The organism is Paenibacillus sp. 23TSA30-6 (genome assembly GCF_014858585.1).
In the GTDB taxonomy this organism is placed as follows: Bacteria; Bacillota; Bacilli; order Paenibacillales; family Paenibacillaceae; genus Paenibacillus.
Map to the genome: position 1 here is coordinate 1 of NZ_SLTL01000033.1, position 57671 is coordinate 57671.

The 57671-nt window shown below is 49.5% G+C and carries 30 protein-coding genes (1 of these 30 running past the window's edge); 5 read left to right on the plus strand and 25 right to left on the minus strand.

What is annotated here, in order from left to right; translation table 11 throughout:
• The 11 genes from E0698_RS22585 to E0698_RS22635 all read right to left on the minus strand — a co-directional run.
• A partial coding sequence (locus tag E0698_RS22585) for a non-ribosomal peptide synthase/polyketide synthase (protein ID WP_192512958.1) occupies window positions 1-23561 on the minus strand: 23561 nt, incomplete at its 3' end.
• A 50-nt stretch (window positions 23562-23611) separates the two neighbouring features.
• Window positions 23612-25477, minus strand: a complete 1866-nt coding sequence (locus tag E0698_RS22590) for an ABC transporter transmembrane domain-containing protein (RefSeq protein ID WP_192512959.1) — start codon at window positions 25475-25477, stop codon at window positions 23612-23614.
• Entirely contained in the window at window positions 25452-27347 is a 1896-nt protein-coding gene (locus E0698_RS22595) for an ABC transporter ATP-binding protein (protein ID WP_134914264.1), read from the minus strand. Before E0698_RS22595 ends, E0698_RS22590 begins: the two co-directional genes overlap by 26 nt.
• Before the next feature lie 225 nt (window positions 27348-27572).
• Window positions 27573-28397, minus strand: a complete 825-nt coding sequence (locus E0698_RS22600) for a thioesterase II family protein (RefSeq protein ID WP_192512960.1) — start codon at window positions 28395-28397, stop codon at window positions 27573-27575.
• Between the two features lie 810 nt (window positions 28398-29207).
• Window positions 29208-30185 carry a class II fructose-bisphosphatase gene (glpX, locus tag E0698_RS22605; protein ID WP_149094053.1) on the minus strand — a complete coding sequence of 326 codons (978 nt, stop codon included), beginning with the start codon at window positions 30183-30185 and terminating at the stop codon, window positions 29208-29210.
• Window positions 30186-30327: 142 nt separating this feature from the next.
• Complete coding sequence (locus E0698_RS22610; protein ID WP_134914268.1) at window positions 30328-31131, minus strand: pyruvate, water dikinase regulatory protein; 804 nt, start codon at window positions 31129-31131, stop codon at window positions 30328-30330.
• Between the two features lie 13 nt (window positions 31132-31144).
• On the minus strand, window positions 31145-31765 hold the full coding sequence (locus E0698_RS22615; RefSeq protein WP_134914270.1) for a helix-turn-helix transcriptional regulator: 621 nt from the start codon (window positions 31763-31765) through the stop codon (window positions 31145-31147).
• Window positions 31766-32001: 236 nt separating this feature from the next.
• Window positions 32002-33213, minus strand: a complete 1212-nt coding sequence (locus E0698_RS22620) for an ABC transporter permease (protein WP_192512961.1) — start codon at window positions 33211-33213, stop codon at window positions 32002-32004.
• The gene (locus E0698_RS22625; RefSeq protein ID WP_134914272.1) at window positions 33210-33929 is read right to left on the minus strand and encodes an ABC transporter ATP-binding protein; all 720 of its coding nucleotides are present in this window, start codon (window positions 33927-33929) and stop codon (window positions 33210-33212) included. The genes E0698_RS22620 and E0698_RS22625 overlap by 4 nt, the downstream gene beginning before the upstream one ends.
• A 6-nt stretch (window positions 33930-33935) precedes the next feature.
• Window positions 33936-35393 carry an efflux RND transporter periplasmic adaptor subunit gene (locus tag E0698_RS22630; RefSeq protein ID WP_192512962.1) on the minus strand — a complete coding sequence of 486 codons (1458 nt, stop codon included), beginning with the start codon at window positions 35391-35393 and terminating at the stop codon, window positions 33936-33938.
• A gap of 13 nt (window positions 35394-35406) precedes the next feature.
• Complete coding sequence (locus E0698_RS22635) at window positions 35407-36582, minus strand: TolC family protein (RefSeq protein ID WP_192512963.1); 1176 nt, start codon at window positions 36580-36582, stop codon at window positions 35407-35409.
• Between the two features lie 322 nt (window positions 36583-36904).
• On the opposite strand from E0698_RS22635, the gene E0698_RS22640 reads away from it, so the two are divergent.
• A complete protein-coding gene (locus E0698_RS22640; RefSeq protein ID WP_014281398.1) occupies window positions 36905-37093 on the plus strand; it encodes a hypothetical protein in 189 nt (62 codons plus the stop codon).
• Window positions 37094-37190: 97 nt separating this feature from the next.
• On the opposite strand, the gene E0698_RS22645 is transcribed toward E0698_RS22640, so the two are convergent.
• The 3 genes from E0698_RS22645 to E0698_RS22655 form a co-directional block, all read right to left on the minus strand.
• On the minus strand, window positions 37191-37517 hold the full coding sequence (locus E0698_RS22645; RefSeq protein WP_192512964.1) for an MGMT family protein: 327 nt from the start codon (window positions 37515-37517) through the stop codon (window positions 37191-37193).
• A gap of 143 nt (window positions 37518-37660) precedes the next feature.
• Window positions 37661-38821, minus strand: a complete 1161-nt coding sequence (locus E0698_RS22650) for a rhamnogalacturonan acetylesterase (RefSeq protein WP_238354104.1) — start codon at window positions 38819-38821, stop codon at window positions 37661-37663.
• A 299-nt stretch (window positions 38822-39120) separates the two neighbouring features.
• Complete coding sequence (locus tag E0698_RS22655) at window positions 39121-39543, minus strand: hypothetical protein (protein ID WP_192512965.1); 423 nt, start codon at window positions 39541-39543, stop codon at window positions 39121-39123.
• A 170-nt stretch (window positions 39544-39713) separates the two neighbouring features.
• Between E0698_RS22655 and E0698_RS22660 the strand changes: the two genes are divergently transcribed.
• On the plus strand, window positions 39714-40121 hold the full coding sequence (locus E0698_RS22660; RefSeq protein ID WP_192512966.1) for a CHRD domain-containing protein: 408 nt from the start codon (window positions 39714-39716) through the stop codon (window positions 40119-40121).
• Window positions 40122-40138: 17 nt separating this feature from the next.
• On the opposite strand, the gene E0698_RS22665 is transcribed toward E0698_RS22660, so the two are convergent.
• The 7 genes from E0698_RS22665 to E0698_RS22695 form a co-directional block, all read right to left on the minus strand.
• On the minus strand, window positions 40139-40894 hold the full coding sequence (locus E0698_RS22665) for a LutC/YkgG family protein (RefSeq protein WP_192512967.1): 756 nt from the start codon (window positions 40892-40894) through the stop codon (window positions 40139-40141).
• Window positions 40887-42407 carry a LutB/LldF family L-lactate oxidation iron-sulfur protein gene (locus E0698_RS22670; protein ID WP_192512968.1) on the minus strand — a complete coding sequence of 507 codons (1521 nt, stop codon included), beginning with the start codon at window positions 42405-42407 and terminating at the stop codon, window positions 40887-40889. Before E0698_RS22670 ends, E0698_RS22665 begins: the two co-directional genes overlap by 8 nt.
• Complete coding sequence (locus tag E0698_RS22675; RefSeq protein ID WP_192512969.1) at window positions 42404-43132, minus strand: (Fe-S)-binding protein; 729 nt, start codon at window positions 43130-43132, stop codon at window positions 42404-42406. Before E0698_RS22675 ends, E0698_RS22670 begins: the two co-directional genes overlap by 4 nt.
• Before the next feature lie 519 nt (window positions 43133-43651).
• On the minus strand, window positions 43652-44410 hold the full coding sequence (locus E0698_RS22680) for a DeoR/GlpR family DNA-binding transcription regulator (protein ID WP_192512979.1): 759 nt from the start codon (window positions 44408-44410) through the stop codon (window positions 43652-43654).
• Window positions 44411-44430: 20 nt separating this feature from the next.
• A complete protein-coding gene (gene rhaB / locus E0698_RS22685) occupies window positions 44431-45906 on the minus strand; it encodes a rhamnulokinase (protein ID WP_192512970.1) in 1476 nt (491 codons plus the stop codon).
• Entirely contained in the window at window positions 45903-47123 is a 1221-nt protein-coding gene (rhaI, locus tag E0698_RS22690; RefSeq protein ID WP_192512971.1) for an L-rhamnose isomerase, read from the minus strand. Before rhaI ends, rhaB begins: the two co-directional genes overlap by 4 nt.
• A 371-nt stretch (window positions 47124-47494) precedes the next feature.
• Window positions 47495-49564: a bifunctional aldolase/short-chain dehydrogenase gene (locus E0698_RS22695; RefSeq protein ID WP_192512972.1), complete on the minus strand. Its 2070-nt coding sequence runs from the start codon at window positions 49562-49564 to the stop codon at window positions 47495-47497.
• Window positions 49565-49913: 349 nt separating this feature from the next.
• On the opposite strand from E0698_RS22695, the gene E0698_RS22700 reads away from it, so the two are divergent.
• Together E0698_RS22700 and E0698_RS22705 are read left to right on the plus strand one after the other, a co-directional pair.
• On the plus strand, window positions 49914-51317 hold the full coding sequence (locus tag E0698_RS22700; RefSeq protein ID WP_202895032.1) for an MFS transporter: 1404 nt from the start codon (window positions 49914-49916) through the stop codon (window positions 51315-51317).
• Between the two features lie 22 nt (window positions 51318-51339).
• Entirely contained in the window at window positions 51340-52920 is a 1581-nt protein-coding gene (locus E0698_RS22705; RefSeq protein WP_192512974.1) for an alpha-L-rhamnosidase-related protein, read from the plus strand.
• A gap of 95 nt (window positions 52921-53015) precedes the next feature.
• Here E0698_RS22705 and E0698_RS22710 read toward each other — a convergent pair whose 3' ends face one another.
• Genes E0698_RS22710 through E0698_RS22720 form a run of 3 tightly spaced genes read right to left on the minus strand, consistent with a single transcriptional unit; the run spans window position 53016 to window position 55696 of the window.
• Window positions 53016-53657 (minus strand): acetyltransferase, encoded by a 642-nt coding sequence (locus E0698_RS22710; RefSeq protein WP_192512975.1) that lies wholly within the window; start codon window positions 53655-53657, stop codon window positions 53016-53018.
• Window positions 53654-54793 (minus strand): DegT/DnrJ/EryC1/StrS family aminotransferase, encoded by a 1140-nt coding sequence (locus E0698_RS22715; protein WP_149094069.1) that lies wholly within the window; start codon window positions 54791-54793, stop codon window positions 53654-53656. The genes E0698_RS22710 and E0698_RS22715 overlap by 4 nt, the downstream gene beginning before the upstream one ends.
• Before the next feature lie 33 nt (window positions 54794-54826).
• Entirely contained in the window at window positions 54827-55696 is an 870-nt protein-coding gene (locus E0698_RS22720) for a glycosyltransferase (protein ID WP_192512976.1), read from the minus strand.
• A gap of 237 nt (window positions 55697-55933) precedes the next feature.
• Here E0698_RS22720 and E0698_RS22725 point away from each other — a divergent pair, with 237 nt between their 5' ends.
• Window positions 55934-57463, plus strand: coding sequence for a glycosyltransferase (locus E0698_RS22725; protein ID WP_192512977.1), 1530 nt, complete (start codon window positions 55934-55936; stop codon window positions 57461-57463).
• A gap of 70 nt (window positions 57464-57533) precedes the next feature.
• Here the strand turns inward: E0698_RS22725 and E0698_RS27120 are convergent.
• Window positions 57534-57671, minus strand: part of the annotated coding region (locus E0698_RS27120; protein ID WP_238354105.1) for a hypothetical protein (this coding region is incomplete at its 5' end). 57 nt of the annotated region lie beyond the right edge of the window; 138 of its 195 annotated nt are in view.

Here is a 57671-nt window from a genome sequence, read left to right on the forward strand (position 1 = left end):
CCGAGATTAAAGCCCCGGGCCTGGTCCTCCTGCTTGAACGCATGGATATACGCCTTTTGCTCCGCTTCCTGCATTCCGCGTAAATCCTTGAAGGAAAGGTCGCTATCTTTGTGACGGAACACGATCTGCAATGGCTCCTGATTCTGCCCTGTCTCAAACATATGGAAATTCGTCCGCAGCGCTTCATGACGCTGTGTCAGTAAATCCAGACTCTTATGGAAAACAGCAACATCAAAGCTGCCTTTTTGATCAAACGACGCTTGCTGGAAGTATGCGCCTAACTCCGGCTCCATCAAACTATGGAAGAGCATCCCCTTCTGCATAGGAGAGAGAGCATAAACATTTTCCAGCTCACCCACAGAAGCCGTTTGCTCAGTCAATTGTTCCAGTTGCTGCAACGTCAAGCCCTTGAACAATACATCGCTTGGTGTTAACTCACTCCGCTCTTTAGAAGCGCAATGAACGATCACTTCCTGCAGGCTCGCTTGCAGCAACCGCGCAAAGTTCTCCACATTTTCAGGATGGTATACCTTACTGTCATAGCGAATTTCCAACGTCAGCACGCCCGCTGTAATCATTCCGTTCACATTCAGCGGATGCTCCAAAAGGGTACTGTCGCTCATCGGCTCTCCACCTGTATGTGAAGACAGACTGATATCGCTATTTTCCAAATCCTGATCGAATTGTCCTAAATAGTTGAAGCTAATTTCAGGCTGCAAGGTAGAGGAATGACTTTCATCATCTTGAGACATATATTTCAAAATACCGTAGCCAATGCCCTTATGCGGCACATGACGCAAGTCTTCTTTCACCCGCTTGATTCGCTGTCCCACTTCTACCTTTCCGTCAACATCTAGCAGCACCGGATATTGGCTCGTAAACCAGCCTACTGTACGTGTGATGTCGATATCTGGAATGATCGCTTCCCGGCCATGTCCCTCCAGATTGACCAGCACACGCTCTTGACCGCTCCAGTTATACAATGCTGTGCCGAGTGCGGTTAACAGCAGATCATTGACCTCGGTGTTGTACGCACGGTGCGCTTCCTGAAGCAGCAATCGTGTTTCCTGCTCGCTCCAGGCCACTGTCACAGTCTCACTGTCTCTCAGCAGAGAATGCTGTCCTTCTGCTCTTTCATGATCCTTAGGCAACGATACGAGTTCCGTTTGGGCAAGGTTCTGCCAGTATTGGCGTTCGTCTTCGATGGCCGGACTAATCGCGTATTGAGACAAGCGCTCTGCCCAAGCGGAGAACGAGTCCGTTTTATATGGCAGACGAATCGCTTCTCCCCGAACCGCCTGCTCATATCCGGAGGCAAAATCCTCAAACACAATCCGCCATGAAATCCCGTCTACCACCAAATGATGAACCGCGATCAACAAATGATCTCCATCCGTGCAGCGGAACAGCCCCAGCTTGACCAGTGGTCCCTCGTCCAGACGAATGGAACTTTGGATGCCATTCGCTTTTACTTCAATGGCCACCACCACATCTGCGTAGTCTTTTACGTCCGTCAAATCAACAACGTCCAGGCTATATAGCTTGCCTTCGTTCAAACCGCGATTCCACGCTTCATAGCCCTGTTCGGTCTGACGGAAGACCATACGCAACGCATCATGATGCTCGGTAACCTTGGTCACCGTTTGATGCAATGCGGCTTCATCGAAGCCTTGTGCTCTATACAGCATCACCGACTGATTAAAATAATGCGGCTCTGCTGCTGATTGTCCAAAGAACCATTGCTGAATCGGGGTCAGTTGAACCGCCCCGGATACCGCCCGCTGATCGGCTGTACGACTGACCTTGTGTACATGACCGCTCAGCAGCGATACAGAAGGATATTGGAACAGGTCCTTCATTTCCAGCTTGTAGCCCGCTTGCAGCAAACGGGAAGATACTTGAATCGCCTTGATCGAGTCGCCGCCCAGATCGAAGAAATTGTCCAAAATGCCGACTCTCTTCGCGCCCAGGACCGACTGCCACACCGAAACCAATGTCTGCTCCAGCGCTGTGCGCGGCTCTACATAATCCGCTCCGCTTTGCAAACTTCCCTGCGGTGCTGGCAGTGCTTTGCGGTCAATTTTACCGTTCGGAGTCAACGGCATGTTTTCCAGCTGTACGAAGTACGAAGGCACCATGTAGTTTGGAAGTTCCTCGCCCAGCAAGCCACGTAGCTCACCCACATTCACTTCCCGTTCTGCCACATAGTAGGCGACCAGTTGATTTTGTCCCTGCTCGTCTGCATGTGCCAGCACGATAACCTCTTGCACATCTTCGACTTTCAGCATTTGGGCCTCGACCTCGCCCAGCTCAATCCGGTATCCCCGGATTTTCACTTGATGGTCGATCCGGCCCAGATATTCGATGTTGCCATCCGGCATCCATCTCGCCAAATCACCCGTGCGGTACATCCGTTCATAGCCCGCTTCTCCAGCCGTAAACGGATTTGGTACGAATTTCTCAGCCGTCAGCTCTGGACGATCCAGATATCCGCGTGCCAGACCCGGCCCGGATACACACAGCTCACCCGCTACGCCCACCGGCGCCAGATGTCCATGCGCATCCACCAAGTACACCCGATGATTCGGCACAGGACGTCCGATGGAAATCAGTTGCCCCGCTCTCTCGTCTTCGGACACCGGCCAGATCGACGTCGCTACCGAGTTTTCCGTTGGACCGTAACCGTTATAGTAGGCTACCTGATCCTTCCACTTGTACACCAGCTCTGTCGACGATGCTGATCCGGCAGTGAACAGAATACGCAGGTTCGGCATCCGCTCTGGCTCCAGATATACCGCATAGGTCGGCGGCAAGGCTGCAACAGTAATTTGGTGATCCGCCATGTACTGCTCGAATCGCTCATAGTTCAAAATCGTCTCTGACGTTGGCACATACAATGTGGCTCCGCAGAACAGCGCCTGGAAGATTTCCCAGCAAGCCGCATCAAACGAGTAGCTGGCGAACAGCAACGCATGATCCGACATGCTGATCCGGAGTGTCTGATCAAAATACGTTTTCAGATTGCACAACCCGTGATGCTCCAGCATAACGCCCTTCGGTTGACCCGTGGTTCCTGATGTATAAATCACATAGGCCAAATCGTTCGGACCGGACAACGGCTCCAGATTGGAACCGTCCTCGTGATACACCGCCTGCTCCCCATCCAGCACCAGCACTTTACCGTCAAAAGCCACTTTCTCCACCAAATGACTTTGCGTCAACAGTAGATCCGCTCCTGAGTCGTCCAGCATGTAGCGAATACGCTCCTCTGGATACGTCGGGTCAATTGGCACATATGCGCCCCCGGCTTTCAAAATCCCGAAGATGCCGACGATCATGTCTACCGAACGCTCGGTCATCAGACCGACCAATCGATCTTTCATCACGCCTTGACTGCGCAAGGTACGAGCCAGACGATTAGCACGCTCGTTCAGTTCGCGATAGGTTAACTGCTCTCCTTCGAAGAACAACGCTACCTGCTCCGGTGTCTGTGCCGTTTGCGCCTCGAACAAGCCGTGAATGGTTTGCTCGCTTGGATATTCAGCCGCCGTATTGCCCCAGACGCCCAGAATTTGCTCGCGCTCCTGCTCGCTTAAAATATCCAGCTCTTGCACCCGAATGTCCGGCTTCGCTGTCACTTGCTCCAGCAGTTGCACCAGATGGCCTCGAATTTGCTCTACACTTTCATGTTCAAATGCCAGCGCATTATAGCCAAAGCTCATTTGGATTGTATTCCCCGGCAGTACCACCAAGTTAAAGTCATAGTTGGTCTGCTCGACCGACTCGACTCCCGTAATGCTGAAATTGGACTCCTCACCATCACCCAGCTGCTCCATTTGTTCTTCCATCGGAAAGTTTTCAAATATGAGTATATGGTTGATCAAATCCTGCTTCAGCTCTGACAGCCCCTGAATTTCATACAGCGGGTACGTGTCATAAGTATGAGAAGCAATAGACTGCTCTTGATTTTGCTTCATCAATTCCGAGAATAGAGGGTCCTCACCGCTTCGAATGCGTACAGGTACCGTGTTAATGAACAGGCCAATGATATGCTCCACATTCGGAATATCCGCCGGGCGTCCAGATACGACGCTGCCAAACACCACATCATCCGTGCCATTATATTTTTGAAGCAAAATGCCCCAGACCGTTTGCACCAGCGTATTCATCGTTACCTGATAACGCTTGGCTATTCGCTGAATCCCGGCCGTCAATCGCGTGCCCAAATCAAAGTCAAGACGCTCCGCCTGATACCCTGTTTTGCCCTGCTTTTTAGCCTGCGGCAAACGAGACTGCTCCTCATACCCGTTCAGATAGTCGCTCCAGTAGTTCGACGCTTCCTGACGGTCCTGCTGCTCCAGCCATTCAATATACTGGCTATACGGCGTGACAGGGGCCAGTTCAGGTTGCTTGTGGGCCAGAGTGGCAAAGTAACTCGCAAACACCTCATTCGTCACCAGTGACAAGCACCAGCCATCCATCACAATATGATGGAAACTCCACACAAACCGATATGAATCCTCACCCGTACGTAAAATAGATACACGCATCAAGGCATCCTGCGCCAGATCAAAGCCTCTCTGCTTGTCTTTGCGCGTAAATTCGAGGATGTAATCGTTTTGCTTCTCTTCCTCCACATCCCGCAAGTCCTCTACATACAGCTCACTGCGCTTATTCCGGTACACAACCTGAAGCGGTTCATCCTTCCAGCCGCTGTAGAAATTCGTACGCAGTGCCGTATGCCGCTGCACCAATACATCCAAACTTGCTGCAAATGCAGCAACATTAAAGTTTCCTTGCAGATCAAAGGATGCCTGTTCAAAATAAGCTCCCGATTGCGAATCCATCAGATTGTAGAACAGCATACCCTTCTGCATCGGCGTCAGTGCGTATACATTTTCCAGTTCACCAGTACGTGCAGCCTGCTCCGCAATTTCCCCCAGCTCGCCATTCGTCAGACCCTTGAAAGACACATCACTCGGGGTTAACTCCGGCTGTTCCTGAGCGATGCAATGCGCAATCACCTCTTGCAAAGCGGCTTGAAGCAGTCCCGCCACCCGTTCCAACGTTTCCTTACGATATTGCTTACGGCTGTAAGCGATCGTCAATCGCAGCGTACCCTCCGAGATCATCGCGTTCAAATCCAGCGTGTGTGGCAATGGTGAATTCGCAGCGTCAGTCTCACCCACACCATAGGATGACAGCGTGATTCCGCTATTTTGCAAATCCTGATCCACTTGTCCCAAATAGTTAAAGCTGATTTCCGGTTCTGCTAAAATTGTACGCTCTTCATCTGCTGCGGACGCATGGGACAAGTAACGCCATGTACCATACGTCAGCCCTTTATGCGGAATCCGACGCAATCCTTCCTTCGTTTCTTTAATCCGTTGTGGCAGCGTCAGCCCTGCGCTTGTTTCCAGCAGCACCGGATACAAGCTTGTAAACCAGCCTACCGTACGCGTAATATCCACCTCTGGCAGGATCGCTTCCCGGCCATGTCCCTCCAAGTTCACCAGCACACGTTCTGCACCTGTCCAGCTATGAATCGCCAAGCCGAGCGCGGTCAGCAGCAAATCATTGACCTCCGTGTTATAGGCACGGTGCGCTTGTTTCAAGAGCTGCTGTGTTTCGGCTTCGCTCCACGCTACCGTCAGCACTTCGCCATCTGCATTCAAGGAGCCGTCATAGGAAAAATCCTTAGGTAAAGGTGCAACTCCCTCGGCTTTGGCCTGTTCAAGCTGCTGCCAGTATGCTGCGTCTGATTCGGCCGCCGGGCTGTTTGCATAAGACGACAGCTCGCGTGCCCATGTTTGGAAGGAATCCGTTTTATAAGGCAATCTTACAGGCTCGCCCTTCTGTGCTTGCTCATAGCCTGTGGAGAAATCCTCAAACAGAATCCTCCAGGAGACCGCATCCATCACCAGATGGTGAACCGCCATCAGCAAATGATCGCCATCAGCACCATGGAACAAACCAAGCTTCACCAAAGGTCCTTCGGACAGATTAATGCTGCTTTGAATTTCGGTTGCTTTGGCTTCAAGCACCTCCGCATACGCCGTCACCTCACGGAAATCCGCTGTTTCCAGCGTATACAACAATCCTTCCTCTACCCGGCGCGTCCAAGCTTTATAACCAGATGATTGCTTGCGGAAAACCGTACGCAGAGCATCATGATGCTCCACAATTCGGTCCATCACCCGGCGAACCGCCGTCTCGTCAAAGCCTGCCGCACTGTACAGCATGACCGCCTGATTAAAGTGCTCTGGACGCTCACGCTCCTGGGAAAAGAACCAGTGCTGGATTGGAAGCAATGCGGTTTCCCCACTGACTTCCCCTTGATCCGCGATCCGGCTGACCTCATGAATATGTGGTGCCAGTACCTCTACCGTCGGATATTGGAACAAATCCTTCATTTCCAGCTTGTAGCCTTTTTGGAACACACGGGATGAAATTTGGATCGCCTTGATCGAATCTCCACCCAGATCAAAGAAATTGTCCAAAATACCGACGGTTTTCACGCCCAATACCGACTGCCACACCGTCACTAGTGCCCGTTCTGCCACCGTACGTGGCTCAGCATAGTCCACTCCGCTTTGCAGACTGTCTTCCGGCGCTGGCAGTGCCTTACGGTCGATTTTTCCGTTGGGGCTAAGCGGCATCTGATCCATCTGCACGAAGTACAACGGAACCATATAGCTTGGCAGTTCCTGACCCAGCTCGCTTCTCAGCTCACTTGCAGGAATTTCCTGCTCCGCAACATAGTAAGCTATCATTTGCTTTTGTCCCGCTTCGTCTGCGCGGGCCACCACAACCGCTTCCTGCACATGTGCCACTTTCAACAAGTGCAATTCGACCTCGCCCAATTCAATCCGGTACCCCCGAATTTTTACCTGATGGTCGATCCGTCCGAGATACTCGATGTTTCCGTCCGGTAGCCATTGGGTCAAATCCCCTGTCCGGTACATCCGCTCATAACCCGGCTCACCAGCCGCAAACGGATCGGTCACAAATTTCTCATCTGTCAGTTCAGGCTGATTCAGGTAACCGCGTGCTACACCGACACCACCAATGCACAGCTCGCCCGCTACGCCTACAGGCTGCAACTGCTTCGTGCCTTCCTTCACGATGTACAGACGAATGTTCTGGAGCGGTTTACCGATTGGAATCACTTCATACGATTCCTCTGGATCACAATCGAAGTAGGCTACTTCTACCGTGGCTTCCGTTGGACCGTACATATTGGTTAGTTTCGTCCCGACCCTACCCAGCAGGCCCCGTTGGAAACGCGCCACATGCTGTGGCGGTAACGCCTCACCGCTGGCAAACACATGTCGTAGCGTTTCCAGCTTCGTTTTCACCGCTTCCAGTGGCTGCTGCTCCAGATATTCCAGAAATGCATGCAGCATCGCAGGTACAAAGTGAATCAGACTTACTCCATCACGGGCAATCGTCTCCACAATTTGCTCAGGGCTTTTTTCTCCACCCGGCGACAACAGGCTCAGCTTCGAGCCGATCAGCGACCACATGAACAGCTCCCACACCGATACGTCAAACGTAAAGGCCGTTTTCTGCAAAATCGTATCCGCAACACTCACATCATACTGGTCACGCATCCAGACCAGACGGTTAATGACCGAATGATGTTCGACCATAACTCCCTTCGGTTTCCCCGTGGAACCGGAGGTATAGATGACATAGGCCATATGGTGCGGCCCTGCTAACGGTTCCAGATTCGATCCATTTTTATGGTAAATGCCTTCGCTATCCAGCACCAGCACCTTACCGTCAAAGCTCAGGCTCGTTTGCTCTGCCAGATGCGATTGTGTCAGTACCAGCTGTGCTCCCGAGTCCTCCAGCATATAACGGATGCGCTCCGCAGGATAATCCGGGTCAATCGGTACATAAGCCCCACCTGCTTTGAGAATCGCATAAATGCCCACCATCATCTCCAATGAACGCCGTACGAGAATACCCACGGGTTGTTCCGGTCCGACTCCTTCTGCACGCAACGTCCGCGCCAGACGGTTCGCCCGCTCGTTCAGCTCGCGGTACGTCAACGTCTCCGTTCCAAACAGCAGTGCTACCTGATCCGGGGTCCGCTTCACCTGTTTCTCGAACAGTGCGCTCAGCGTCTGATCGTGCGGATAATCTACCGCCGTATCTCCCCAAACCTTCAGAATTTGGACTTGTTCTTCCGCTGTCACGAGTTCCAACTCATCCACTCGAATGTGCGGATTCTCCGCAATTTGCCCGATGACATGAATCAAATGCCCCTGAATGCGCTCTACCGCAACCCGGTTATACACGCGAGCATTGTAATCCAGCAAAATGGAAATCTCCTCGTCAGGCACCACGATCAGGTTAAAGTCATAGTTTGTTTGCTCGGCAATTGCCACATTAGCAATGGAGAAGCCAGCTTGTGTACCTGTCTCATCGGAACTGCCCACCTGCTCCATCTGCTGCCCGATCGGATAGTTTTCAAAGACCATAATATGATTGATCAGGTCTTGCTTTTGCTCGGTCAGCGCCTGAATATCGTACAGCGGGTACGTGTCATACGCGCCGGAAGCCAAGGCCTTCTCCTGTGTACGTTGCAATATTTCCGCAAACGTGGCATTTCGCTCACTGTAAATACGCACCGGAATCGTATTAATGAACAGTCCGATCATGCTTTCCACACCCGGAATTTCCGCTGGACGACCGGATACAACACTGCCGAACACGATATCCTGATTATTGTTATATTTTTGTAAAATAACGCCCCAGACGCTTTGCATCAGCGTATTAATCGTCACCTGCTGCTGCTTCGCAATCCGGTTCAACGCTTCGCTTCGTTCCTTGCCCAGCACAAAGGAAATCTTTTCCGAAACGTAATCTGAACTTTGATCCTCAGTAGTCTCAGCCGTCACCGTCCCAATGGACTGTGCGTTCGCTCCAGGCACCAGCGTCTGCTGCTCAAAGCCCGCCAAATAGTTGCTCCAGTAGCGGCTCGCTTCCTGTCCGTCCTGCCGTTCCAGCCATTCAATATAATCACTGTACGGCTTGACAGGTTTAAGCACAGGCTGCTTCTGCTCCAGCAAAGCAAAGTACGTGCCAAACACCTCACCCGTCACCAGCGACAGGCACCAGCCGTCCATCACGATATGATGGAAGCTCCACACAAAACGGTACGTACTCTCTCCTGTACGGAAAATAGTCACACGCATCAATGCATCCTTGCTCAGATCAAAGCCTCGTGCCTTGTCTTGAGCTACAAAAGCAGCAACGGCCTCATCACGTTCTCTGGCATCCTCATAACGGAAACCCAGATTTTTGTGGCGATAGACGACCTGCACGGGTTGATCATGCCATCCACTATAGAAATTTGTCCGGAAAATGGCGTGTCGTCCTGCCAGCAGATTCAAACTTTCTTCAAACACAGCTGGCTCAAAGCTGCCTTCCAGATCAAACGTTGCCTGCTCAAAATACACCCCGGATTCGCTATTCATCAGGCTGTGAAACAGCATGCCCTTTTGCATCGGCGTCAGCGGATATACATTTTCCAGCTCCCCGATGGTTCGTGTCTGCTCCACAATCGTATCCAGCTGCTCCACCGTCAAGTTTTTCAGCAACACATCACTTGGCGTCAGTTCTGTCTGGTCTCTAGAAACGCAATGCTCGATAATTTCCAGCAAATTCGCCTTCAGCAGATTAGCCAGCAACTGAATCGTATCTTCACGGAACGCCTTGCCGTTATACCGAATGTCCAGCTCCAGCGCGCCGTCCGTGACGATTCCCCCCACATCCAGGGCATACTTCATTTCCGTCCGGTCGCTAACAGCCGCTCCAATTGGATACGGCGACATGCGGATATCGCTGTTTTGTAAATCCTGATCAAACTGTCCCAAATAGTTAAAACTCACCTGCGGCTCGGGATACATCCCTCTAGCTTGCCCTACACCCGCTTCACTCAGATACCTCCAAATGCCATAGCCGATACCTTTATTCGGAATGTGGCGCAGGTCTTCCTTGACCTGTTTGATACGCCCGGACAGATCAGCCTCTTTGCTGATATCGAGCAGCACCGGATATTGGCTTGTAAACCAACCTATTGTCCGCGAAATATCCGTATCCGCTACAATGTCCTCACGCCCATGCCCTTCCAGATTGATCAAGGTACGTTCTTTGCCCGTCCAGGCATACAGCGTCATCCCCAGAGCGGTCAGTAGCAGATCATTCACTTCCGTGTTATACGCGCGGTGCGCCTGCTTCAAGAGTCGTTCCGTCTCTTCCTCCGTAAGCTTTACGGCAACCGTACCTGTATCCAAAATCGTAAATTCGCCATCATGCTCCTGATCCTCCGGCAACGTGATCTGATCAGACCCGGCGGTTTCGTTTAATGCCTCCCAGTGCGCGCGTTCGCTCTCCATAGCTGGACTACTCGCATAAGCAAACAGTCGTTCAGACCAGGCACGGAAAGAATCGGTTTTATCCGGTAAACGAATCGCTTCTCCGTTCACGGCTTGCTCATAAGCTGTCGCCAGATCCTCAAACAAAATGCGCCACGATACCCCGTCCACCACCAAATGGTGAATCGCGATCAGCAGATGGTCCCCGTCGGCACAGTGGAACAAACCAAGCTTCAGAAGTGGGCCTTCACTCAAATGAATGCTGCTCTGTATCTCGCTGGCTTTGGCCTCAAGGGCTTCACTTAAATCCGTTCCTTCGCCTACATCCTTCCAATCCAGCACTTCCAGATGATACAGCTCACCCTCCTGCATCCCACGGTTCCACGCTTCATAGCTGTGATCGGTTTTACGGAATACCGTCCGCAAAGCATCATGATGCTCTACCAGCTTCGTCAGCGCCTGACGCAGTGCAGATTCGTCAAAGCCTTGCTCCCGCTGGAGCATAACAGCCTGATTGTAATGATGCGCATCCAATTGATCCTGCTCAGCAAACCAGTGTTGGATCGGCGTAAGTGTCACCTTGCCCGTCACTTCTCCCTGCTCGGCAGCTCTGATCCCAGCCGAACGCAGATGTGGAGCCAGCTCTGCCACATTTGGATATTTGAATAAATCCTTCATCTCCAGCTTGTATCCAGCTTGAAGCAGGCGGGAAGATACTTGAATCGCCTTGATCGAATCACCGCCCAGATCAAAGAAATTGTCCAGCAAACCGATTCGTTCCGCGCCCAGCACGGTTTGCCATACCCATGCCAATGCCTGTTCCGCAGGCGTTTGTGGAGCGACATATTCACTTCCGCTCAGAAGATTTCCTTCCGGCGCAGGCAGCGCTTTGCGATCCACCTTCCCGTTGACGGTCAGTGGAATTTGCTCCAATTCCACGAAATAGGAAGGAACCATATATCCTGGTATTTCCTGCGTTAGCAAGCTTCTCAGTTCTCCAACGTTCCATTCCCGATCAGCTGTAAAATAGGCACATAGCACCTTTTGATCGAATTCGTCCTCACGCGCTACTATGACAGCTTCCCGAATCGAATCTATTTTCAACAGCTGTGCCTCAACTTCACCCAACTCAATGCGGTATCCGCGGATTTTGACCTGCTCATCCATCCGGCCCTGATACTCCAGCATGCCGTCTTCGCGCCAACGCACAAGATCGCCTGTACGATATATGCGCTCCCCGGCTGCAAACGGATCAGGGATAAATTTCTCATCCGTCAGCTCAGGGCGGTTTAAGTAGCCACGCGCTACCCCATCCCCGCCGACAACCAGCTCGCCCCAAGCGCCTATCGGCTGGAGGTTTAAGCCATGATCCACAACATAGGCCGTAGAATTACGAATTGGACGACCAATCGGCACCGCTTCGAACTGCTCCCCAGTAATGAGGTGAGTCGTAGAAAAGGTTGTATTTTCCGTCGGGCCATAACCGTTAATGATGTGGAGACCCGGATTCGTCCGCAGCACCCGGTTAATATGCGGCACCGACAGCACATCACCACCAACCAGCAATTCTTTTACACCCTCGAACAATACACTGTCTTGCTGAGAAAGCTGATTGAACAGTGGCGCAGTCAGCCACATCGTCGTAATGCGGTGGGCACGAACAGCCTCCTTAAGCTTCGGTGCATCCAGCAGCACATCCTGATGAACCAGCACCAGTTGTCCACCGTTCAACAACGCACCCCAAATTTCAAACGTAGACGCATCGAACACAATCGCCCCTGTCTGCAAAATCCGGGTCGTTTCGTCCAGCTGCACATAATCCGTATTGCGTACAAGCCGCACCACATTGCGATGCTCGACAATAACGCCCTTCGGCTTACCTGTGGAGCCCGAGGTGTAAATGACATACGCAGCCTGCTCACCCTCACCTGCAAGCTCCAGATTAGAATTTATTTCGTGGGAGGCCCCGATACCCTGTGTATCCGTCTCATTTGAATTAGAGCCTTTCAGTTCAACAATCTTCCCGTCAAAATAGCAACGATCCAGCAAATGCTGCTGTGCCAGCACCAGTTTTGCCCCCGAATCCTCCAGCATGTAACGGATGCGATCCTCTGGATACTCCGGATCTACAGGCACATATGCGCCCCCGGCTTTTAAAATAGCGAGCACTCCGGTAATCATATCCAGCGAGCGTTCTGCCAAAATACCGACCGGCTCATCGGCCTGCACACCTTCAGCACGTAATGCCCAGGCCAGTCGGTTTGCCGCTTCGTTCAGCTCACGATAGGTCAGTGATTCTTTTCCGTTCACAACGGCAATATGATCAGGTATACGTGCCGCCTGCTCCTCAAACAGCTCATGGATCGTCCGATGACGCGGATACACAGAAATCGTATCGTTGTATTCACGGATAATCTGTGCTTTTTCCGCTGCTGTGACCAGTTCCAGCTCTTGAATACGAATGGATGGATTAGCAGCAATTTGTTCCAACAGGCGGGCAAAATGTCCATGCAGCCGCTCAATACCTGCCTGATCAAAGCTCAGCGTGTTATAGGCGAAACGTATTTTGATACCCTCTCCCGGCATGACGATGACGTTGAGATCATAGTTCGTCTGCTCTGTCGCCACCACATTGGAGATCGTGAACGTATCCTGACCGCCGCCTCCTAACTGTTCCACTTGTTGTTCCACCGGATAGTTTTCGAACACCATAATATGATTGATTAAATCCTGCTTTTGCTCCGTCAGCGCCTGAATTTCATACAGCGGGAACGCGTCATAGGCATTGGAAGCCAGCGCCTGGCGCTGTGTTCGTTTCATCAGTTCGGCAAAGGCTTCGCCGTCCACAGACTGAACGCGCACCGGAATCGTATTGATGAACAGCCCAATCATGCGCTCCACACCCGGAATATCGCCCGGACGACCCGATACGACGCTGCCGAACACGACATCCGGACTGTTGTTATATTTTTGTAACAGAACACCCCATACCGTCTGAATCAGCGTGTTAATGGTCACCTGATTTTGCTTCGCCACCCGTTCGATCTGAGCGACCAGCCCCGGCTGGAAGTCACAATCCAGCTCTCCGGCCACATATTCCCCGGCTTGCTGCGATTTCGGCTGTGTTTTTTGTTGCGGAAGCGTAATTTGCTGCTCATAATCCGCCAGATATCCGCTCCAGTATTGCAAAGCCGCCTCACGGTCCTGACGCTCCAGCCATTCAATAAAGCGACTGAACGGCGTGACAGGCTCAAGCTTAGGCTCTTGACCTGCACGAAGCGCCAGATAGCCGCCGAATACCTCCTGTGTCATAAAGGACAAGCACCAGCCATCCATCAAAATGTGATGGAAGCTCCAAATAAAGCGGTACGCTTCATCTCCGGTTTGCAGGATAGACACACGGATTAGCGCATCCTTAGCGAGATGGAATCCTTTGGCTTTATCCGCAAGGGTAAAAGCTTCAACACGAGCTTCACGTTCTTGTTTTTCAAGTACGCGTAGATCCTCGTAGTACAATTCTCCGCTGCGGTTGCGGAAGACAACCTGCACAGGCTCATCTTTCCACGAACTGATAAAGTTCGTCCGTAGCGCCTCATGACGTTGTACGAGCAGATCAAAGCTTTTGCCGAAAGCGACCACATCAAAACGTCCGTTCAACTCAAAGGTTGCCTGCTCAAAATAAGCCGCCGAATCCTCATCCATCAGACTGTAGAAGAGCATACCCTTTTGCATCGGCGTTAAGGCATACACATTTTCCAGCTCACCCATATCTCGCGTATCTTCCACCAATTGCTCCAGCTCATCCAGCGTTACGTTGTTTAACAGGACATCACTTGGTGTCAATACCGTTCTTTCTTGGGCGACACAATGGCTAATCACCTCACGCAAGCCGGATGCCAGCAGCTCTCCAAGCCGTGCAATCGTTTCGTGACGGAATTGCGTTGTGCCGTAGCGAATAGTGAAGATCAGCTCGCCTTCCTCGATCACTCCATTGATATCCAGCGCAAAATCCATAGCCGCGTTTGTGCTGACAGGCACACCCATAGAATAGGAGGAAGGCTCCAGATCGTTGCCTTTATAATCCTGATCAAACTGGCCCAGATAGTTAAAGTTGATTTCTGGGGTCAACTGGAGCTGTACGCCTGCTTGCGCAAAAGCCTCAGCATTTGACAGGTATCGCAAAATACCATAGCCAATGCCTTTTTGCGGAATATGGTGCAGCCCTTCCTTCACCCGTTTGATCAAACGGGCGATATTCCCGCCTTGTCCCAGGCTTCCATCCAGTACAACCGGGAATTGACTCGTAAACCAACCAACCGTGCGCGTAATATCCACATCAGATAAAATGGATTCCCGTCCATGACCCTCCAGGTTGACCAGCACTCGTTCAGAACCGGACCAGTCATATACGGCTTTGCCGAGTGCAGCCAGCAACAGGTCATTCATTTCCGTGTTATACGCGCGGTGAGCCTGCTTGAGTAACAGATCAGTTTCCTGCTTCGTCCAGCGGACAGTGACAACTTCACTGTCTCCAAGCAGGGCATTGTCATTCGCAAAATCCTTCGGCAACGGCTTCGCCAGGCTTGCTTCTGCTTGTTCGACATGCTGCCAGTAAGCAAGCTCCCGCTCCACCGTCGCACTGTTCGCATAGGCTGACAGATGCTCAGCCCATGTCTGGAACGAATCTGTTTTCAGCGGCAGTCGAATGGCTTTGCCCGTTTTACCTGCAACTGCCTGCTCATAACCGGATGCCAAATCCTCCAGCAAAATACGCCACGATACGCCGTCCACAACCAAATGATGAATGACAATTAACAAATGGTCGCCTTGGGCGCATTGGAACAGACCGAGCTTCACAAGCGGACCCTCGTTCAAGTCAATGCTGGCTTGAATTTCACTCGCCTTGGCTTCCACAGCGGTAGATTCGTCTTCAATTCCGCTAAAATCTACGATTTCCAGCGTGTATAGCTCGCGTTCTTCCACACTGTGGTTCCAAGCGGTGTAGCCATGCTCCGTCTCGCGGAATACAGTACGCAATGCGTCATGATGTTGGACCATGCGTTCCATTGTATGGCGCAACGCATCTACGTCAAAGCGCCCGGCTCGATACAGCATCATCGCCTGGTTGCTGTGATGCAGGTCAACCGGCTGCTGCTCAAAGAACCACCGTTGAATTGGTGTCAGCTCTACCTCACCGGCTACCTCTTCCTGACTGGCGATTTTGCCATCTGTGCGAAGCAAAGGACTAAGGGACGCTACCGTCGGATTGCTGAACAGGTCTTTCATGTTCAGTCGATAGCCTGCTTGCAGCAATCGGGACGATACCTGCAAGGCCTTGATCGAATCGCCGCCCAGCTCGAAGAAGTTATCCTGCGTACCTACCGTTTCCACGCCCAGCACCCCGGCCCATACCGAAGCCAATACCTGCTCTACCGTGGTACGCGGTGCCACATAGGCTGCACCTGTATGAATACTGCCTTCTGGCTCCGGCAAGGCCTTGCGGTCGATTTTTCCGTTGCTCGTCAGCGGCACCGTCTCCAGTCGCATCAAGCGTGCAGGTACCATGTGCGCTGGCAGCCCTGCTTCCAGCTGGGCCTGTACCTCCTCGATCCGCAGCTCGGATTCTCCGGTGATGTACCCGCACAAATACTTGTGCCCACGCTCATCTGTCCGGTCGATCACGACCGCTTGACGCACACCCGGCACCCGCTGGATCACGGTTTCGATTTCGCCCAGCTCGATCCGATATCCCCGGATTTTGACCTGATAGTCCATCCGGCCGATAAAGTCCACATTCCCATCCGGCATCCACCGCGCCAAGTCGCCTGTGCGATACAGTCGTTCACCCGGCACGTACGGGTTCGCCACGAATTTCTCCGCCGTCAGGTCGGCACGGTTCAGGTACCCTCTGGCCACCCCGGCTCCGCCAATGCATAGCTCGCCCAGTACACCGATAGGCACCGGATTCAGCTGGCTGTCCACGATATAAAAGCGGGCGTTCAGCCACGCCTGACCAATCGGCACACTACCGCTGCTTGGCAGCTTCGATAGCTCTTCGTCATAGAAGCTGGAGTCAATCGCCGCTTCCGTTACGCCGTAGCTGTTAATAATCCGAGTATCTGCGCCAAATCGTTCTTGCAGCACCCGGTAATCCGTCACGCTGCAGCTATCTGAGCTGGTGATCAGCAGTTCCAGACTGCTCATGTCCAGCCCCTGTTCATGCACATGCTGCATGAACGGTACGATCAGGGCTGGTGTCGATTCGAACACCGTAACCTGATAATCGCGAATCCAGCCATACAGACGGCCTGGATCAATCCGGTCGTCTTTCGGGCAGATGACCATCGTTCCGCCGTTATAGAGCGCACGGGCGATATCGCCGACGAATACGTCGAAGGAGAAGCTCGCCAGCTGCAACAACCGTACCGGGAACTGGTTCAGACGGTAATCCCGGCGATATGCCGCAGCCGTATTCACCAAGCTGCGATGCTCGATCATGACTCCCTTCGGACGTCCCGTTGTTCCGGAGGTGTAGATCACATACGCCAGATCCTGCGGCTCATTGATATGTTCGACATCGGCAATATCCCCGGTGTACAGCGACTCATCGTCCAACGCCAGTACAGTTTGCAAACGCAGTCCTGTTGCTGGTTCGGATGTTGCTTCACTGTCAGATGGCGAATTTAATGTTAAACTCAGGCCTCCATGGAGGGTATCTGATTCCACCGTCTCAGCGCTAACCGCCGTTTCCAGTTGGCCCTCAGACTTCCCTCCGGCCAAGGCCCATGGGCTTTCCTCGAGCCATACCTGCGCACGCTCCTGCAAGCCTGTTTGAGTCAGCAGCACCGTCGCACCGCTGTCCTCCAGCATAAAGCGGATACGCTCTGACGGATAATCGGCATCCAACGGCACATACGCGCCACCAGCCTTCCATACCGCCAGCACACCGACCAGCATGTCCACCGAACGTTCGCTCAAGATGCCGACAATCGATTCGCGCCCGATGCCTTCATTCCGTAATCTACGGGCCAGCTGGTTCGCACGCTCGTTCAGTTCACGGTACGTAAGCTGATTCTCCTCGTACACAACCGCCATGTGATCCGGTACAAGCTGCGCCTGTTCTTCCACATAGGCGTGGAACAACAATTCTACTTCCTTCGCATCACTCCACGCAGACACGCCAACTGAACCAAAACCGTCAATGATCTTCGCTTTTTCCTCAGCAGTCACCAGCTCAAGTTCATCTACCAGCGCATTCGGTCTGTTAATCGCCTCCTCTACGATATGCAGCAAATGCTCGCGGATTTGCTCAATAGCTGCGCGTTCAAACACCAGCGCGTTGTATTCCAAATGAACACCGATTTCATCACCCGGCACAATTGTAATGTTAAAATCATAGTTCGTTTGCTCCGACACGGAAGCATTCGCAATCGTAAAGCCGTTCGTGTCACGGTTGCCCATTTGCTCCATGCTCTGTTCCACCGGATAGTTTTCAAACACCATAATATGGTTTACCAAATCCTGCTTCTGCTCTGTCAGGGCCTGAATTTCATACAACGGATAGGTTTCATAGGCACGGGAAACAAGCGCCTGCTCCTGTGTCTGCTTCATCAGCCCAGCGAACGTAACATCTTCCTCGCTATGAATCCGTACAGGAACCGTATTAATGAACAAACCGATCATTTTATCGATGCCTGGAATATCCGCCGATCTACCGGATACAACACTACCAAATACAACGTCCCGACTATTGTTATACCGTTGCAGCACAACGCCCCATGCTGCTTGCAACAGCGTATTGACCGTCACTTGCTGCTGCTTGACTAGTTGGTTCATCCGTTCCGTCACTTCACGGCTCAGTGTAAACGAAAGCTTGTCAGCCTCATATCCCTTAGCGTGACCGTCCAGTTGTTTTGCCTGCGGCAATACTGTCTGCTGCTCGAAGCCAGCAAAATAGTCACTCCAGAACCGTTCTGATTCCGTGTTGTCACTCCGTTCCAGCCATTCAATATATTCGCTGTATGGCGTTACTGGTGCAAGCTCCGGCTTCCGGCCTTCAAGCAGGGCAAAATACGTATTGAAGGCTTCCCCGACAACCAGGAACAAGCACCAGCCGTCCATCAAAATATGGTGGAAGCTCCACACAAAACGGTACGATTCCTCGCCTGTACGTAATATAGATACTCTCATCAGCTCGCCTGAGCTGAAATGAAACCCTTCCGCTTTATCTAGCTCAGTAAAATCAGCAATGTACGCGTCCAGTTCTCCTTGCTCCATCGAGCGCACGTCTTCAAATCGGAATCCGGCAGCTTTATGACGGTACACCACCTGTAAAGGCTGCTCATTCCAGCCGCTATAAAAATTCGTTCTGAAAATTTGATGGCGATTCACCAGCAGATTCAGGCTCTCGGCAAAAGTGTCCACTTGAAAGCTGCCCTGCAGATCAAATGTTGCCTGCTCAAAATACGCCCCGGATTGCGGCTCCATCAAGCCGTGGAACAAGATCCCCTTTTGCATCGGCGTTAGCGAATAAATATTTTCCAGCTCTCCCACAGCAGCGGTTTGCTCCACAATATGCTCCAGCTCTCCAGCCGTCAGTCCTTGGAAGGACAGATCGCTTGGTGTCAACTCTGGCAGATCTTTGTCCACGCAATGAGCTAATACCTGGCGCAAGCTTTCCTGAAGCAAATCAGCTAGTCTTTTGATTGATTTTTTCATGAACGTTTTGCCGCTGTAGCTGATCATCAGCTCCAGCGCACCGTCCGTGATCATGCCGTTGATATCAAGGGCATACCGCTTGGTCAACGTGTCACTAATGGAAGCCCCGAGGGAATAAGGAGACATACGGAATGCATTATTTTTCAAATCCTGATCAAATTGTCCGAGATAGTTAAAGCTAATTTCCGGCTCGGCGACAAAAGCTGCCTCCCCTTCTTCAGCAGCAGAAAGATATCTCAAAATCCCGTATCCAATTCCTTTATGCGGCAAACGGCGCAGCCCTTCCTTGACGTTCTTGACACGTCGTCCCACATTCCGATCCTCGCCCATATCCAGCACAACTGGGAATTGGCTGGTAAACCAACCGACCGTACGTGTAATATCCACGTCTGGCAAAATAGCTTCCCGTCCATGACCCTCCAGATTCACAAGCACCTGACTGATGCCTGCCCACTCGTGAACCGCGGTTCCCAGAGCCGTCAGCAATAGATCGTTCGCTTCCGTATTATAGGCACGGTGTGCCTGCTTCAAAAATTGTTCTGTTTCTTCAACTGTCCACGCTACCGTGAGTGTGCGGTCATCGCGGAGACGAGGCTTGGCCTCGGATTTGCGAGTGTAATCCTTGGGCAAAGCTGCTTGAGTAGCACCAGCTTGCTCCAGCTCTTGCCAGTACGCACGTTCCTTCTGCAATGCTGTGCTGTTCGCATAAGCTGACAGCTGATCAGCCCACAGGCGGAAGGAATCCGTCTTATTCGGCAAACGGACAGACTCGCCCTGTAAAGCCTGCTCATATCCAGTTGCCAAATCCTCCAGCAAAATACGCCAAGACACACCATCCACCACAAAATGGTGGATCGCCACCAGCAAATGATCTCCATCCGGGCAACGGAACAGACCGAGCTTTACCAAAGGACCTTTATTCAGACGAATACTGCTTTGAATTTCGCTGGCTTTGTTCTCCAGCAAATGAGCAAAATCAGGCTCATTTGTAAAATCCACCACTTCGAGACTGTACAGTTCTCCTTCTTGTACGCCACGGTTCCATGCTTCATATCCACCGTCTGCATTCTGACAGAATACGATACGCAAAGCGTCATGATGCTCGACAATGCGTTGCAGTGCCTGACGAAGCGCCGTTTCGTCCAAACGATCCTCACGGTGCAGCATTAAAGCCTGATTATAGTGTTCAGGCTTGGACGGCTGCTGCTCAATGAACCAGTGTTGAATCGGTGTCAACGCCACTGTTCCACTGACTTCTCCTTGATCGGAAACGCGGCTCACCCGCTGCACCCGTCCATTCAGCTCAGCAATCGTCGGATACTGGAACAGCTCCCTCATTTCCAGTTTGTAACCATTTTGCAGCAGTCTTGAAGACACCTGGATGGCCTTAATCGAGTCGCCCCCCAGATGGAAAAAATTATCTAGTACGCCAATGTGCTCGATACCCAGTACAGATTGCCATACCGATACCAACGTCCGCTCCACATCAGTTCGCGCTGCTACGTAATCCTCACCGGAATCCACGCTTCCCTCCGGTTGCGGCAACGCTCGACGATCCACCTTGCCATTCGGTGTCAACGGCAATTGCTCCAGCTGCACGAAATACGACGGCACCATGTAGCCCGGCAATTCTTGGCTCAAGGCGCTTCGCAGCTCGTTTGCCGCAATATCCGCATGGGTCACCACATAAGCGCAGAGCTGCTTTTGACCCTGCTCATCCTCACGTGCAGTGACGACGGCTTCACGCACCGCTTCCAGCTTCAACAGCTGCGCTTCCACCTCGCCCAGCTCAATCCGGTAGCCCCGGATTTTCACCTGCGCGTCAATTCGTCCTTTGTACTCCAGCGTTCCGTCTTCACGCCAGCGTACCAGGTCGCCCGTACGGTAGCAGCGTTCTCCACTACGGAACGGGCTGTCTACGAATTTCTCGGCCGTTAGATCCGGACGGTTCCGGTATCCACGTGCCACCCCGTCGCCGCCGACGATCAGCTCACCCCATGCCCCGACTGGCTGAAGCTGCATGGAACGGTCCACGACATACGCCGTCGAGTTATGGATCGGACGCCCAATCGGCACCGCTTCCAATTGCACGCTGGCAATCGCATGAGTTGTAGAAAAAGTTGTATTTTCCGTCGGGCCATAGCCGTTGATAATCCGCAGGGACGGATGAGCCTCCAGTACCCGGTTAATGTGCGGTACGGACAGCACATCACCACCGACGAGCAACTCTTGTACCCCCTCGAACAGTTCCAGATCCTGCTGGGAAAGCTGGTTAAAGAGCGGTGCAGTCAGCCACATCGTTGTAATACCGTGGCTGCGTACGGCTTCTTTAAGCTTCGGCGCGTCCAAAATGACATCCTGACTCACCAGCACTAGCTGTCCGCCATTCAGCAGCGCACCCCAAATTTCAAAGGTGGACGCGTCAAAGACAACAGCCCCGGTCTGCAAAATGCGCGTGTCAGCATCCAATTGTGCATAGTTTGTATTCTTCACCAGACGCACAACATTGCGATGCTCTACCATAACCCCCTTGGGCTGTCCGGTCGTGCCCGAAGTGTACATAAGATAGGCCAGTCGATCCCCAAATTTACCCGCTTGTGAAACCTCATTTTTCAGATTTGTATAAAGGGTATAATCCGCATGATAAGCCTCGTTTTGCTCCCATTGTACGGTATTTAAGCCTTGGTCATCCTCTGCCCCGTATACAGTAGCATCGCTCAGATCCAGCACAATTCCGCTGTAGTCATCTGGCTTCTGCTCCGCATGCTGCACCAGCAGTAGCTTCGCACCTGAATCCTCCAGCAGGTAGCGTACACGCTCTGCCGGATAATCCGGGTCAATCGGCACATATGCGCCGCCCGCCTTGAGGATTGCCAACATGCCGACGATCATATCTGTGGAACGCTCAGCGACGATTCCTACGGTTCGTTCAACAGTAACACCGTAACCGCGCAGCGTGTGAGCCAGTCTGTTGGCCTGTTCATTCAGTTGCCCATAGGTTAGACGACGGTTTCCAAACACAACCGCAGTCTGATCCGGCATACGCTCTGCCTGTTGCTCGAACAGTTCATGAATCCCTGCATCGTGTGGATATGGCACTGCTGTAGCATTGAATACATCCACAATTTGCGCCCGTTCCTCGTCACTAATCAGTGACAACTCCTGTATCCGCTTCTGTGGACCTTTCACCATATGCTCCGCCACACTCAAGAATTGTCGGATAATTCGGGCGATCTCCTGCTCGCTGAACAACTCGGTCCGATAATCCAGTTGCAATACAAGTTTATCGTCATCCAGCATGTCTATCATGGCAATATCGAAGTCACTCACCGTATCTCCACAGAAATCGGTATGCACTTGCTGAACGGCTTCATCAAAACGGGAGAAGCTCAGCGTACGGTACTGAATGGTAACGCCAAACAGGCGGCGAATATCCGTACCGCTTTGCTGTTCACGCAAATCCTGAATAATTTTGTTGTACGGGTAACGCTGATGCCGCAAAATGGACGACTGCTCCTTGCCCACACCTTGCAGGAAGGTCAGCAGCTCGGATTCCGGCTCAACCAGCAGGCGCGTAGCCACGGTGCTGACGAACATGCCAATCGTATCCTTCTCCTTCTTCGACGTACGGTTAGCGTACAGGGTACCTACGGTTAAATCCTGTTCCCCCGTCACTTTATGTAAATAAATATATAGGGCGGCCAAGAAGAATGTAAAAATACTGATTTTATGCTCCTCGCAAAAAATCGTGACACCACGATACAGTTCATGCTCCAGTGTATAGCTCTCCCGGCGTGCAGCTGTGCTCAGCGTTAGCGGATTGTATGATTTTAAACCTGTCGTCTCTGGCAAATCGGCAAACTTTTCCGTCCAATATGTCTTGTCCTTCTGGTAACGGTCAGATTGCTCATAGCTTTGCTCCACCTGAATGAAATCCAGATATGGATTCGCTTTGGTCGGTGTAGCTAGACCCGTACCATGGACAATATCCATGTAATGCGTGGTAATTTCATTAATGGCCTGATTCATGGATACACCATCTGAAATAATATGGTGCATTGTGAAATTGTACCAGGTTTCTTCTGCCCCCAGCTGCAAAATAACAAATTGGTACAGCTGAGAATCCAGCAATAAAAAGGGCTGTGAATTAAGACGGTTTACTAATAGTTCAGCTTCCCCCGGGGTAACCTGGAGCGTTTCTATGCTTTGAGCGGCAAATGGCTCTACATATTGATATGGAATACCGTCCTCAGCAGTGATTTTGATACGAAAAGAATCGTTTTGCGCAATGACCTGGTTCATCGCCTGCTGCAATGCATCTATACGAACAGTTCCCTTGATTTTAACAGTTGCAATAAGCGTGGACGTGTTGCAATTGGGATACAAAAGCTCCGTATACCAAATACGTTGCTGTGGCTGGCTTAATGCAAACAATTGAATATCGTGCTGAGTCATATGTCTCTCTCCTCGCAAAATAGATATTAGTAAAAAGAAACTTCGCATATTTATGCGGTTTGTTCCTCAGGATGCTTTCGAAACTGAAGCTCATACAGCTCCGCATAATGACCACCCTCGGCAAGGAGCTGGTCATGGGTACCCTGTTCTTTCAGCTCGCCTTCGGCAAGGACACAGATCGTATCCGCCCGCTCAATCGTAGACAATCGATGGGCAATGACTAATGTCGTACGATCCTTCATCAGCTCATTTAAGCCCTGCTGAACTTCATATTCCGATTCTGCATCCAGGGCCGAGGTCGCTTCATCCAGCAGCAAAATCGGTGCATTTTTGAGCAAAGCACGGGCAATCGCGATCCGCTGTCTTTGACCGCCGGACAAGTTGGCTCCGCGTTCACCGACAATGGTGTCGTAACCCTCCGGCAGCTCGGCTATGAAACCGCTGGCATAGGCCGTTTTGGCCGCAGCCTCTACTTCCTCATCCGTGGCATCCGGTGAGCCAAAACGGATATTATCCGCTACTGTACCGTGGAACAGCGTAGCCTCCTGTGGTACATAGGCCATCAAATCCCTGACCTCATCCAACCGAAATTCTCCTGCCGAACGACCACGGACCCGCAGCACACCCTCATCCGGTGGGTAAAAGCCCAGCAACAGCTTCATGACTGTGCTTTTGCCACCACCACTCGGGCCGACAAGCGCGGTTACCTGCCCTTCCGGCACGATCAGATTCAACCTTCGCAGCGTTGGACGGTCCGGCTGATAGCCAAAGGTGATGTCGTGCAGCTCCAGCGCAGCCGGAACTTGTTCAATGGCGTGACCTGGGCCCACGGTCTCGACATCACCATAGGATCCCTTAGGTTCACTGGCTGATAAAGCTGCCGCCTCCGGGCCGATAAGCCCAGTCCGCGGTCCCTTCTGTTTGACCGCTGGAAAGTGCTCCTCTTCCTTCGACTCATCCAGAATTTCGCGGATACGCGCCAAACCCGCCAAGGAGTTTTGCAACAGTGATATAGCCGCCCCCAGTTGCAAAAACACCGTGGAAATACCGCTTTGCAGCTGCACAATCTGTCCCAGTACTCCCAGCTCCATTTGCTTCTGCGAAACCAGAATCAGTCCGGCGACAAGCACACCGCCCAGCGTAATGAATTCAATTATAAAATTGCACATATCCTGCAAGCCCATATGACGTCCCTGCCGGATGCTGATGCTGTTTATGTCCTCGCTTGCATCGTTACAAAGGCCGCCTACCTTTGTCCGCAATCCAAACAGCTTCACTGTCTGCAAACCGGAAAGCAAATCACTCAACCGTTCCGTGAACCTGCTCATCCGTCCCTGTAACTCTTCACTCGTCTGTCGCATCTTCTTCGCGAAATGAGAATTTACCCAAGCTGAGGCCAGCCCCAGTAAAACCGCCATAATCCCAAATCGCCAATCCAGCGCCATCATAATGACCAGTGAGCCAAAGAAAAGCGAAATTTCCAGTATAATCGAGCGAATATGAACGGTGTAAGCCTGCTCCAACGCCTGTACATCGTTCGTCATGCGGGATACAAGATCACCCGAATGTCGTTTTTCGGCCTTTTCATACGATAGCTTGACGATATGCCCGAATAGTCTCATCCGTACGTCGGCAATCGCCAGCTTCACACACCGCTTATACATGTAGCTGCACAGCGGGGAAATAAGACTTAATGCCAAAAATGTACCGCTGACCAAATAAACCGCCTGGTATAGCTCCTGCACATCGCCATCAACCGCAAAATTTAGCAAATAATGCACCACAAAGGAAAGTAAAATCGTGATGCTCGCATTGGTCAGACTGTTGCCAATCAGCCCGGTAAAATACCATTTCCGGTGCGGCCTCATCAGGGACATCAACTGCTTAAGCTCATAAAACCCCTGCTTGAAGGTCACGATTCTCACTCCTTTCCTCCGACATAGAATTTCCGTTTTCCATCGTATGCTGTTCTTCTTCGAAATTTTTCAAATACAGCTTTCGGTACACACCGTCACGGCCTAGCAATTCCTCATGGGTCCCCGATTCCACAATGCTCCCCTCATCGAGTACAATAATCCGGTTCGCCTGACGCACGGTTGACAGTCGATGAGCAATGACCAGTACCGTCCGGTTTTGCATTGCCGCATTCATCGCGATCTGCACCTGAGCCTCCGACTGGCTATCGAGCGCTGAAGTTGGCTCGTCCAGTAGAAGCAGCGGAGCATTTTTCAGCAATGCTCTTGCTATGGAAATACGCTGCTTTTGTCCGCCGGACAATCCGCCTCCCCGCTCGCTCAAAAGGGTTTCATAGCCCTCGGGAAGCTGAACAATAAAATCATGCGCATGTGCCGCTTTCGCCGCCTCGACAATTTCTTCCCGGGTCGCCTCCAGACGTCCATATCCGATATTTTCTGCAATGGTGGCCGGAAAAAGAGACGGCTCCTGAGATACCATCGAAATATGGCTGCGCAGGCTTGTTAAATTCCAATCTGTCAAACTCTTTCCAAATAGTTGAACGGTGCCAACATGCTCTCCCGGTTCATTAAATCCGCAAAGCAATTTGAAAATCGTGCTTTTGCCGCCACCGCTGGCGCCGACAATCGCTACCGTTTCTCCTTGTCCTACCTGGAAGCTAATATCCTTCAGCACCGTGTTCCCTTCGTTGTAGCCAAAGGTTAAATGCTCAAAGCTGACCACAGCAATGTCATCGTTGCTTTCTGCTCCGCCTGCCTCACTTCCACTAGTTTGGTTGGCTTCCCTATCTGCATCGTCTTCCAAACGGCGGGCCTTATCCCCTCGATCTTGACCGACTGAAGTGATTTCGCCGCCTTGACGTTCATCCGGCCAATCCAGTAGCTCAAACAAATGCTTCGCCGCTCCCCCTGCTTCCTTCATTTGCGAGATGATCGTCGGCAGCATTGAAATGGGCTGCAATATGAACGAAATCAGATATAAAAATAGGACAATACCTCCAGCATTCAGCTCTCCTTGTTGAATCAGGTATCCTCCGTACGCAATGACCAAAATAATCGGTGTTGCCAGCATCATCACACCTACCGGAGTAATGAACGCATAGCGTTTTTCCAGCCGCAAGCCGCGCTTGACGACCTCCTCCATAATCACCATATACTTCTTCAACAGCACAGCCTGCATATTGAATGCCTTGACGATAGGAATTCCTCCGATCGCATCCTGCCCCACCGCGTTCAAATGAGCCATTTTCTCCTGAAGCTCCTCGGAATATTTTTCAATCGGCTTGCTCATCAGTGATGTTATGATCATTCCTACAGGCATGAGCGCAAGACTTGCCAAAATCAGTTTCCAGCTTGTCAGTAAAAGCAACGTTAACGATGCCGTAAACACTAGCGGTAAATAAAACAGATTGGCAAACTGCTGGATAAAAAAGTTCTGTAACACCGCCGTATTGTTTGTTAGACGGGATACCAAATCTCCGGTGAACTTCCTCTCCACGCTGGAAACCGGTAAATCGCAAAACTTATGTACGAGGTCGCCTCTCAAGTCCCGCAGAGCGCTAACGCTAAATCGCGCCGAAGCGTACCTCATCACAAACTTACAGGGCATTCCAATTAGCGTCATACCAACAACCAGATAGATCATGTTCTGGGCGGAGGAGAATGTCCCCTGTGCCATTTGCTCAATGGCCTTACCCAAAATAATGTCTATGGCTGCCAAACATAAGGAGGCGATCACCGTTATGAGAACCCATAGATTGTACGGTCTTACATAACGTGCGAGTCTCCGAAAAGCAGAATTAGATCGAAACAAGGACATCCCTCTTTTTCGTTGCTCACACTTTCGCAGTGCGAACTTTTTTTAGTTGCAATGGACACGGTGAGATAAACTCTGCTCTGGATGTAGGAGTGTATGCATGGAATGAAATTGTTCTTGAATTATGCTGGGAATTGCAGCATGGTGGTGGGTTGGCTGTCGGATTGTTGCCGAGATGTTAATCATGTTGTGTATCGTGGTGTATCGTGATGTGTGGGACATTTAACTCTGTCTGAATCGTGGTTGTAGGGTATTGGTGCTATAAGATGTTTGAGCTGCGGCAGCGTGGTTCAGAGCTGAAGATGCGGACAAAATATTCACGACTGCGCTTATCACTTCTTGCTCTTGTTCATGGATGAAAAAGTGATTGCCTTCGAACATTCGCATATCTATGGGTGATGTGGTGTGCTGCTGCCAGGCATGAAGTGAATCAGTGCTCACCTCATGATCCTTCATGCCGCCTAAAATGGTCATCGGACAGGCCAATGAACTTCCCGGCTGATAAACATACGTTTCGCACACCTTAAAATCTGCACGCAGACGAGGCATAATAATTTGCATTAACTCTGCATTTTGCAGTACTTCTTCGGGTGTTCCCTGCATCAAACGAAGCTCTTCGGTGAAAGGTTGATCTGCTAAATCATGGAGTTGTTTTTTGGAATACGGAAGATGTGGTGCGGATTTACCGGATACGATGATATGGACAGGCAAAGTCCCGGTTTTGTTATACAACTGCCGTGCTGTTTCAAATGCAATCAGTGCTCCCATACTGTGTCCGAAAAAAGCAAACGGCTTATGTACGTATGGAGCCATAGCGGGAATCAACGATTGCACGATGTCCTGAATGGTGTCCATTGGAGCCTCTGTTGAGCGGCTTTCACGTCCTGGAAGTTGTACAGGTAACACAGTAATGTCGGGCGCAAGTCTAGACTTCCAGGAATTAAATATGGAAGCGCCGCCACCGGCATAAGGGAAGCAAAATAGTTGGAGCTTCTCAGCCGGATGGACCGCAGTTTTCGCAAACCAAGATTGTGACCGAGTCGTCATATGAATTCCTCCATCCTCTATGCAGTTCAGGATTTTACAGTAAATCCTTATATCGCTTTTTTTATTCCAACACTTTCTAGCTGTTTTTAAATATACAAACTTTAAAACCGCTTGGCATGGGACAAAAGATCTAACTTGATAGAGTTCATAAAAATAAAACAAAATCTATGTTATGCTATTTATTTCCAGACTTTAAAAGCAACAATTTCACTTTATGCATGAATTGCCTGCTGATCATGATCTGTTAATTGGATTTAAAACGAGATTTCAAATTTTCATGAATTTGTAAAATGAAAATTATTGTCATTTGCAATAGAGCCCGAAAGCCTTGTGTTACAACAATTTTACCTTTACATGCCATTAACATAAATGTAACAAATTCAGCCTGATATCATCCGACAAATTCCGCCTTTTTCCGCAACAGCCTTTAGCCTCCTATTTTATGGCATTAAATTTCATCAAGCTCACATCAATCAAAATTAATAACTCTTTAATTTTTTAATAAATTATATTGTTTTATAGTTCTATAGAACCAATTTTCACACAAATTTTTTTTGACTCTCCGTCTAAAAATTTCGGTTCAGATTGAATTTTCCTCCCCTAAAGCTATGAATTTTCTTTTCAAACTTTAATAGAAACGTTTTTATCTTCCTTCAAAAGTGTCGATTTTCAGGAAATTTATATCTTTGGTTCTGGCCCTTCTGCAATCGGCAAACGAACCGGAAACACCAAACAGCAAGTCTCCATGTGGTAAGAGACTTGCTGTTTTTAAGCTTATTATGACTTGGTCTTTGATGTAGCTGTGAAGACTTAAGAGGATGCGGCTGCAGCGAGCGTACCGGAAGAGTCAGCCGTATGGTGAATACTCCGTACAAAGCGGATCGTTTTCGTTTCCGAGTGCATCACGACCGAATGGGTTTCCGCTCTATGACCAGGGAGGGAACGAACCCCTTGCAGCCACTCGCCCGGTGTCACGCCAGTAGCCACAAACATTACGCCTTTACGTCCGACCATATCCTCCATGGACAATAAAGCCCCCGGATCAGCAATGCCCATACGTTTGCACCGTTCGATCTCTTCTTCACCATGAGGCAACAGGCGACCTTGAATCTCTCCACCCATGCATTTCAGCGCTGCCGCAGCCAGCACACCTTCAGGCGCTCCACCGGAGCCGATATGCAGATCCACACCGCTATCCAGGCATGTTTCAATTGCACCCATTACATCTCCATGCCCAAGCAGCTTGATCCGAACGCCGCTTTCCCGCAGCAGCTTGATGATTCCGGCGTGACGTGTACGATCCAGAATGGACACGGTAAGTTCGGGCAAGGATTTACCCAATATCCGTGCTGCCTTTGACAGGGTAGCCGGAATCGGATCATCCAGCGACAGCTTTCCAGCCAGTGCCGGGCCTACGGCCATTTTTTGCATATACATATCCGGAGCATGGAGCAGACCACCACGGGGGGCAGCAGCAATGACCGAGAAGGCATTGTTCAATCCGTTCGCCACCGTTTCGGTTCCCTCCAGCGGATCGACGGCGATATCTATGGCCGGCCCTCTGCGATTGCCTACTCTTTCCCCGATATACAGCATGGGAGCCTCATCCATTTCTCCTTCGCCAATGACGACCGTACCGTCCATAGATACAGCGTTAAAATGAGTGCGGATGGCAACCGTAGCCGCCTCGTCCGCGCTGTTCTTATCTCCACGTCCTATCCATTGCGCTGATTGCAGCGCTGCCGCCTCTGTAACCCGAACGAATTCCAATGCCAGTTGACTTTCCATACCTTCCCTCCACCTCTCCTATATATAATTGTTATCCTATGGCAAATCATTATTTATAGGGCAGCTTTGCTGCCTTTTTATTTATTTATCTATAACACTCCTGTATCCTACAGCAACTATTATCTATTGAGCAGCTACGCTTCTATAACATCCTGATAATCAAACCCGCTGTTTCTTCAATCGCTTTATCGGTGACATCAATGATCGGGCAACCTAATTCCGTAAACAGGGATTGCGCATACGCAATCTCTTCCTCCACCCGCGTCGATGTAGCATATTGCACATTGTTAGGCAGCCCCATCACTTTGAGTCGCTCACTACGTATTTTTAGCAGCAGCTCCGGCTGGATCGTCAACCCAAACACCCGACCATGCTGTACATCCTTTAACTGTGCGGGTGGGGTCAGCTCCGGTACAATGGGAATATTGACCGTTTTATAACCTTTATGCGCCAGAAACATCGACAAAGGAGTTTTGGAAATACGGGATACGCCTAGCAGTACAATATCTGCTTTGAGAATGGCACTCACATCTTTGCCATCATCATATTGAACCGCAAAATCCATGGCTTCCACTCGGCGGAAATAATTATCGTCCATCCGATGCAGCAGACCGGGTTTTTCCTTGGGATCATCATGGAACGTGTCAGCAAACGCCTGCATCATCGGGCCCATGATATCGACAGCCCGCACATTCAGCCGGACAGCCTCCTCTTTCATTGCTTCTCTCAACTCAGGCTGTACCAGCGTATAGGCTACAAAGCCTCTACGCTCGGCCACCTCTTCCATCACCCGGCTTAGTTCGTCTTCATCTCTTACATTCATAAATCTCTTGATCTCTGTGTCCGGTAGCTCGAATTGGCGCATGGTCGCATGAACGACGGCTTCTGCCGTCTCGCCAATCGAGTCTGAACAGATCGCTATAAAATGACTGCGCGCCTGAACCATTCGATTCCTCCCATTAATCCTCTGCTACCATATCGAGCAACATTTTGATGATATTTGTTTTTGTAATGCGTCCCACCACTTTCCAATGCTCTCCTGGTTTATCAGAGCTGGAAGGGACGACGACAGGCAGACTGTCGATTTGACGGGCAATGATTTTGCGCGCTGCCTCCAATACAGTGTCTTCCGGGGAAACAGTGACGACATTCGCCTGACGGGTCATCACGAGACTGACAGGGATGGTTGCCGCATTCGGATTGCCTAACGTAACCTTGAGCAGATCTTTGCGGGAAGCTACTCCTGCCAGATTCCCCTCTTCATCGGTAACGATCAGGTTACTCACGTTCTCCAGAAAAAGAGCAACCACAGCTTCCTGAATCGTTGTTGTTTCACGTACGATGACTGGAACCCCGTGAAGATCGCCGACCTTCATTTGCATGAGCCGGAATTTTTCCTCCCGGTTCGGCGTGCCCCGCTTTCCGACAAAATAACCAACCTTGGGCTTCGCATCTATATAATTCAGAATGCCCAGCTTGGATAGGTCGGTCCGAATGGTCGCCTTGCTGAGATTGAGCATTTCCGCAATCTGATCACCGGTAATCGGGGCATGCTTTTGTACGATGTTTAAAATTTCCACTTGTCTTGCCGTAAGGTCGATGATGAACGCCCCTCCTTTTTTTTCCTTGCTATCTGATATTAAATATAATACGTCATATATAATTATAAATCAACCTTTAAAAGCATATAAAACATCACATATATAAAATTAAAGCGGTTATTGATGGTTTTCTATCGTTTAAAGCACTTATACCACACCAAAAAAGCGGATACTTCATACCCTGCTCTTTCGAGTAAGACGAAGTATCCGCTCCTTTATTCGTATCTTAAAGCATCAATCGGACGCAGCTTGGACGCCTTCCGCGCCGGGTACACTCCAAACAGTACACCAACCCCCATGCAGCACAGAAAAGAGTACAGCACAGGTTCCATCGTATACACAATCGGCATATGGACAAATTTCTCCAGCAGCTTCGCGCCCCCAAGACCCGCCATAACGCCAACCAGTCCGCCCATCAGACTGAGAAAAACAGCCTCGGCCAGAAATTGCAGCATAATATCACTGCGCTGCGCACCAATCGCCTTGCGAATCCCGATCTCCCTTGTCCGTTCGGTAACGGACACCAGCATAATATTCATAATGCCAACACCGCCAACACCGAGCGCAATCGCAGCTACACCGGCCAGCAGCATATTCATAATCCGATCAACCCCGGACACTGTTTTTAAGATTCCCGTCTGGGTCATGATCTGAAAATCATCGCCCTCTGATGGCTTCAGCTCATGCCGGGCACGCAGCACCTGTCGGATTTCAGCACTCGCCTGGTCAATCTTCTCCTCCGTTGTTGCAGAAGCATTCACCTGCTGAATGCTCATATTCCCCAGCCGTTCCATCCCTGTTGTAATCGGCACATATACCTGCTGCCCGCTGTTATTCATATTGGAATTGGAATTCGTCAGTACCCCGACCACTTTAAAAGGAAGCTGCTTGATCATGATCGTTTCCCCCACCGCCCTGGAGGCATCCGGACCAAAAATATTACGGGCTGCATCGCTCCCTAGCACCACGACATTCAGTCTCTTTTCCACTTCATAGTGGGTAAAAGACCTGCCCTGAGCGAGCGACAGCTTTCTCACATGGATGAAAGCCAGCGAAGTCCCCTCAATCTGCCCACTGACCTTATTGCGGCTCCACGTAATATCCGCATTGGTCATGGCACTTGGAGCTACCTCGGCTACGGCTTTTTGCTGCTCTAGCGCAGCGATATCCTCCAGAGATATTCCTTTCGTCTGACTGAACGACATGGAGCTGGACCCATCATATGGGGCATAAGGATAAATCATGAGCAAATTATTCCCCATACTGTTAATCTGCGACGTAATCGTGGCCGTAGAGCCTTTACCGATGGCTACAATCGCGATTACAGCAGCCACCCCAATAATAATACCCAGCATGGTCAGCAAGGATCGCAGCATATTGGTTCGCAAACTGTTGAGCGATACCCGGATAATTTCCCGAAATTTCATGCCTTCACTTCCTCTGCCGCCATTCTTCGGTTCCCAACAGGCTGATCCTTTTCAATCCGTCCATCGCGAAAATGAATCAGACGCTTGGCGTATTCCGCAATTTCCTGATCATGCGTAACGAGCACAACCGTTTTACCCCGATCGTTCAGGCGTTGGAAAATCTCCATAATTTCAACGCTTGTTTTAGAGTCCAATGCGCCTGTCGGTTCATCCGCCAAAAGAATGACCGGATTGTTTACAAGTGCGCGGGCAATGGATACCCGTTGCTGCTGACCGCCTGACAGCTCATTCGGCTTGTTGTTCATCCGATCGCTCAGCCCCACGCTGGTCAGCGCCTCAATGGCACGCAAGCGCCGCTCCTTGGCTGATACCCCGGCATAGATCATGGGCAACTCTACATTATCCAAAGCCGTAGCCCTTGGGAGCAAATGAAATTTTTGAAATACAAAACCGATTTTCTGATTACGGATAATAGCCAGCTCATCTTCACGTGCATCCAGTATGGAATAACCGTCCAAATAAAATTGCCCCGAGGTAGGCAAATCCAGACAACCAATGACATTCATCATCGTAGACTTGCCTGATCCAGACGGTCCCATGATCGCCACAAAATCACCGTCAGCAATATCAAGTTGTACCTCCCGCAGGGCATGAATTTCCTGATCCCCGACCTGGTACACTTTTTTCAAATCCTCAATCTGAATGACGTATCTCATAACCGTTTAAATGCCTCCCTGCATGCCCATAGCGGAAGGGTCCGGCGGAGGTTCAGGAGCAGGCACAATAAGAGTGTCACCCTCCTTCACACCCGACTTGAGCTCGACTCGATCTGGCGTGTAAAATCCGAGTTCTACGGGCTTGAATGTGCGTGCCCCTGGATTTGCAGAGTTATTAGAGGAAACATACACGCCGTCCTGTCCCCCCTCTGATCTTAGAGCAGTCGCTGGTACGAACAACACATTTTTGTGTACCCCCAAAATAACAGCGACATTCATAATCATCCCCGTTTTCAGCTTGCCCTTCGGATCATGAACAGACAGTTCCATCAGATAAGTCGTCATGCCTTCATCTGTAGATGCCTCCGGTGAGACGAATTGCACCTTCCCAGGGAACGACTCACCCGGATAAGCATTGGTGGATAACACCGCTGAAAGTCCTTTTTTCACCTTTACAATATCGTTCTGACTAATTTTCGCAACAATTTTGAGATTGTTGGAGTCCGAGTTGTTCATGACGATAAAAGGAGCCGTCGGACTGGTCCCGACATCCCCGTTCACCTTTAAAATGACTCCGTCCCATGGTGCCGACACCTGAAGCTTGTTCAGGTCATTTTTTTTCTGTTCCAGCTCGGTGGCCAGTCTTCTAACCTCAATCCGTGCGGATTGGATATTGGAGGCATCGGCTGGAACCTCAATTTTGCGAAGCTCAGCCATAGCCGAACGATAGCCGATTTCAGCCTCTGCGATAGCATGACGCTTTTGCGACATGATTTTGCGGAATTGTAAATCCAGACCGTCATAATCTGTCTGTGCCTTATCCAGTGCTTGCTCTGCCTGCTCCATTTCACTGTTGGACACCGCTCCGGCATCATGTAAAAACTTTTGATCTTCATATGTCTTACGCGCCTGCTCCAACTGCTTTTTGGAAGCCTTTTTCTGACTTTCCGCTTCTTCCAGCTCAAATGATTCCTGCGCTGTATCGACAGCCATTTTAGCCCGAAGCACGTTTGTCTTCTGAATTTCAATATCCTCCGCCTTCGGTCCCTTTTCCAATTCAGCCAGCTTGGATTTGGATATTTCCAAACTATCGGATGCGCTCTGGATTTGCATCTTAATTTCAGAACTGTCCAGAAGAGCCAGGACTTGTCCTTTTTTCACCTTGTCTCCGGCCTTCACGTTTACCGCCGCCAGCTTATTTTCGCCTGCACTTGTGAAATTCAGCTTTACTTCCTTGGAGGCCTGCACGGTACCAGACGTATCCAGCTTCTCGCTCACATCCCCGCGCTCCACTTTAAGTATCTCGTCCTGAACTAATGGTGCAGCCTGCTCTTTGGGCAGCTTCAAATACACTGCTGTTCCGCCCCCGCCTATAACCAGCAGCACAACCGCTGTCCAGATCCACTTTTTCCTCCGTTTTCTTCGTAACTTTAACAAGGCATCGTTTAAAACCGTTTCTGCCAACTTCGTTTCCTCCTTATGTGCTCCATGGCTTGCTCAACGTGTATTCATTCTGACTCAGCTCAATCGCCAGCTCTTCCATTTGCCGTTCAATTTGGTCCACCTTCAACTGGTTATTTTTCAGCTCCAGCTCGATAATTAAGCCTCTGGCCCACTTTTTGCGAGACAGCTCCAACCCCTCTTTCGCCGTGCGCAGGCTTTCTTCCAGTTGAGCGTATTTTTTTTGGTTTTCCTTGACCGTGGCATATAAATTGCGGAGCGATTCGGCAAAATCCTTTTGTCCCTTGTCCAGCTCCTCCTTGGCTGTATCCACGTCCATTTTGGCTAGATCGTAAGCACCTGCACCGCTGTTAAAATCGAAATATCTCACATTGAGTTCCGAAGTCTTGATGCTATCCTCCAGCTTCCACAAGTTCGGATTCATATCCATCAGCTGTTGTATATGTATTTCGATATCCAGCTTCTTCGGTTCCTTGTACACTGGTCGATCCACCATTTCATAGGCTGTTCCGTTAGGCTGGCCCATCAGAAAATTCAGAGCGTCACGTGATTTTTGCAGCGCAATTTTCCCCTGCTCGACCGTCTGCTCCGCCTGGCTTCTGGCCTGTGTACTCTCGTTTTTCGCATACTCAGACAGCTTGCCACGCGCAAATTTGGCGAGTGCAATCTTTTCCTCCGCTTGAGCAATTTCAAGCGCTTCCAGATTATTTTTCACCTGATTCTCTGCCACGAACACGCTTTGATAGCTTTTCATCACATTAAAATAAATCTGATCCTTGGCGAACTGCGCCTGCTTTTTGCTGGCTAGATAGGATAATGTCGAAGAGTTATAATTTCTCCAGGATGACTCATCACCAACATATTCACCGTCTATAAAATCGACGAATGCATTTCCCAGGTCCTTTTCTGCATTCTTAAACTCAATTCTTCGACGCTCCACGTCCCGCTCGGCGGTACGCGTGTTGTAGCTATTCGTCTGTGCCCATTCCGCTGCCTGCTTGAGCGTTAATGGAGGTAAAGCCTGACCCGTTACAGAGGCGGTCTTCGATATAACCGCAGCAGACGAGGTTCCTGATATACTTGCTGACGTATTTCCTGTTGTACTTCCTGCTGCACTGTCAGCCTGAACGGTGGAAATCAAGCCTGACGACATCGTCAAAACGAGCAGCGTGGCAGCCACTTTTTGCTTCATAAGATGAATCTCTCCCCTTTCAGTGAAATCTTTCGAATTATTTCCATAGATTTCGACATAAATTTCCACAGTCTATCCGCCACCTAATTGTACTTTCAGGTTAATGTTGGTACAAGGTGTCAAACCAATACATTTTTGTAACCTTTTTTTGAGCATATTGTCGAAGTAAGCTGTTCTCTTACAAATCCGATATAAAACGAATCTGTTTTTACCTGAACTTTACCTAAATTTCAGCTAATTTTAAGGAAACCAACAGCATCTATTAAGGTTAGGAGCATATACTAGAGAAAGAATAACAGCCGCTCACTGGGAGGGTTAATAGATGATAAAAGAATCTCGCATGACAACTACGAACGAACCATCTGATTTGTGGATGACCCGATTTTTACGTGAATCCGAACAGCAAAAGAAGCAACTGATCCGGGAAGCCCGGAAAAATAACGATATACCACTTATAAATAGTATTTCTTTCCACCTTGCCCAACGGAATCAGCAGCATCTGATCAGCTAGGGATGATTTTAATAGAGATGTATCTCACTTCTAACCTAAAATGCCGATCAACGTCGCTTGGATGCGTACGTGATCGGCATTTTTAGGTTATTTCTATCTATTCGTCTTCTGTCATCGCTTGAGAGTCATGCAGGTATTTTTTCAGCGAAATTCGTCCGTTCTCCATAAACTGTATACCTTCTGCTTCCAAAAGCAGCCTTTGTAAAGAAGCTCCTTCATCGTCCTGTAGCGCGATTTCTCCCAATCGATTTACAACTCTGTGCCAGGGCAAGCGGTGCTTGCTGCTAAGCGTATGCAAAATACGCACCACCTGACGCGCCCCTCTCGGACTCCCTGCTTCCGTTGCAATTTGTCCGTAGGTCATGATTTTCCCCTCAGGGATGGACTGGATTATTTTTAATACACGAGCTGTAAAAGGCTGCATGTGATCGTCGAATCTCCTTTCTCCTAGCCGTCAACTGTGGTCTTCACGTCTCAAAACAGTGCTGATACCATACAACAGAACCATTCCGGTTCTCGCGCTGTTTTTCTATCATTATAGCACCCACAGTCTTCGGTTGGCGAAGGCTAGAATCCGCTTAGACCCTGCCTTTTTAAATCCTTAGCTACTAGACGTGCCAGTTCCTTTGCTCCCGCAACATTCGGATGCAGCGTGTCACCGTTCATATACAGGGCAAGTGTGGCTTGCGGGCCAATAGAGGTAAAATAAGCTGAGCTAAGAACGTTCAGATCGACCAAAGGCGTTTGTTCCTCTTGAGCCAGCGCTAAAATAGAGCCCCTATACCATCTATTTTCAGCAGTGTGTACATTGTTGGCGTTAAAATCCGTAGCTCGCCCCTGCGGTGTTGACAGGATTACGGTTGCCCCCTTGGCCTTGACCTGCCGGATCATATCCCGCATCCAGTCCTTAAACTCCGCTTCGCTTTCGTTATGCTTCGGGTTGGTGTCATTAATGCCCAACTGGAGAATGAAATAATCCCCCGGCTTAATGTATTTGACGATGGCCTCGAGCTGACCGTCCTGATGAAAGCCCCTTGCAATTTGCCCCCCTGACGCCATGTTACGGATCTGGAATGTATTCGTGTTTACGAATTGTGGCAATAACTGACCCCATCCGGCCTGCACGCTGCTATCCAGTGGATAGTAATTGCAGACGGTAGAATCCCCGCCGATGTAAATCGTCCGATTCGTAACGGGGTTGTTAGACAATCGCCTGATTTCCAATGCACTTATTGCAAAAGAGGTTCCCTCTTTACCTTCAGTAATCAGCAAATTCAATTGCCCATCGGTCACGGGAATTTGAAAACGGTCCTTCGCTCCGTCCCCCGTCATATTGATGACCTGATAGACTCCCTCGGCGGCAACGCTCGCTCGGGTCGTATTTCCTAGCGTGACCGATACCTCATATAATCCTGGATCAAGATCCACATCAAATGTATTTTCGCTCTTCGTACCGGTCGTCAGAAACCGTACCGCATCACTAGCGACGCCAGTACCGGATGCTCCTACATTACGTACGTTCTCGGGTGTATGAAAGCCATAACCACGCGTCGCATCGTATCGCAGGGATGCGTTCACCCCGGTATAGCCTGATTCCACTGGCCCCGCACCAAAATCAAATTTGTAATCGCCAGCCGCTCCATACGCAGGCGTAGTCCCATTCAAGCCCGGCGTACTACATAATAAAGCGACCAAAAGCATACTGGTCATTCCTTTCATCCACTTCATATCATCATTCCTCCTTCAAAATGTAGAATAACCTAAGGACATAGTTGCTTTTGTAAGCGCATACAAAAAATTGTGTTCTTTTACCTCATGGATACAGGTTTGTACCCATTTGATTCCTATGCAGGCGAAGGCCTGCTTATTCATCCGATCACTCCCTTTCAAATCAATCGCACTCTTAAACATTATAGAATAAGGGTATATTATGTAAATATCCTAATGAATAAGCCCCGCACATATTCACCTGCGGGGCCTCGTACAGAAGGAACCTTTTTGAAATTTAATTCATTTATAACATTACATTAGTCTCCAACCAAAATACCGTCGAAGCTCTCTGGACCTACCCGTATCGTACCCAGCAGGTTCGAAGAAACAAAAGCGGTGTACACCAACTGTGGCGTAATCGGCGGGTTAAAGTCATCAGCCGAGAACGCGATGACCTGAGGAGCCGTTATACTTAAGCTAAACGTAGACGTTGCCGAGTAAACAAGTGGATCGGTTGGCAAGGTACCTCTTACAATAGTGATCGTAATTCCTACTAAAGCCAGTGGCAGTTGAACCGACAGAGTACCTTTAAGCAGAACCCGCGGCGTGCCTGTAATTCCCAGTGTGTTTAATCCGATCTGCCCAAACAACTGCGGCGTATTCAAAACAGTAATCGGAATGGCAATAGAGTTTGCAAATGAGGCATTTTGAGATGTTCTTCCATCAATAAATGTTCCCATGTTTTCCCCCCCTCTCTCTACCAGATACTCATAGTCTATGAAGAGGGAAGATTATATGCTTGGACTAAATAACTTGCTAAACACACAACTTTCTCTTTATAGGCGAATGTACAGCCCTTTCCCTGGCCCCATGAATACACTAAACCAACACTGGGAAAAGGAGCGATGTAATGTCTAGGTTTAAAGCCACCTTAAGGGGGAGTCATGAAGTACCTCCTGTCAGAACAAATGCCACGGGAAATGCGGAGTTTCATTACCATAAGGAACGTCGGCAATTAAAATTCGAACTTACTGTACGCAACATTTCACGGGTAACCCAAGCGCATATTCATCTGGGACGCAAGGGTGAAAATGGTCCGGTCGTAGCTGTCCTGTTCGGCCCTTCCAAATTCGGAATTACAGTCAAAAGAGGCGTTGTCAGCGGCGTGCTGCGTGCATGTGACCTCGTCGGTCCACTCAGAGGAAGAACCATTTATGATTTAGTTTGCCAAATCAGAGAAGGCAATGCTTACGTTAATGTCCACACCGTTCGGTATCCAGATGGAGCCATTCGTGGACAGATCAGACGTTGCAAGTAACCACCGTATGACGAAAACTAGCCTATTAACAACGTATAAACGATGCCGGGTCCGTGTACACCGATGGTCAGATCATTTTCAATATCCGACGAGCGGCTGGGTCCGGTAATAAAATGAATACCTGCGGGCAATTGCTCACGTCCAACCTCATCAAAGCGGTTTAAAATTTCGCCCAGCCGCGTCTTCAGACGCTCCACCGGCAGGAGAATGATCAGCACGGTCGGCAGCAGACTGACTGCGCGGCCCTTCTCCGGCGAGGATAGCACCGCTACCGATCCGGTGTAGGCGGCGGCTTCGTCGGCGATAACGATGCCGATATCCGCCTCGGCGGCGCGTGCCTTCCAGTCCTCGACTGGATCGGTGTTCCACACCGATAGACGGGCTTCTGGCAGCGCCGATTCCAACTGGAGCGCATCCAGATCCGGCTCATTCTGCCGGATGATATAAGCCGCTCCCAGCTCTCGCGCCTTGCGCGCGATCCAGTCTGCCGTCTGCTCCAGATTCGGCAGACGTACAACATGCCCGCCAACACTTGTAAAGTTGGCGGTAAACTCTTCGATGCGCTGCTCCGCGCTCCATTCGAATTCATGCCAAAATGCAGGGGCACCGCGAAACGGCTGCACGGGCGGCTCCGTCTGTCGCGGACGCTTGAGCTTCGTTGCGATGCCATCCATAAAGCGTACCTGCTTGGCGCGGGATTCCGCTTCCATTTGATGGAGCCACGCTTCATGGGCGGTCTTTGCTTGCGCAGAAGGTTTATGCTGTTCACTCATACTGCCTACCTCCTTTACTTCTACCCGCCAAAATCGTTTCCATTCGGCTATGGACATCCGATTGCATAGCTTTGCGTTCTTGCTCCAACTCATGCTCCAGTGTTTTCCATTGCTGACGGAAGGATTTTTTCGCCAGAGAGGGAGCCACACGGTACGTATTCCAGCCCTTTAACGGGCCAACCTTAAGGGTAATTTCTCCCTTACGGACGACCGCTTTTTGGGCAATCTGCCCAAGCCGAATCGCTGCTGCGAATCGCTTCGAACTGGAAACCACTGTCGCGAACCCCTTCATCCCCGCCGTCTCCAGCTTATCTCCTTGTCCTGCCTCCACCTTGCGTCTACGCAAATAAACCAGCATATCATGCAGCGGTATTTTGACCGGACAAGCTTCATAGCACGCACCACACAGGCTGGATGCACTCGCAATGTCGTTCCACTCTTCGATGTTGCCATGCAGGGCAGGCGTAAGTACCGCACCGATAGGGCCGCTATAGGTCCCACCATACGCATGTCCGCCAATGTGACGGTAAACCGGGCAGGCATTTAGGCAAGCCCCGCAACGAATACAATTCAGCAGCTCCTGAAACTCAGGATTGCCTAGCTGAAGCGAGCGTCCGTTATCTACGATGATGATATGCATTTCCTCCGGCCCATCGGCATCTTGGCTGCGTCGTGGGCCTGAAATGCCGGACATATACATCGTCAGCTTCTGTCCGGTAGCGGAACGTGGCAGCAATGTAGCCATGACCTCCAAATCCGTCCATGATGGAATAATCCGTTCCATACCCATCAGCGTAATTTGCGTTTTGGGCAAAGTGGATACCATCCTCGCATTGCCTTCATTTTCAAACAGTACCATGGAACCCGTCTCCGCGATGGCAAAATTACAGCCTGTCATGCCAATATCCGCCTCCAGAAACTTTTCACGCAGCTTCTTGCGGACAAAACCAGCCAAAATCGTCGTATCCGCAGACAGTTCCTCCCCCGCTTCTTTGGACAGCAGTTCGGCAATTTGATAGCGGTTTTTGTGAATCGCCGGAATGACGATATGGGATGGGGCCTCGCCTGCAAGCTGAATAATATATTCACCGAGATCACTTTCAATCGTCTCGATATCCACGCCCTCCAGCGCCTGATTCAAATGTAGCTCTTCGGACACCATCGACTTGGATTTAACAACAGACCGGGCCTGATTGTGGGCAGCAATATCCAGCGTAATCCGTACCGCATCTGCTGCTGTATCGGCAAAATGGATATGCACCCCGTTGGCCCGGGCATTGTCCACAAACAAGTTCAAATAGTAGTCCAGATGGGCAATGGTATGCAGCCGAATTTGACGGCCCCGCTCACGCCATTCCTCCCAATTCCCATGCTGCTCTGAAGCCGCCTGCTTGCCGTTACGCAAACGCTCCGTCGTGAAACGGACCGCATTCCGCAGAAAATCGTCGTTCAAGGCCAGCTCGGCGCGTTTTTTGACCTTTTGGCTCATCGAATGTGAATGTACAGTGGTCATGCGTGCTTCACCCCTTCAAACAGCAGCTCGGCAAGATGCATAACCCGAACCGGCTCTTCCCGATACCTGAGATTTCCCGCAATGTTCATCAGGCAGGCCATATCCAGTCCAACCAGCACCTCGGCCTCCGTCTCCCTGATATGATCCACCTTTTCCGTCACCATGGCTCCCGAAATATCCGACATTTTTACCGCAAAAGTCCCGCCAAAGCCACAGCAATCCTCGGCAAAAGGAAGCGGCACCAACTGCAAGCCCTTTACGCTGCCAAGTAGCTGCATCGGCTCCTCCTTCACGCCCAACAAACGGGTACCATGGCAAGACGGATGGTAGGTTACGGTATGCGGAAAAGACGCGCCCACATCGGTCACGCCAAGCACCTGTACCATAAATTGCGTAAACTCATATGTCTTTTGCTCCAGTCGCCGCGCTGAGTCCAGCCATTCCGGCTCATCCTTGAACAACTCCGGATAATGATGAATCATATAAGTGCAGGAACCGGAGGGCGATACGACAAAGTCGCTGTCGTTAAACGCTTTCAAAATTGTTTTCGCTGCTGCCCTCGTTTCATCCCAGTAGCCGCTGTTATAGGACGGCTGTCCGCAGCATGTCTGCACCTTCGGAAAATCCAGTTGAACACCATATCTGGCAAGCAAGCGTGCCATCGCTTCCCCCACCTTGGGATAAATCGCATCACTCAGGCAGGTAATAAATAACGATGCCTTCATACGGAACACCCCTTCCATACATGGAATAGCTATTTATAAACTGAGCTTAAAAGTTACCTATTGCTCCACTGCGCAGTCGGATGGTGCTTCCCATCGCCACCGCCCCCGGATTTCTTGAATAAAGCCTTTCATCAGAGTAGAAATCCGGGGACAAAAGCGACCGCTACCGCTTGTACAGCACCATTCCGCCTACTCCGTTTTCGTGTACATTTTACAAGTTCATCTTAAATAGATAGTAAACGCTTTCTAATTATTTTAATGTTAAACCATTTGCCTGTGGAACGTCTGATCTAGTCTGTCGGCATTAGGGTTGAACCGACACTTACTCATTACAATAAAAATTCATTTTCGGAGGATACCAGCGGAGCGGTTCATTTGAATCTGGAGAAGCGTCAGCGCTCGCCTTTGCAGTGGGATTCTCACCTATACGTGTTTTACATCATCAAAGAATCCCACTGCAACAGCGATCGTAAGATCAAATGAAACGCGGAGCGGTCTCCCCCCCGAAAACTGCACGCTTTACACAACCGTTACCGGAATCGACAACTCTGCCAAATGACTGCGAATGGGGTCCGACAACCGCGAATCCGTAATAATCTCGGACACCTGCGACAATTTCACGACATGCGTAAACGCCTGCTGCCCAAATTTGCTCGCATCTGCCAGTAAAATCACGCGGTCTGCAATGCTGACCATTTTCTGCTTCAAACGCGCTTGCAGCTCATTCGATTCACTAATGCCCCGGTCCAGATGCACACCTTGGCTGGAGAAAAACAATTTATCCACATAATACGATTCCAACGAGCGCTCCGCGAGCGGGCCTACGAATGACAGCGAACGCTGTAGTAACTGTCCTCCGGTCGAAATGACCTCGATTTTTTCCTTACCCGCCAGCTCTGTTGCTACACGGATCGAATTCGTCAATATCGTCAGCGGAATATCCGGCAAATTCGACGCCATATACCAGGCCGTCGTGCTGGCATCCAGCAAAATACGATCATGCGGCTGAATCTGCTTTACTGCTTCCTCGGCAATCCGGCGCTTTTCCTCTGCGTTCATAATTTCCCGTACCGCATAGGGCGTTTCGGGCTGCTCGTTTTTGACGCTAACCGCTCCCCCATGCGAACGGCGCAACCGTCCCGCCTGCTCCAGACGGTCCAGATCGCGGCGGATCGTTTCCTCCGTCACTTTGCACAGCTCACTCAACTCCGACACACGTATGCTTCCTTTTTCATTGACGAGCTGTACGATCATCTCATATCTTTCTGCGACCAGCATGGCAATCTCACTCCACATCTTTAATGTACAAAAAATCCCGCCACCCGCCGGAATCGTCCGTAGGCATCCTCCCACGCTTCCGACTCGGCAGGTTCATATACCTCTACGGAAATAGAATCCGCGATGACCCGGCGTGCTTCCCATATATCGGCGAACTTTCCCTGTGCCATCCATTGTACCGCAAGATTGCCGATTGCGCTTGCTTCTGCGGGTCCAGCCCACACGGGTTTTTGAATAGAGTTGGCCGTCCATTGGCACAACAGCCGATTTTGAATTCCCCCACCGACCATATGCAACCCGTTAAACCGTTGTCCTGACACCCGTTCCGTAAGCTCCAAAACGTAACGGTACTTCAACGCCAGACTTTCCAAAATACAGCGTGTGACCTCCCCCGGTGTCTCCGGCAAAGGCTGTCCGGTATTACGGCAATATTGGCGTATGCGTGTTTTCATATCTCCGGCATGTAAAAACAGTTCATCGTCCGGGTCGATCCATGAAGCAAACGCCGGAGCCTGCTCCGCCATCTGTACCAGCTCGGGGAAAGAATAGGAGGTTCCTTGACGCTCCCACTCTCTGCGTGCCTCCTGTAAAATCCACAAGCCCATAATATTTTTAAGCAGCCTGTAGGTTCGACCCACCCCGCCTTCGTTCGTAAAATTAAACCTCAGCGTATCATCGTTGATCACGGGCTGCGGGGTTTCCGTTCCCATCAGGGACCACGTTCCGCAGCTTAAATAGGCAAATGATCGCTCCAGCGCAGGCACCGCAGCCACAGCAGATCCCGTATCATGTTCCGCGACCGCAATGACAGGAATCGCTCCGATGCCCAGATCAGTCATGACCGAAGAACGGATCGTACCTGCGGCACTTCCAGGCTCCAGTACCTTTCCAAACCAGGAACGGGGAATGCTGATACCGGACAAAAGCTCATCATCCCAGTCCTGCTGCAACGGATTATATAACTGCGTGCTGGTTGCATTGGAAAACTCATTAACCATTTCACCCGTCAGAAAATACCGCAGCAGATCGGGAATCATCAAGAAATGCTCTGCCTGCTCCAGCAACGGCGATCTCGTCTTTCGCATAGCAGCCAACTGATACATCGTATTAAATGTCAAAAACTGAATCCCTGTGCGCTGAAAAATAAACTCCTTGCCTAGTCCTTCCTGGATTTCCTCCATCACCCCGTGAGTATGCCAATCCCGATAATGATAAGGGTTACCCAGCAATTCTCCGGTTTCCCCAATCAGTCCAAAATCGACCGCCCAGGAATCAATCGCCAGGCTGGACGGGTTCACTCCCATGTGCTTGGCTTTGAGCAGTCCTTGCTGAACCTCCTGATACAGACGCAAAATATCCCAGTGCAGACGTTCCCCGACCTTGACCGGATCATTCGAAAATCGATGGATTTCCTCCACCTCTATACGTGAATCCGTCAATCGTCCGAGCAGAACCCTGCCGCTGCTTGCCCCCAAATCATATGCGAGGATGCTCACCAGCTAGCACCACCCTTGCCTCTTTGCAAAATCTGCGTGCCATAATCAGACGCTAAATAGGCTTTCATCGGATCAGCGGGTAGCCCTTGCTCCTCACGTATTGCCTTGAGCAATGGTGCAACGTCGAACTCAAACGCCTTGCGCACAGCATCCTCCGCACCCAGCACATCCTGACGATTCGCTGCTTCTTCCACCTCTGCATGATTGATCAGCAACGCCTTCGCATATTGAGTCTGCACATTCAGCACCGAGCGAATCATCGCCGGGATTTTTGGCTCAATATTGTGCGACTGGTCTATCAAATAAGCAATTTTGTCCACCGTATGCCGAATATCTGCGTCCACATCCTGAGCCGCATTTAAAATTTGATAAAAAATCAAGAACAGCTCGTACGGATTCGCGGAGCCCACGATCAGATCATCATCCGCATATTTGTAGCTGTTAAAATGAAAACCGCCCAGTCGCTTCTCATCAATTAGAAACGCAACAATATGCTCCACATTGGCTCCCGGCAAATGATGCCCTGTATCCACCAGCACCTGTGCCTGCGGTCCCAGCTTGGTCGCGTAATTGTACGCCATGCCCCAGTCGGCAATATCCGTATGATAAAAGGCTGGCTCGAACGCCTTGTATTCAATCAGCATGCGCATATCAGGCGTGAGCGCCTTATACATTTCGCTGAGTGCTTCCAGCATCCAATTTTTCCGCTTGCGGATGTCTCCCTGACCGGGATAATTCGTTCCGTCTGCAAACCATAGGCTAAAATCGTTGGAACCCGTTTCCTTCGCAATATCCACGCATTCCAGCAGGTGGTTTGTTGCCTTGCGGCGGATTGCCGGGTCTACATTGGTGACGCTGCCGAGCATGTAATCTTCATCCTGAAACAGATTCGGATTAACCGCCCCAAGCCGCAATCCGAGGCTTTCGGCATGACTGCGGAGCTTGCCGTAATTATCCACCTTATCCCACGGGATATGAATGGCGACCGATGGACACAATCCCGTTACTGCATGAACCTGTGCGGCATCCTCCAGCTTTTCGAACGGATCACGCGGCACGCCTGTTTTTTGAAAAACTTTAAACCGTGTACCTGAGTCGCCATAGCCCCATGATGGGGTTTCTATGCTAAGCGCTTTCAGCTTTGTCTTTACTTGTTCCAGGTCAATGCCCCTTTGTTGCTGCTGTTCCTCTAATAGAGCGTACGCTTTGTCACTCATCGTGGTTCCTCCTTGGAAAAAGAAGTGAGTTATGGGGAGGCCGCTTCGCGTGCGGATTGTTCTTCCGATCGCTGTTGCAACGGGATTTTTTCATTTTATAACATATGATAAGGTTAAAATCCCGTTGCAAAGGCGAACGCTACGCTTCTTCAGAACAATTCCGCCCGCTCCGCTGCTGACCACCCATAAAGTCACTTCTATTTTAATAGTGTTAGTGTGTATAGTTTCGGAAAAACATAAAACACGAAACGCAAATAAGTAATTATAACTTATTTACGTTTCTTTTATTCGACAGAGCTAACTATCATATAATCAGAGATTTATTTGAAAGTATTCCAACAGACTAACTTTTAAGTTCAGATTATTACTTCCTAGCGTGTAAAGGCTGCGGGGACGCCGCCGTCGATGGTGAGCATACAGCCTGTCGTTTTCTCCGCCTTGGATGAGGCGAAAAAGGCAATGCCCTCGGCGATATCCTGCGGGTAAATGTTTACCAGTAGCGTCGTCCGCTTGCGATAGTGTTCTTCCAGTTGATCTGGCTCGATACCGTAGGCGGCGGCGCGTTCGTTGCGCCAGTTGGAGTTCCAGATGGCGGAGCCTTGCAGAATCGCGTCCGGCAAAATCGTATTTACCCGAATGCCGTATTGGCCGCCTTCTGCGGCAATACAACGGGCGAGATGCGCTTCCAGCGCCTTGACCGAGCTGTAGGCCGTTACATTTTTACCTGCATAGACGGAGTTTTTCGAGCCGACGAACACCATGCTGCCGCCGAGCGTCTGTTCCTTCATCAGCTTGAACGCTTCCCGTGCTACCAAAAAATAACCTGTGCCCAGCACGTTTATGTTCAAATTCCATTCCTTTAATGACGTTTCGTCGAATGGACTGGAGGTGGCCAGCCCCGCATTGTTGACGATGATATCCACACCGCCGTAGGTTAGCGCGGTTTCCGCATAGGCATCCTGAATCTGGTCCTCCTGCGTCACATCCATTTTGACTGCAATAGCACGGTTTTCTCCGTAGTGGTCATTCAGCTCGGCGGCCACCTTTTGCGCGCCTTCCAGATTCAGGTCGGCCAGCACGACATGTGCTCCTTCATCCACCAAACGGCGTGCGGTTGCACTGCCGATTCCGCCTGCACCGCCTGTAATGAGCGCGATTTTGCGTGAAAATTCCGCTTCTGCCGGAGCGAGTGACAGCTTATACAACTCCAAGGGCCAGTATTCCACATTATACGATTCGTTTTCACTGAGCGAAACAAACTGTCCTAACGCCGTCGCACCCCGCATCACCGCGATAGCACGATGATACAAAGCGCCACTCACCTGTGCGTTGCTCCAGCTTTTGCCTGTGTTAATCATGCCGATGCCCGGGATTAAAATCACACGTGGCGCGGCCTCAAACATAACGTCTCCTTCATGCCGATTGCGTTCAAAATAAGCTTGGTATTGCTCCTTATAAGCTGCGATACCCTCTACGAGCTTTATTTTTAAACCCTCGACATCCTCCACGTCCGGTGTCCAGTCTACAAAAAACGGCACCACCTTGGTATAAACCAGATGATCCGGGCACGCTGCCCCGACCTGTGACAATACAGCAGAATCCTGACCATTTACAAACTCCAGCACGTCCTCTGCATCATCAAAGGTAAGGATCATTTTCTTCTCATCACTGACCGCTCCCCGAACGGATGGCATGACGCTAGACGCAATACTGCGGCGTTCCTCAGGAGTAAGCGCTTTATATTTTACGCCTCCAAACGACTGCTTTTCCTCTTGGCGAGCCTTAATATAGCTTTCTGCTTCTTGAATGATTTCAATGGTTTTCGCATAGGCTGCCTCGGAAGTTTCTCCCCATGTAACCAGACCGTGCTTTTCCATCAATACCAATTCTGCTTGCGGATGATCGAGTACACCTTGAGCAATCATCTTGGACAGCTTAAAACCAGGACGAATATAAGGTACCCATACAAAACGGTCACCGAAAATCTCTTTCGCAATTTCCTTGCCGTTATGCGCACAGCACAAGCTGATAATGGCGTCCGGGTGGGTATGATCCACATGTTTAAAAGGTAAAAAAGCGTGCAATAGTGTCTCAATCGAAGCACGCGGATGCTTGGCATCTATCATACAATTTGCCAGATACGCAACCATATCCTCGTCAGACATATCTTTCCTTTCGAACAAGGGACGGATATCCTCCATACGAAGCCCTGTAAAGTTATGCGCTTTCATTGTAGCAAGATCGGAACCGCTGCCCTTGACATACATTACTTCTACTTCACGCCCGCGAAAATCCTGTATCGTTGTTTTGGCCGAAGTATTGCCGCCTCCCCAGTTACACACGCTCCTGTCTGTGCCGATAAGGTTAGAACGATATACGAGCTGTTCCAGCGTGTTTTTTTGCTCAGATGCTTGTGAAGAATTCCACAGACTTTGTACCATAGGAAAAAGACCTCCAAGTTCAGTTTTAGTTTTGAACTGCTTTATTACAGTGGTTATTCTTGGTTTATGGAGACTATAACACTTTTGTTTTCATTTGAAAATAAGAAATACAAAAATAATCAAAAATAAATTTTAATTTTGAATAACCTGTAAAACGAATACATTGATCTGTAAAACGATAATTGCCATCCGAAAAAGAAAGCGCTTTAATAAATGTGAGTTTGGAAGGCAATCCGGAGCCGCCTCATTCAACTTGCAACAAGCACAGCCTCTTCAAGGAAGCTGGACTACTGATTTTAGCCTCTAATCATGTCGTATCGGCGTCATAGAGGTCTACGGAGGGATGAGTATGGTTACAAAGGCAGGCATTTGGAAACAGCGTCTTGGTTACGGAGTTGCCGATTTTGCGTGTAACTTGATTTGGCAAATGATCACGCTCTATTTAATGTTTTTCTATACGGATGTCATGGGGCTACAGGTACTTGCGGTCAGTGCGCTGCTGTTAGTTACACGCGTTGTGGATGGTGTGGCGGATGCCATTATGGGGATTATTATCGACAAAACCCGTACACGCTGGGGAAAATCACGGCCTTATTTTCTGTTTGGAGCTATTCCGTTCGGTATCTTGGGTATTCTTACCTTTTACGTGCCGGATATCGGTCCTGTCGGTAAACTGATTTACGCGTATTTCACCTATATGGGCCTATCGCTGGCGTATACGATGGTCAATATCCCGATGGCTTCCATTTTGCCGAGCCTCACTCGGGATGGACAGGAACGTACAGTGCTGGCGACGACCCGTATTATCTTTTCTTTCATTGGAGCTACGGCGGTTAGTGTATTGACGATGCCGCTGGTCCGTATGCTAGGTAACGGATCACAGGCGCACGGATTCTTTTGGACAATGGTTATTTTCTCGTTTGTGGATATGATGTTGTTTTTTGTAACCTTCAAAAATGTAGAAGAAAAAGTAAAGCTCCGGCAGGAAAAAGTGACGGTTGCCCAAACCTTTTCTGCGCTTAAAGGGAATACACCCTGGTACATCTTCGCAGCCAACATTATCTTTATGTTCGGAGGCATGTTTTTTCATCAAGGCAGTCTGATTTATTATTTCACGTATTATGTGAACCGCCCGGATCTGATCGGTCTGGTCGCAGGAATGGGTTCCCTTATTCCGATCATCGGTACCTTTGTCACCCCAATGCTTGCCCGGCGTATGTACAAACGTAATTTGTTCCAGATTGCAAGCGCTGTTACTGTTACAGGTATGCTGATCATGCTTATTTCTGGCACCAACATCTTCGGTTTAATCGTCGGTGCTGTCATTTCTGCCCTAGGGAACGGCGTTCGGACAGCAATTTACTTCTCCATGCAAGCCGACCCGGTTGATTACGGGGAATGGAAATCCGGCATTAGCGCAGCCGGCTTTATTTCTTCACTGAATGGTTTTATCGGAAAGGTAGCTATGGCTCTGGCAGGTGCTGTTTCCGGTGTATTTTTAACGTGGGGGAATTATGCTCCCAATCAAACACAAAGCGCTTCCGGCCTGTTCGCCATTCAACTGAATTATCTCATCATTCCGCTGATTTTAACGGTCATTTCGATGATTATTATGTACTTTTATCGTCTGGATCACATTTTCCCGCAAATCCGTAACGACATTCAGGAACGAAATCAAGCGCAGGATGCGTCTGAAGGCGAGAACACTTCGAATGTTCATGGAAATAAAGATATCCTTCCTCAATCGGTTTAATTATCCTAAAGGAGGCATTCACATGTCAGAAACATCTCCTATTCAGCAAGCTGACAAAATAAAAATTGCACGTAATGAAGCTTTTATTAACCAGGCGGTTCAAGCACAACCGCATTTGAATACGTCCACTGTCGATCCACAGCAAATGGTCGAGATTGTCCATGATGCAGACGCGATGCATGGCTGGAAAACACATCCGGTGCAATCCGTTTCCACGCTGTCGCAGCAGCATTACGGCAAGGGAGATGAATTTATTCTCGACTTTGGCACGCATCAGGTGGGATATTTGTCCTTTTCTGTTCGTTCAGTCGGCAGTCCGCCGGATGCGCCACTTCATCTCAAGCTGACCTTTGGTGAAATGCCCGTCGAAGTCGCAGAGCCCTTTTCCAACTATACAGGCTGGATTAGCAGCTCATGGCTACAGGAGGAAACGCTATATATTGACGTGCTGCCTGGTGTCATCGAGTTACCGCGTCGTTACAGTTTCCGTTATGTCAAATTTGAAATTAAAGATACGTCCATGAAATATCGTGTAGCCTTCGATGACATACAGATTCAGGCTGTAACCTCGGCAGATGCTTCACATCTTGTCCCGATGGAACATGCTGATCCACTCCTGCGGGATATTGATCAAGTCAGCATCCGTACCCTGCAAAACTGTATGCAGGAAGTGTTCGAGGATGGCCCCAAGCGGGATCGACGACTGTGGCTGGGCGATTTGCGACTTCAGGCGTTAGCTAATTATGAAACTTTTGGCAATAATGAGCTTGTTAAACGCTGCCTCTACTTGTTCGCAGGAGTACCGGATGACCGCGGCCAAGTCGCAGCGAATCTGTTCATTACGCCATCGCTCATACCGGATGATACGTATTTGTTCGACTATTCTTTGTTATTCACCGTCAGTTTGTACGATTACTTTGAGGCCACTCGGGACAGCAGCACTTTGCAGGAGCTGTGGCCGACAGCCTACCGACAAGTGGAACTGGCTTTGGAGCGTCTGAATGAACAGCACCTCCCGCCGCATACCAACGAATGGTGGTCTTTTATCGACTGGCATGAGCAGTTGGATAAGCAAGCCCCTTCTCAAGCCATACTTATTTACACGTTAAAACGGGCCATTCGATTGGCTAAACAGGTTGATCCTGACAAGCTTCCGTTCCTGAACCAGCGGTTGGAGGACGTTACGACCGCAACACTGGCCCAACTATGGGATGAAAAGCAAGGCTTCTTCGTCAGCGGTCCCAACCGCCAAATTTCGTGGGCCGGACAAATCTGGATGGCTTTGGCCGAGGTGCTGGATGCAGAGCAAAACGCAGCTCTCATGCAACGCTTGCTATCCGAGCAACCGGATATCGGCCTGACGACACCGTATATGCATCACTATTTGGTCGAAGCTTTGCTGATCACAGGTGACCGGGACGGGGCCGTAAAACATCTCAAGTCCTACTGGGGAGGTATGCTACGGGATGGAGCGGACACGTTCTGGGAATTGTACGATCCCCATAATAAAGCCTTTTCACCCTACGGCAGTTATCTGATCAACAGCTACTGTCACGCGTGGAGCTGCACCCCAACCTATTTGATTCGTAAGTATAAGCTTTAAAATATAATAAGGCCGTGCCGGGATCGGGTTTTAAGAACCTTTTCCAGCACGGGCTTTTGGTAGGTAAATCACTTAATTGCCCTCGTCTGGTAGGTTCAGGGAATATCAAGTCGTTTTTTAACGACTGCTGGTACACCTGCAGCCAAGGTAAATTCGGGTATATCCTCTTTAACAAAGGCCCCACCACCAATTATAGACCAACAACCGATGTGACGTTTCTCCCGTACCGAGGCTCCAATGCCGATATAGGCTCCCTCATCTATGGTTACATTGCCTGCCAGATTCACACCGGGGGCTATAGTTACATAATCGCCAATAACCGCATCATGACTGACGTTAACACTCCGATTGATAATTACATGATGTCCGGTCTTAATATTGTCCGACAGGACAGCCCCCTCAAAGATCATGCTTCCCCCTCCAATGGTATTTCTTCGAGAGAAACGAACACGGGGGTGTATTAGCGGGGCTGCGATACGAAATCCCGATTGAATTGTATGATAAGCAAATCGCTTCTTTAATGCCGGATCACCCACCCCCGCACATATCAGCTCTACCTCATATTTTAACGCTTCAATGTCAGTCAACGTCCCCAGTACAGGAACGCCATTAACGATCTGCCCTTTCGACTCAGGCCGTTCGTCTAAAAAACCTACCACTTGAACTCCCAGCTCTTCACATAACCAGTTGATTTCCCTTGCATGTCCGCCTGATCCCCAAATAACGATTTTCCTCATCTGGCTGTCTCTCTTCCCAGGCTCCCTAGAACGTTCACAATTCTTCGAACAATAATCTCGTCCAGCTCCTCCCACAAGGGCAGGCTGACAATATGTTTGGTAATATGCTCGGTAACATGAAGAGCAGATCGCGTATAACTCTGGAACTGCTTCTGCTGATGGCATGCCGGAGAAAAATAGGTTCTGGCTTCTATTGAATTAGAGGCTAATAACTTAACGACCTCTTGATTAGTGTGTGAATCCGGACTAAGAATAGGGATAAATTGATGGACAACCGATCCTTGCGTTTTTTGTACAGACCATCCTCGTTCTAATAAGTCTGCTTGGAGCAGTTCTTGAAGATAATATTCGTAGATAGTCCTTCTATTCTCCCGTACAGTCTTGAAATGATCGAGAGTGGCTAAAGCGATAGCAGCGGTATACTCGGATATCTTACTGTTAAGACCTTGGGAGACAGACTCCCTGCTGCTGGAGAAACCGAAATTCCCTGCCTGACGAATTCGCTTAATGAGATCCTGGTCCAAACTGTATACCAATCCACCCTCTCCAATACCGAAAGATTTGGTGGCATGAAAGCTGAATACTACAGCTCCTCCAAAGCCTTTACCAAAATGGGTGGCTTCCTCGGGAGTTATCGTTCCAAAGCTGGCAGCAGCATCAATGACTACCGGAATTCCTTGCTCCTGCAGCTTATTGTATACGGATAAATCAATGGCTGTACCGAAAGTGGCATAAGGAACGATTACCGCAATCTCATCCCCCAGCAGCTTGACTGCCTGCTCTAACTGCTCCCTATTCATTTGCCAATTCTCCGGTTCAATGTCAAGGAAGTAGGGTTCTAGCCCGCACCACTCAGCAGCAAGTGGGGTGGCAGCAAAAGTAAAGCTTGGCATAACTGCATATTTGCCCTGTGGTCGCTTGCTTTGAGAAATCGCCAAAATCAACCCGATGGTAGCGTTATGAACGGTTACAGCCGAACCGATTCCATCAAACATTTGCGCAATGACCCGCTCTTCAAACAGGTTATTTAAGGGACCATAATTGGAGTAAATCCGCGTCTCTTCTATTTTCTCAAAATTGGCAATAAATCGTTCCTTTTTTACTAAGTTAGGTCGTAAGAAGGGAATGTCGAACATGAGCCAGCCTCCTTTGTACATGGGATGAGCAAGCTAGGATTCCAATGTTTTTAATATCATTTCAATTCGCTTAATATCTGCTACAAATTGTGGACGACCCCTTATACGTTCCTGATAAGAATGAAGTGCAGTTTTAAACAAATCGTTAGTATCAAGAAATCCATCATCTCTTGAGGCAATCATAATATCTAACCATTCCGTGAACGCATTTTGACCAAGCGTCTGATTATTTTGATTGGGATGTATTCGGAAATAGCTTAGTGCTTCAGGAATATAAACTGCTTTTCCTTTGGATAGTAAGTTCAACCAGGAAGCTAAATCATTAAGAAGAGAATACTGTTTTCCTTTATAAACCCCAAACCGTTCGATAAGATCTGTTTTTTTGAAAAACACTGTCGTAGGCTCACCAATCACATTTAAACAACGAGTTAAGGCAACGTTTGCCAGCATTTTTCCGTCCATGATCCTTGTTTCTTCGTACAGCCTTTCCGTTGCATAGAGCGGTGGGATAATAGCCCCTGATTCATCAATGGTTTGCCGATACGAGGTAACCAGTGTGATATTTTCGAAATTTTCAAAGAAATAGATCATCCTTGCTATTTTTTCTTTATGAAATATGTCATCATCCATCAAGTAATTGATATATTCACCTGACGCCAAATCAAAACATTTATGCCAATTTCCGAGGAAAAGATTTTTATCATTTTTATAATATTTAATTTGGGTAAAAGAATCTAAATAAGAATCTTCAAGCATTTCTTGTACTTCATTCGTTGTACTGTCATCACAGATAATGATTTCGATGTTCGGGTAAGTTTGTTCCAATACACTGTCGATGGCGATTTTTAGTGTATGCGGCCGGTTATATGCAGGTATAACTACACTTACTAATGGGCATTCCACACTTACTCCACCTTTCTTTTATGCTTAGGTGTCTACGCCGGAGGTTTCAAACGATTTATTTGCTATGTTCATATGGGCTGGCATTTTCCTCACATCCCCGTACACATACACATACATATATATTACTGGGAAATAAAATGATGCCAGGAAAATGAATGCTTCAATAAAAACAATAACTCACGTCTGAATCGGCACCTTCCTCTCGTTGGTGTTCGAAACTGGTAAAGGGGAATGATCATGCCATTGAATTTCACTCCGCTACTGACAACTCATCTATTTGTATCGAAGAAGGTTTTAAAGGATGATGTAAAAGAATTGATAGATAGATTGGAAGAAAATCACATTACAATAAACTTGTATGAGGCTGATCATCCACTAATAGACAATAGCCTCCAAAAGCCTCGGGTTTACATCTCGCTCGGAGAAGAGTGGGGAGAATTTTCAGCACTAAAAGCGTTGCCTGGTCACGAAAAAAAACGCTGGTTGCACTTCCAATCACCAGACGAAATTCAACCTATGCATTTATTTTTCTGCTGGCTCAAGGCAACAGATCCTCTTCCGGAGAATAGAACGATTCCTCCAACACATTTTTCTTCAAACACACCTTTAATATCCGTGTTTACTGCCAGCTACAGGTCAAAAGAAAAAATTCTACGACCTTATCAATCTTTATTGAAGCAGACCTACAAGAACTGGGAATGGGTAATCGTGGATGATTCCGGTGATGAAGATGAGACATACAAGGAGTATTTACTCCCTTTAGAGGATCACCGTGTGCGGAGATATCGCCAGGATTCCCGTAATGGCTATATAGGGGCCATCAAAAGGTTTGCAGCAGGTCTATGTACTGGGGAAATTTTGGTAGAAGTCGATCATGATGATGAGCTAACTCCTGACTGCCTGGAGAAAATCGTCAAAGCATTTCAACAAAACCCTGACTGTGGCTTTGTTTATGGGGATTGTGCTGAAGTGTATGCAGAGAGCAATCATGCACATTGGTATGGCTGGGATTGTGGCTTTGGTTACAGTGTTCATTATCGAGTCTGGCTGCATGAAATGAACAGATGGCAAAATGCACAAAAACATACGACCATTAATGGCAAAACCATTCGTCATTTGGTCGGTTTACCCAATCATCCCCGTGCGTGGACGAGGGACTGTTATCATCTGATCGGAGGCCATCGCAATGAACTGCTGGTAGCAGATGATTACGATATGCTGGTCCGGACGTTTCTTTGTACTAAATTTGTAAACATCCCCGATTTGATATATATCCAATATCGTAACGAAAATGGAAATAACACTACATTCCTCAGAAATAAGCAGATTCAGGTTCTTGTAGGGGAACTAAATAGATGCTATTTTCAAAGGATTCAAATGAGATTGAAAGAGCTTAATTTACCAGAGCAATTGCCTTATCGTCGTATATGGGAGACTTCTACGGATGATCCTGCCCGGAAATCTGCTCACGTTATTCAAGAAGATACCTCAAGATTCTCGATATTGTTCCCTATCCCCCATTCCTGCCCTGAAATAGAGCATACGCAATTAATTAAGACACTCCAAAAGGGCATTGAAAACAACTTTAGGGAGATTGAAATTGTGGTTGTAGGTCGAATTCCATCAGAAATTGAAACCTATGCCTCCAAAGCTCCCAGGGGGACCATACGATGGTGGCCAATGGAGCCAAATGATTCATTAGAAACTTGTATTCAATATGGAAAATTTGTTGCGTCCTGTAAAGAGAAAGTGGTTGTGTTGCCCTAAATTGCAACAATGCTGATTAGAATATTAGCCAACAATTATTTTCCAAAACCTTTGTCGAAGTCTCTCAGAATTATTTCCATGAGACTTCGACAAAGGTTTTTTTCGTTACAGCAGAACTGCTTAATAGCAATGCGGTGATTCCTTCACCGACAAATTCGTAAACACAATTTAAGACAAAAAAATGGGGTTGTCCCAAAAGCCATGAAAT

Bases quoted from the DNA above. Each gene is read 5' to 3' on its own strand.
- E0698_RS22600 (WP_192512960.1), bottom strand. From the start codon at position 28,397: ATGACGACTCGGTCACAATCTTGGTTTGCGAAAACTGCGGTCCATCCG.
- glpX (WP_149094053.1), bottom strand. From the start codon at position 30,185: ATGGAAAGTCAACTGGCATTGGAATTCGTTCGGGTTACAGAGGCGGCA.
- E0698_RS22610 (WP_134914268.1), bottom strand. From the start codon at position 31,131: ATGGTTCAGGCGCGCAGTCATTTTATAGCGATCTGTTCAGACTCGATT.
- E0698_RS22620 (WP_192512961.1), bottom strand. From the start codon at position 33,213: ATGAAATTTCGGGAAATTATCCGGGTATCGCTCAACAGTTTGCGAACC.
- E0698_RS22625 (WP_134914272.1), bottom strand. From the start codon at position 33,929: ATGAGATACGTCATTCAGATTGAGGATTTGAAAAAAGTGTACCAGGTC.
- E0698_RS22635 (WP_192512963.1), bottom strand. From the start codon at position 36,582: ATGAAGCAAAAAGTGGCTGCCACGCTGCTCGTTTTGACGATGTCGTCA.
- E0698_RS22640 (WP_014281398.1), top strand. From the start codon at position 36,905: ATGATAAAAGAATCTCGCATGACAACTACGAACGAACCATCTGATTTG.
- E0698_RS22645 (WP_192512964.1), bottom strand. From the start codon at position 37,517: ATGCAGCCTTTTACAGCTCGTGTATTAAAAATAATCCAGTCCATCCCT.
- E0698_RS22650 (WP_238354104.1), bottom strand. From the start codon at position 38,821: ATGAAGTGGATGAAAGGAATGACCAGTATGCTTTTGGTCGCTTTATTA.
- E0698_RS22655 (WP_192512965.1), bottom strand. From the start codon at position 39,543: ATGGGAACATTTATTGATGGAAGAACATCTCAAAATGCCTCATTTGCA.
- E0698_RS22660 (WP_192512966.1), top strand. From the start codon at position 39,714: ATGTCTAGGTTTAAAGCCACCTTAAGGGGGAGTCATGAAGTACCTCCT.
- E0698_RS22665 (WP_192512967.1), bottom strand. From the start codon at position 40,894: ATGAGTGAACAGCATAAACCTTCTGCGCAAGCAAAGACCGCCCATGAA.
- E0698_RS22670 (WP_192512968.1), bottom strand. From the start codon at position 42,407: ATGACCACTGTACATTCACATTCGATGAGCCAAAAGGTCAAAAAACGC.
- E0698_RS22675 (WP_192512969.1), bottom strand. From the start codon at position 43,132: ATGAAGGCATCGTTATTTATTACCTGCCTGAGTGATGCGATTTATCCC.
- E0698_RS22680 (WP_192512979.1), bottom strand. From the start codon at position 44,410: ATGCTGGTCGCAGAAAGATATGAGATGATCGTACAGCTCGTCAATGAA.
- rhaI (WP_192512971.1), bottom strand. From the start codon at position 47,123: ATGAGTGACAAAGCGTACGCTCTATTAGAGGAACAGCAGCAACAAAGG.
- E0698_RS22695 (WP_192512972.1), bottom strand. From the start codon at position 49,564: ATGGTACAAAGTCTGTGGAATTCTTCACAAGCATCTGAGCAAAAAAAC.
- E0698_RS22700 (WP_202895032.1), top strand. From the start codon at position 49,914: ATGGTTACAAAGGCAGGCATTTGGAAACAGCGTCTTGGTTACGGAGTT.
- E0698_RS22705 (WP_192512974.1), top strand. From the start codon at position 51,340: ATGTCAGAAACATCTCCTATTCAGCAAGCTGACAAAATAAAAATTGCA.
- E0698_RS22710 (WP_192512975.1), bottom strand. From the start codon at position 53,657: ATGAGGAAAATCGTTATTTGGGGATCAGGCGGACATGCAAGGGAAATC.
- E0698_RS22715 (WP_149094069.1), bottom strand. From the start codon at position 54,793: ATGTTCGACATTCCCTTCTTACGACCTAACTTAGTAAAAAAGGAACGA.
- E0698_RS22725 (WP_192512977.1), top strand. From the start codon at position 55,934: ATGCCATTGAATTTCACTCCGCTACTGACAACTCATCTATTTGTATCG.